The organism is Bacteroides sp. LFL-34, from assembly GCF_027257075.1.
GTDB lineage: Bacteria > Bacteroidota > Bacteroidia > Bacteroidales > Bacteroidaceae > Bacteroides > Bacteroides ovatus.
In genome coordinates, this window is sequence record NZ_JAPQKZ010000041.1 from 1 (window position 1) to 57671 (window position 57671).

Annotated in this window: 37 protein-coding genes and 1 pseudogene (1 of these 38 running past the window's edge); 24 read left to right on the top strand and 14 right to left on the bottom strand. The window is 42.3% G+C overall.

The features are described 5' to 3' along the window. The 5 genes and pseudogenes from N5O98_RS20640 to N5O98_RS20660 all read left to right on the top strand — a co-directional run. A pseudogene (locus N5O98_RS20640) lies at positions 1-111 on the top strand (IS30 family transposase); the annotation flags it as partial. Between the two features lie 29 nt (positions 112-140). Next, complete coding sequence (locus N5O98_RS20645; RefSeq protein ID WP_004309676.1) at positions 141-1874, top strand: BNR repeat-containing protein; 1734 nt, start codon at positions 141-143, stop codon at positions 1872-1874. 222 nt (positions 1875-2096) lie between these two features. Beyond that, positions 2097-3137 carry a glycoside hydrolase family 43 protein gene (locus N5O98_RS20650; RefSeq protein WP_022198972.1) on the top strand — a complete coding sequence of 347 codons (1041 nt, stop codon included), beginning with the start codon at positions 2097-2099 and terminating at the stop codon, positions 3135-3137. Positions 3138-3146: 9 nt separating this feature from the next. Further along, positions 3147-4442 carry a BNR repeat-containing protein gene (locus N5O98_RS20655; RefSeq protein WP_004322201.1) on the top strand — a complete coding sequence of 432 codons (1296 nt, stop codon included), beginning with the start codon at positions 3147-3149 and terminating at the stop codon, positions 4440-4442. A gap of 4 nt (positions 4443-4446) precedes the next feature. Next, positions 4447-5580, top strand: coding sequence for a glycoside hydrolase family 88/105 protein (locus N5O98_RS20660; RefSeq protein WP_004309679.1), 1134 nt, complete (start codon positions 4447-4449; stop codon positions 5578-5580). 91 nt (positions 5581-5671) lie between these two features. Here N5O98_RS20660 and N5O98_RS20665 read toward each other — a convergent pair whose 3' ends face one another. From N5O98_RS20665 to N5O98_RS20680, 4 genes are read right to left on the bottom strand one after another with little or no spacing between them, the layout of a single operon-like run. Beyond that, entirely contained in the window at positions 5672-6688 is a 1017-nt protein-coding gene (locus tag N5O98_RS20665) for a GNAT family N-acetyltransferase (protein ID WP_004305059.1), read from the bottom strand. Positions 6689-6701: 13 nt separating this feature from the next. Next, positions 6702-7619 (bottom strand): DUF2156 domain-containing protein, encoded by a 918-nt coding sequence (locus N5O98_RS20670; protein WP_004305058.1) that lies wholly within the window; start codon positions 7617-7619, stop codon positions 6702-6704. A gap of 56 nt (positions 7620-7675) precedes the next feature. After that, positions 7676-8371 carry an LrgB family protein gene (locus N5O98_RS20675; RefSeq protein WP_004305057.1) on the bottom strand — a complete coding sequence of 232 codons (696 nt, stop codon included), beginning with the start codon at positions 8369-8371 and terminating at the stop codon, positions 7676-7678. Then, positions 8368-8811 (bottom strand): CidA/LrgA family protein, encoded by a 444-nt coding sequence (locus tag N5O98_RS20680; protein WP_004305056.1) that lies wholly within the window; start codon positions 8809-8811, stop codon positions 8368-8370. Before N5O98_RS20680 ends, N5O98_RS20675 begins: the two co-directional genes overlap by 4 nt. A gap of 196 nt (positions 8812-9007) precedes the next feature. Here N5O98_RS20680 and pta point away from each other — a divergent pair, with 196 nt between their 5' ends. From pta to N5O98_RS20695, 3 genes are all read left to right on the top strand, one after another. Continuing rightward, positions 9008-10027, top strand: a complete 1020-nt coding sequence (gene pta, locus N5O98_RS20685) for a phosphate acetyltransferase (protein ID WP_004305055.1) — start codon at positions 9008-9010, stop codon at positions 10025-10027. A gap of 39 nt (positions 10028-10066) precedes the next feature. Then, positions 10067-11266, top strand: a complete 1200-nt coding sequence (locus N5O98_RS20690; protein ID WP_004305054.1) for an acetate kinase — start codon at positions 10067-10069, stop codon at positions 11264-11266. 101 nt (positions 11267-11367) lie between these two features. Beyond that, positions 11368-12357: a glycosyltransferase gene (locus tag N5O98_RS20695; RefSeq protein WP_004310643.1), complete on the top strand. Its 990-nt coding sequence runs from the start codon at positions 11368-11370 to the stop codon at positions 12355-12357. 123 nt (positions 12358-12480) lie between these two features. On the opposite strand, the gene N5O98_RS20700 is transcribed toward N5O98_RS20695, so the two are convergent. Further along, entirely contained in the window at positions 12481-14496 is a 2016-nt protein-coding gene (locus N5O98_RS20700) for a family 20 glycosylhydrolase (RefSeq protein ID WP_118161208.1), read from the bottom strand. Between the two features lie 144 nt (positions 14497-14640). On the opposite strand from N5O98_RS20700, the gene radC reads away from it, so the two are divergent. Next, positions 14641-15336, top strand: a complete 696-nt coding sequence (gene radC, locus N5O98_RS20705) for a RadC family protein (protein WP_004299741.1) — start codon at positions 14641-14643, stop codon at positions 15334-15336. Between the two features lie 33 nt (positions 15337-15369). Here the strand turns inward: radC and N5O98_RS20710 are convergent, their stop codons facing one another. After that, positions 15370-19305 carry a hybrid sensor histidine kinase/response regulator transcription factor gene (locus N5O98_RS20710; RefSeq protein WP_022198971.1) on the bottom strand — a complete coding sequence of 1312 codons (3936 nt, stop codon included), beginning with the start codon at positions 19303-19305 and terminating at the stop codon, positions 15370-15372. Between the two features lie 257 nt (positions 19306-19562). Here N5O98_RS20710 and N5O98_RS20715 point away from each other — a divergent pair, with 257 nt between their 5' ends. The 8 genes from N5O98_RS20715 (at position 19563) to N5O98_RS20750 (ending at position 35094) form a co-directional block, all read left to right on the top strand. After that, positions 19563-22889 (top strand): SusC/RagA family TonB-linked outer membrane protein, encoded by a 3327-nt coding sequence (locus tag N5O98_RS20715; RefSeq protein ID WP_022198970.1) that lies wholly within the window; start codon positions 19563-19565, stop codon positions 22887-22889. A 10-nt stretch (positions 22890-22899) separates the two neighbouring features. Next, complete coding sequence (locus tag N5O98_RS20720; protein WP_004299745.1) at positions 22900-24687, top strand: RagB/SusD family nutrient uptake outer membrane protein; 1788 nt, start codon at positions 22900-22902, stop codon at positions 24685-24687. A gap of 29 nt (positions 24688-24716) precedes the next feature. Further along, positions 24717-26669 carry a DUF5006 domain-containing protein gene (locus tag N5O98_RS20725; protein WP_004310520.1) on the top strand — a complete coding sequence of 651 codons (1953 nt, stop codon included), beginning with the start codon at positions 24717-24719 and terminating at the stop codon, positions 26667-26669. Positions 26670-26716: 47 nt separating this feature from the next. Continuing rightward, positions 26717-28912: a hypothetical protein gene (locus tag N5O98_RS20730; protein ID WP_022198969.1), complete on the top strand. Its 2196-nt coding sequence runs from the start codon at positions 26717-26719 to the stop codon at positions 28910-28912. A gap of 27 nt (positions 28913-28939) precedes the next feature. Next, positions 28940-30979, top strand: coding sequence for a GLUG motif-containing protein (locus N5O98_RS20735; protein ID WP_004310518.1), 2040 nt, complete (start codon positions 28940-28942; stop codon positions 30977-30979). Positions 30980-31144: 165 nt separating this feature from the next. Continuing rightward, positions 31145-33847 (top strand): glycoside hydrolase family 2 protein, encoded by a 2703-nt coding sequence (locus N5O98_RS20740; protein ID WP_022198968.1) that lies wholly within the window; start codon positions 31145-31147, stop codon positions 33845-33847. A gap of 98 nt (positions 33848-33945) precedes the next feature. Beyond that, positions 33946-34257, top strand: a complete 312-nt coding sequence (locus N5O98_RS20745) for an iron-sulfur cluster assembly protein (RefSeq protein ID WP_004299750.1) — start codon at positions 33946-33948, stop codon at positions 34255-34257. A gap of 72 nt (positions 34258-34329) precedes the next feature. Next, the gene (locus tag N5O98_RS20750; RefSeq protein WP_269496002.1) at positions 34330-35094 is read left to right on the top strand and encodes a UDP-2,3-diacylglucosamine diphosphatase; all 765 of its coding nucleotides are present in this window, start codon (positions 34330-34332) and stop codon (positions 35092-35094) included. Between the two features lie 165 nt (positions 35095-35259). Here N5O98_RS20750 and N5O98_RS20755 read toward each other — a convergent pair whose 3' ends face one another. From N5O98_RS20755 to N5O98_RS20785, 7 genes are all read right to left on the bottom strand, one after another. Next, positions 35260-37536, bottom strand: a complete 2277-nt coding sequence (locus N5O98_RS20755; RefSeq protein ID WP_004305044.1) for an alpha-amylase family glycosyl hydrolase — start codon at positions 37534-37536, stop codon at positions 35260-35262. Between the two features lie 163 nt (positions 37537-37699). Further along, positions 37700-39181, bottom strand: a complete 1482-nt coding sequence (locus N5O98_RS20760; RefSeq protein ID WP_004305043.1) for an Outer membrane protein SusF domain-containing protein — start codon at positions 39179-39181, stop codon at positions 37700-37702. Positions 39182-39206: 25 nt separating this feature from the next. Continuing rightward, the gene (locus N5O98_RS20765) at positions 39207-40379 is read right to left on the bottom strand and encodes a SusF/SusE family outer membrane protein (RefSeq protein ID WP_004310516.1); all 1173 of its coding nucleotides are present in this window, start codon (positions 40377-40379) and stop codon (positions 39207-39209) included. A gap of 35 nt (positions 40380-40414) precedes the next feature. Beyond that, positions 40415-42025: a starch-binding outer membrane lipoprotein SusD gene (gene susD / locus N5O98_RS20770; RefSeq protein ID WP_022198967.1), complete on the bottom strand. Its 1611-nt coding sequence runs from the start codon at positions 42023-42025 to the stop codon at positions 40415-40417. A 29-nt stretch (positions 42026-42054) separates the two neighbouring features. After that, positions 42055-45102, bottom strand: coding sequence for a SusC/RagA family TonB-linked outer membrane protein (locus tag N5O98_RS20775; RefSeq protein WP_195664339.1), 3048 nt, complete (start codon positions 45100-45102; stop codon positions 42055-42057). A gap of 105 nt (positions 45103-45207) precedes the next feature. Further along, positions 45208-47424, bottom strand: a complete 2217-nt coding sequence (locus N5O98_RS20780; RefSeq protein ID WP_022198966.1) for a glycoside hydrolase family 97 protein — start codon at positions 47422-47424, stop codon at positions 45208-45210. A gap of 197 nt (positions 47425-47621) precedes the next feature. Beyond that, positions 47622-49475, bottom strand: coding sequence for a glycoside hydrolase family 13 protein (locus tag N5O98_RS20785; protein WP_004299758.1), 1854 nt, complete (start codon positions 49473-49475; stop codon positions 47622-47624). A gap of 244 nt (positions 49476-49719) precedes the next feature. Between N5O98_RS20785 and N5O98_RS20790 the strand changes: the two genes are divergently transcribed. Together N5O98_RS20790 and N5O98_RS20795 are read left to right on the top strand one after the other, a co-directional pair. Beyond that, positions 49720-51315, top strand: coding sequence for a DUF6377 domain-containing protein (locus N5O98_RS20790; protein WP_004305037.1), 1596 nt, complete (start codon positions 49720-49722; stop codon positions 51313-51315). Between the two features lie 161 nt (positions 51316-51476). Next, on the top strand, positions 51477-52877 hold the full coding sequence (locus N5O98_RS20795; RefSeq protein WP_004310511.1) for an alkaline phosphatase: 1401 nt from the start codon (positions 51477-51479) through the stop codon (positions 52875-52877). Between the two features lie 70 nt (positions 52878-52947). Here the strand turns inward: N5O98_RS20795 and efp are convergent, their stop codons facing one another. Continuing rightward, positions 52948-53514, bottom strand: coding sequence for an elongation factor P (gene efp, locus N5O98_RS20800; protein ID WP_004299761.1), 567 nt, complete (start codon positions 53512-53514; stop codon positions 52948-52950). A 192-nt stretch (positions 53515-53706) separates the two neighbouring features. On the opposite strand from efp, the gene rpmH reads away from it, so the two are divergent. From rpmH to N5O98_RS20825, 5 genes are all read left to right on the top strand, one after another. Further along, on the top strand, positions 53707-53865 hold the full coding sequence (rpmH, locus tag N5O98_RS20805) for a 50S ribosomal protein L34 (protein ID WP_004299762.1): 159 nt from the start codon (positions 53707-53709) through the stop codon (positions 53863-53865). 370 nt (positions 53866-54235) lie between these two features. Beyond that, the gene (locus N5O98_RS20810; RefSeq protein ID WP_004310510.1) at positions 54236-54889 is read left to right on the top strand and encodes a PASTA domain-containing protein; all 654 of its coding nucleotides are present in this window, start codon (positions 54236-54238) and stop codon (positions 54887-54889) included. Between the two features lie 26 nt (positions 54890-54915). Beyond that, entirely contained in the window at positions 54916-55989 is a 1074-nt protein-coding gene (locus N5O98_RS20815; RefSeq protein WP_004299766.1) for an RluA family pseudouridine synthase, read from the top strand. Then, positions 55986-56960, top strand: a complete 975-nt coding sequence (locus tag N5O98_RS20820) for a D-alanine--D-alanine ligase (protein WP_004299767.1) — start codon at positions 55986-55988, stop codon at positions 56958-56960. The genes N5O98_RS20815 and N5O98_RS20820 overlap by 4 nt, the downstream gene beginning before the upstream one ends. A 100-nt stretch (positions 56961-57060) precedes the next feature. Then, positions 57061-57671, top strand: partial view of a 1-acyl-sn-glycerol-3-phosphate acyltransferase gene (locus N5O98_RS20825; protein ID WP_004310509.1) — the 5' portion only. Its footprint extends 538 nt past the window's final position; 611 of the gene's 1149 nt are visible here — the first part of the coding sequence; the start codon lies at positions 57061-57063; its stop codon lies beyond the right edge, outside the window.

Genomic DNA, 57671 nt, shown 5'->3' on the forward strand with positions numbered 1-57671 from the left:
TGGATTGAAAATAAACTCAATAATCGACCTCGTAAAAGACTTGGATACCTCACGCCAAACGAAAAATTTAAACAAATTATTAATCAGAATTCTGTTGCATTTGCAAGTTGAATTCAGCAATTAAGAAACATATTGCTATCATGAAAGAGAAGATTGTTTGGATTTTTGTCGTTTTATATCTGTGTAGCTTTCATTTGAATGCCCAAAATGCAGAAAATAATCCTACTGGCGGCGGGTATCAAGTTGCAGCTGAAGGAGCTTGGTGTTGGTTTGCCGATCCGAGAGCCTTGCATTATGAAAACAAGGAGGGAACTATAAATAAGACATATATCGGTTACATCGATATTCATGGTAATATAAAGGCGATGCAGTATGACTTTCAAAAGAAGGAACAGGAAGAAGTATTGATCCGTTCGTATTTTCAGCCGGACGATCATAACAATCCCACTTTTCTTGTATTGCCCGATGAAAGAATCATGATTTTCTATTCAAGACATACGGATGAACCTTGTTTTTATTACAGAGTCTCCCGAATACCGGGGGATATTACTACTTTAGGTGAAGAAAAGAGGATTGAAACAAAAAATAATACGACTTATCCTTCTCCGTTTATTCTGTCGGATGATCCTGAACATATTTATTTATGCTGGCGTGGAATCGGTTGGCATCCGACTATTGCCAAGCTTTCATTACCGGACGGCAAAGATGAGGTGGATGTAGTATGGGGACCGTATCAAATCGTACAATCTACCGGCGCCCGTCCGTATGCGAAATACATGTCTAACGGGAAAGATAAGATTTATTTGACTTACACCACGGGACATCCGGATAATGAACTTCCCAACTTCCTTTATTTTAATTATATCGATATCAAAACATTGCAGTTGACTGATGTCAGGGGAACCGTACTTTCTACTATTGCCGACGGCACATTTAAGGTGAACAAGACAGGTGATTATGCGAAACAATACCCGTCTACGGTAGTGGATAATCCTTCTGAACGTGACTGGGTATGGCAAATAGCTTCGGACAGGAACGGAAATCCGGTGATAGCAATGGTACATATCAGCGATAATAAAGAATCTCATGATTATTACTATGCAAAATGGAACGGACACGAGTGGAAAAAGACTTTTCTTATTAATGCCGGTGGACATTTTCATCAGACGCCGAATTTAGAAAAGTGTTATAGTGCCGGTATGGCTATCGATCCGTCGAATGTTAATGAGGTATATTGCTCATTACCGGTAGAGGGAAAATATGGTAAGGTGTATGAGATTGTAAGATTTATCATGAGTGAAGATGGAGAGGTTATTTCTAAGGAGGCAGTCACAAAAGACTCGCAACTGAATAATGTCCGTCCTTATATGATACCGGCTTCAGAGGGTACCCCATTGCGGCTGACTTGGATGTATGGCAACTATTATGATTGGATTGTCAGTTTACAACATCCACAAGGCTATTCTACAGGAATAGCCTGCGACTTCAAAGGATTCCCCGATAGAAAAAAGAAGAAGATGATAGCGGCATCCGGCAAAGAAATACGATTTGATCCTGAAAAACCTTTTGTGCTGGAACAGACGATTACTCTTGGCGCAGATAATTATCAAGGTTGCTTGTTGCAACTCGGTGATCTGGAATATTATCTAAACGGAGAAACGATGAAACCTGAAATCAGATATAAAGGGAAGGTATATACCAGCACAAATGTATTGGGAACATCGGATTGTTGGAAAACACAGGCTCGTGGAACCGGTGGCAAGTGGTATACTCCGCAGAAATATGGGGAGGTTCGTTTGAGGATGGAATATAAGAAAGGTGTTTTATGTGTATATATAAATGACTTGCTCGATCAGAGAATTGACTTTGATTGAAAGCGAGCGAACTCTTTTATGGAGTGGGCTAATAAGTGGAATCCTCGTTTATATCGTATTATATAATAAATGAGGACTAAGTTCGAAGTACAAATTCTCCATAATATCATACATTTAATAGAGAATGATTGTTTTTAGCCCTTTTTTGACATATAAGTAGACCTTTATATTTTATGTATCATCTATCTTTGTAGACAAGAAATCTTATTTAATATCATGAATATGAATAGACATTGTGGAATAATTAAGTTTATATTATTAGGGGTGGTTTGTATATCATTACTGCCTGTATCAGTGCATGCACAGAAGTATACGGAGTTTATCCCCGGTGAAGTTTGGAAAGATACGGATGGAAATCCGATCAATGCCCATGGTGGCGGCCTTCTTTATCACGATGGTACTTACTATTGGTATGGCGAATACAAGAAAGGGAAAACCATTTTGCCTGACTGGGCTACGTGGGAGTGTTATCGTACGGATGTGACCGGAGTAGGTTGTTACTCTTCTAAAGACTTGCTGAATTGGAAATTTGAGGGTATTGTACTTCCGGCAGTTAAAGACGATCCGAATCATGACCTGCATCCCTCCAAAGTATTGGAACGTCCGAAAGTGGTTTATAATAAGAAAACGGGCAAATTTGTAATGTGGGCCCATGTGGAAAGTGCTGATTACAGTAAGGCTTGTGCCGGAGTGGCAGTTTCCGATTCTCCTGTCGGTCCGTTCGTTTATCAGGGAAGTTTTCGTCCGAACAATGCGATGAGCCGCGATCAGACTGTTTTTGTGGATGATGATGGACGTGCTTATCAGTTTTATTCTTCAGAAAATAATGAAACGATGTATATCAGTCTTCTGACTGATGATTATCTGAAACCGAGCGGACGTTTTACACGCAATTTCGTAAAAGAATCGAGAGAGGCTCCGGCAGTATTTAAATATAATGGTAAATATTATATGTTGAGTTCCGGTTGTACTGGCTGGGATCCTAATATAGCCGAGATCGCAGTAGCCGATTCTATTATGGGAACATGGAAGACAATCGGAAATCCTTGTACGGGACCGGATGCGGATAAAACGTTTTATGCCCAGAGTACTTATGTCCAGCCTGTTGTCGGAAAGAAGAATGCATATATTGCCATGTTCGACCGTTGGAAGAAGAAGGATTTGGAAGATTCCCGTTATGTATGGCTGCCTGTGTTGGTAAAAGATGGGAAAATAACTATCCCTTGGCATGAAAAATGGAACCTTTCTATCTTTGACAAATAAAAAATAAATATGAAACGGATACTGCTACTACTTTGCGGAATAATGCTCGTTCCCGTTATTGCCTGTTCCCAGCATTTGGTTGAAGTGGGAAAGGGGTATAGCTGTACTTCGGTCAATACGACGGTCTTTCGGAATAATTCGCTGGTTACACACGGTGATGAACAATATATCAGTTATTACGATAACGATGGCTATCTGGTACTTGGAAAGCGGAAACTGGATTCGGAACAATGGACATTACATCGCACCCAATATCAGGGAAATGTGAAGGATGCTCATAATATAATTAGTATGATGATAGATGGAGAAGGATACATGCACGTATCTTTTGACCATCACGGACATCCATTGAATTACTGCCGGAGCATTGCTCCCGGTTCTTTGGAACTGGGGGATAAAATGCCCATGACCGGAGTTGACGAAGGAAATGTCACCTATCCGGAGTTCTATCCTTTATCCGGAGGAGATTTATTGTTTGTTTACCGCTCCGGTTCTTCGGGTCGTGGAAATCTGGTAATGAACCGTTATTCGCTGAAAGAACACAAATGGACTCGTGTGCAGGATATACTGATCGACGGAGAAAATAAACGGAATGCCTATTGGCAGTTATATGTTGATGAGAAAGGGACGATTCATCTTTCATGGGTATGGCGCGAGACCTGGCATGTGGAAACAAACCATGATATTTGTTATGCCCGTTCTTTTGATAATGGGGTAACTTGGTATAAGACGAGTGGAGAACGATATGAACTCCCGATCAAATTGTCCAATGCGGAGTATGCCTGTCGTTTACCTCAAAACTGTGAGTTGATTAATCAGACGAGCATGAGTGCTGATGCAGGAGGAAATCCGTATATAGCTACTTATTGGCGGGAATCCGACAGTGATGTTCCTCAATACCGCATCGTCTGGAATGACGGGAAGATGTGGCATCAACGGCAGATAACCGATCGCCAGACACCTTTTACCTTGAAGGGTGGAGGTACGAAAATGATCCCTATTGCCCGTCCGCGTATTGTGGTAGAAGGTGGAGAAGTCTTTTATATTTTCCGTGACGAAGAACGGGGAAGCCGTGTGTCGATGGCACATGCGACTGATGTGGGTACGAGTAAGTGGACGATAACGGATCTGACGGATTTTTCGGTGGATGCCTGGGAACCCTCTCATGATACGGAACTTTGGAAAAAGCAGCGGAAACTGCATCTCTTTGTACAACACACCCGTCAGGGAGACGGTGAACGCACAGCGGAAATTGAGCCTCAAATGATATATGTATTGGAAACGAATATGGATACAAATAAATAAAGATATGAAGAAACTATATGTAACTCTTTTTTCTGCACTCTTTCTAGGCGGTGCAATCTGTGCAAGTTGTACGGATAAGAAGGATGCTTCTGCTGAAGAAGTGATAAACACTATTCATAAAGTGAATAATTATTGGCAGACGAATCATCCGGAACACGGACGTTCTTTTTGGGATAATGCCGCCTATCACACCGGAAATATGGAAGCTTATTTTTTGACTAAGCAGCCGGAGTATTTGGAATACTCGAAAGCCTGGGCGGAACATAATGAATGGAAAGGGGCAAAATCAGATCATAAGGAAAACTGGAAGTACAGTTACGGTGAAAGTGATGATTATGTGCTTTTCGGTGACTATCAGATTTGTTTTCAGACGTATGCCGATCTCTATAATATGGAACCGGATACACAGAAAATAGCCCGTGCCCGCGAAGTGATGGAATATCAGATGAGTACCCCCAATCATGATTATTGGTGGTGGGCAGATGGCTTATATATGGTCATGCCGGTCATGACAAAGATGTATAACATTACTAAGAATCCGCTCTATTTGGAGAAACTGCATGAATACCTCGCCTATGCTGATAGTATTATGTATGATGAAGAGGCCGGACTTTATTACCGGGATGGAAAATACGTGTATCCTAAACACAAAAGTGTGAACGGCAAAAAGGATTTTTGGGCACGTGGAGACGGCTGGGTATTGGCCGGATTGGCAAAAGTCTTGAAAGAACTTCCTGAAACAGATAAGTATCGTCCGGAATATATAGATCGTTTCCGTACCCTGGCTAAGTCGGTTGCTGCTTGTCAACAGCCGGAAGGTTACTGGACACGCAGTATGCTCGATCCATTGCATGCACCGGGACCGGAAACCAGTGGAACGGCTTTCTTTACCTATGGTTTACAATGGGGAATCAATAACGGTTTCCTAGATGCTGCAGAATATCAGCCGGTGGTTGAAAAAGCATGGAAATATCTCTCAACAGTTGCTTTGCAGCCTGATGGCAAGATTGGTTATGTGCAACCGATTGGTGAGAAAGCGATACCCGGTCAGGTGGTAGACGCAAACTCCACTTCGAATTTTGGAGTAGGTGCGTTTCTATTGGCAGCCTGCGAACGGGTTCGTTATTTGAATAAATAAATACAGGCACGGATTACACGGGTTTCGCAGCTCTTAGAGGCATGCCTTAATATAAGTCAACAGCGTAATCCGTGTAAGCCGTGCCTAAAATTTAATTCAGCATCAAGCTCATATATGGCTTTAACGGCTGAAGTATTCTATTGGTTAATTCGCTAATATTCATCTGTATATGCGTACCGGGCAGTCGCTCGGTACTATACATGCACTTCCCTTTACACAGGTAATAATAACCGTTATTGACAGATAATTGTTTATCCGATAATTCCAACTGCATTTCATCTTCGGGAAAAGCTGCGGCATAGATTTGCAGCACTTCTTTGGCATTGATGATACGTGCCATGCCTAGCGGATGTTGAGGCTGTTTCTCTTCGGGAGGCAAGATTTGAACCATGCACTTATATCCGGTGTGTTGCCGGATAGCATACAACAGGCTATATTCCACATCTTTATTTTCAGCGCAAAGCTCATTGATAATGATATGTTTGTCTCCTTTATATATAATGGTTATTCCTTTGATTTCGTTTTCCTGTCTGGCTACAAATAAATAACCTCCACTAATGGCAAGATCGGTCATAATAACCTGAAAGTCTTCCGATGTGTGCTGAATACAGCAAGCCCGTTCGGAAAGCTTCTTATTCAAATAGGAATAGACCTCCTCCTGAAATTCTGAAACAACACTGACCGCTATCTCTTTAGAAGGGATAAACTCGGGCAAAACGATCTCTTTAGTTGAATACTTGAATACCGAAGCATATCCCATACGGGCATAATAATCAAACAACCAGGGTTCTGCCGGTATTAATGTGCTGAAGTGTACTCCATTCCGTAACATCCGGGCGAAAGACTGTGATAAAAGCTCGCGCATGACCCCTTTGCTTCGGAAATCGGGATGCGTACAGGCTCCTGAAATATAGGAGGTCTGTACAGTCTCTCCACCAAAAGTCATCGGATAAGGAAGCATCTGAAGCGCAGAGATTACCTCATCGCCACTTTGGATGGCGACATTCACCTCTGTTTTATAGCGCAGTCTGAAGTACATTTCAACGAATTCTTCACTATCGTCAAAACAGATTTTCCACAATGCTTTTACTTGCTCCTTTATCATCATATTTATAATGGATTTACCATTTTACCATATTCATGGGATGCTCTTTGAGGCAAGCCATATATTTTTCCAGAATCGTTGCCGGCTGGTAAGACAGTTTGGCTTTGCGTAAACCCTCAATACCTAAATCCTCTTCCCGGTTGATATAGATATATTGTTCGGGAATCCGGTTGGCAAATTCATAATTAATCATGGCATACGCACCTTCAATACTGGTATCCGCTTTTTCTACATGTACGCCGAATGTTTCATGATTGATAGGCATACCGAATGTGAATGCGACAATTTTACCGTTCACATGCAAGATACCTCCCGTCAGTCCGAGTGCCTCGAAGTTGTGGAGAGCATAAATCAGGGCGCGACGTTCGTTGCCTGTCCCCTCCTGTTGGTCACAGTTATTCACTTTACACCACTCTGCTTCCAGATCCAGACATTCCTGAATACGGTCCGGGGTAATCGGTGTGTATTCGTAATCCGGATAAGTGTTGCGGAACCGGTTGATATGATTTCTTTTCGCTTGGAATTTCTTCCCTTTCAGCGTAGATAGATCACTTCTCAAATAAATATAATCCGCATAGTCGCGGTCTTCTGTGAAAGTGAACTGTTCCGGAAGGATAGCTTCGAGATCAGCGCGCATATTGCTGCACACTCCCAGCATACAGAAATGCTGGTTCTCTTTGCGGGCATCTTCTATCAGTTCCCACAATACTGCTTTCAAATCTCCTGTGCCTACGGGCATCATATAAGCAAGTTGTTCTCCCGCCCAGAACTTGAATACCAAAAAGTTGTCGACCACTGCGAATTGAGTGTCATATAAGAACCTCCAACTGCAAAGATTGGAGAATGAAAGATCGCAATTGCGGCGATCACTTTTCATCGTGAATGAGGTGATTGTGTCTTTGTCTGCTAATGTGATATCTTTAAATGGAATCATAAAATTGCTTTTTGCGTTTAACTCTTTATATAACGGAAAATCAAGAGATTTTGTTTTTACAAGACACCTAATAATCGAAGGATTGTAGGTGTGAGCAGTGCGGTGAAGATTCCATTCAGTGTCAGTCCCAGACTGGCGTATGCTCCATATTTGCTGCTGATATCCATTGCGGTGGAAGTTCCGACAGCATGAGCGGCTGTCCCCATCGAAAGCCCTTGGGCGATCGGACTGCCTACACGCATGATTTTCATGGTCTTAAAACCACAGATCGCTCCTAATAAACCTACTGCCACAACAACTGCCGCCGTCAGTGACGGAATACCGCCAATGGCTTTGGTTACTTCCATCGCAATCGGAGTCGTAACCGATTTGGGAGCCAGAGACAGGATTACTTCTTGGGAAGCTCCCATGAACTTCGCAATCAGCACTACTGAAATAACTCCGACAATGCAGCCTGCCAGTTGAGACAGAAGGATAGGCAGTAACTGCTTTTTTATCATTTCCAATTGAAGATATAAAGGTACGCCTAAAGCAACAACAGCCGGGCGGAGCCAGAACTCGATCAAATGTCCTCCTTTATTATAGGTCTCGTATGAGATATTTGTCATTTTAAGGAAGATGATTAATAGGGCGATGGTCAGCAATATAGGATTTAATAATACCAGTCCTGTTTTCTTCTGAAGCAATTTGGCAAAGAAGAAAATCCCGAAGGTGATAGCCAACAGGAAGAAATTATTCTCTAAGAAGCTCATTTGTCTTTATTCGTTAAGTTGATTTTATCTTTAAGGTGCAGTTTCTCCGACAGATGGAAATCCGTCAGGTGAAGTTTGCGCGCCAGCTTAATCTGACGTGCCAGCCTGAACTTGCGGACGATTTGATGTACCCATCCCGTAACGACAAGTACAAGCGCGGTGCTGATAATGGTCGCTGTCACTATCGGCCAGAACTCTGCCGCAATGACATCAAAGTATAGCATAAGAGCCACACCGGGCGGAACGAAAAAGAATCCTAAGTTGGCAACCAGAAAGTCGGACAATCCCTGTACCCAGTGTAACTTAATCCAACCTAATTTTAAAAAGAGGGTGAGCAGCAGCATACCGATGATGCTGGAGGGGAGCTTGATACCCGTAAGATAAACTATTAATTCACCCAAAGCCAAACAGCCAAATAAAATGGCGCACTGACGTATCATAACTAATAACCTATTGATTTTGTTTGAAAACGCTGCAAAGGTATGAAAAATAGGAGTACAGTGTTAAATATTACAATATTTTAGACTTGGAAGAGAAAAATAGGCGAAATTGTAATGTGGATATTGCAAAATTGAGTACTTTTGCACCGCAAATTACAAATTGTAAGGACGTTTTATAATAATATTCAATATATCTATGCTCAATTTAATCAACCAAATCGTGGCGCGTGCGAAAGCAAATCGCCAACGTATTGTTCTTCCGGAAGGAACTGAAGAACGCACATTGAAAGCTGCCAATATGATTTTGACAGACGAAGTAGCCGATCTAATTTTACTGGGTAAACCGGCAGAAATTAATGAACTTGCTGCAAAATGGGGATTGGGAAACATCGGTAAAGCTACTATCATTGATCCTGAAACTTCTCCGAAACACGAAGAATATGCGCAGTTGTTGTGTGAACTTCGTAAAAAGAAGGGGATGACTATCGAAGAAGCCCGCAAGTTAACGAATGATCCTTTATTCTTTGGTTGTTTAATGATTAAGAGCGGTGATGCTGACGGTCAGTTGGCTGGTGCCCGTAACACTACTGGTAATGTATTGCGTCCTGCTTTGCAGATTATCAAGACTGCGCCGGGAATCACTTGCGTGTCTGGTGCTATGTTGCTTTTGACTCATGCTCCTGAATACGGAAAGAATGGCATTTTGGTCATGGGTGACGTTGCTGTAACTCCGGTTCCGGACGCTAATCAGCTGGCACAGATTGCTATTTGTACTGCGCAGACTGCGAAAGCCGTTGCCGGTATTGAAAATCCGAAAGTAGCTCTGTTGAGCTTTTCAACCAAGGGTTCCGCTAAACACGAAGTAGTGGATAAAGTGGTAGAAGCTACTAAGATTGCAAAAGAGATGGCTCCTACTCTTGATTTGGATGGTGAAATGCAGGCTGACGCTGCTCTTGTACCGGAAGTGGGTGCTAGCAAAGCGCCGGGTTCTCCAGTAGCCGGAGAAGCAAATGTGCTGATCGTTCCAAGTTTGGAAGTTGGTAATATTTCTTATAAATTAGTTCAACGTCTGGGACATGCTGACGCTGTTGGTCCGATTCTTCAGGGTATTGCCTGTCCGGTAAACGACTTGTCTCGTGGTTGTTCTATCGAAGATGTATATCGCATGATTGCTATCACAGCTAATCAGGCCATTGCAGCAAAAGCGAATAAATAAGTATTAGATATAAACTATTAAGTATAAATCGACAACGACATGAAGATTCTGGTATTGAACTGCGGAAGTTCATCTATTAAATATAAATTGTTCGATATGACCACCAAAGAGGTGATTGCACAAGGTGGTATCGAAAAAATCGGTCTGAAAGGATCATTCTTGAAACTTACTTTGCCGAATGGTGAAAAGAAAATATTGGAGAAAGATATTCCTGAACATACAGTAGGAGTAGAGTTTATCCTGAACACGCTGATTAATCCTGAATACGGCGCTATTAAATCTTTGGATGAGATCAATGCAGTAGGTCACCGTATGGTACACGGAGGCGAGCGTTTCAGCGAATCTGTATTGCTGAACAAGGAAGTGCTGGAAGCTTTCGCTGCTTGCAATGACTTGGCTCCGCTTCACAATCCTGCTAACTTGAAAGGGGTAAATGCAGTTTCTGCTATTCTTCCTAACATTCCGCAGGTAGGTGTATTCGATACGGCTTTCCATCAGACAATGCCGGATTATGCTTACATGTATGCTATTCCTCACGAACTGTATGAAAAGTATGGTGTACGTCGTTATGGCTTCCACGGAACTTCTCATCGTTATGTGTCAAAACGTGTATGTGAATTCTTGGGTGTAAATCCGGTAGGACAGAAAATTATCACTTGCCACATTGGTAACGGTGGTTCTATCGCTGCTATCAAAGATGGTAAATGTATGGATACTACTATGGGCTTGACTCCATTGGAAGGCTTGATGATGGGTACTCGTAGCGGTGATATTGATGCCGGTGCAGTAACATTTATCATGGAAAAAGAAGGCTTGAACACAACCGGTGTTTCCAATCTGTTGAACAAGAAGAGCGGTGTACTGGGCATTTCGGGTGTATCAAGCGATATGCGTGAACTCTTGGCTGCTTGTGCGGCTGGCAATGAGAAAGCTATCCTTGCAGAGAAGATGTACTATTACCGTATTAAGAAATATATCGGTGCTTATGCTGCTGCATTGGGCGGTGTGGATATTATCCTGTTTACTGGTGGTGTAGGTGAGAACCAGATGGAATGTCGTCGTGAAGTTTGTAAGGATATGGAATTCATGGGTATCGAACTTGATAACGAAGTAAATGCTAAGGTTCGCGGTGAAGAAGCAATCATTTCTACTCCTGCTTCTAAAGTGAAAGTAGTAGTGATCCCAACAGATGAAGAACTGTTGATCGCATCGGATACAATGGATATCCTGAATAAGTAATAATTTTATTGCTGATATACAAAAAAAAGATGGACTCGATTTCGAGTCCATCTTTTTTTTGTCTTACTTTGCATATCAAATAGTTATATCCCGTTTTTGATATGCGTTACTCCGTCATAATTCCCGTTTATAATCGTCCCGATGAAGTGGATGAATTATTGCAAAGTCTTACTGTACAACACTTTAAGGGTTTTGAGGTTGTTGTTGTTGAAGATGGTTCTTCCATTCCCTGTAAAGGAGTAGTAGACCGGTATGCAGATCGGTTGAATATAAAATATTTCTCTAAACCCAATTCCGGTCCGGGACAAACCCGTAATTACGGAGCAGAACGTAGCGAAGGCGAATACCTTATTATATTGGATTCTGATGTCATCCTTCCCGAAGGCTACTTCGATGCGGTAGAGAAGGAGCTCACCACTTCTCCTGCCGATGCTTTTGGTGGCCCCGACCGTGCACACGATTCTTTCACTGATATTCAGAAGGCAATTAACTATTCCATGACCTCTTTCTTCACGACCGGAGGTATCCGTGGCGGAAAAAAGAAGATGGACAAATTCTATCCCCGTAGTTTTAATATGGGAGTTCGCCGGGGAGTGTACGAGGCTTTGGGAGGTTTTTCAAAGATGCGTTTTGGGGAGGATATTGATTTCAGTATCCGTATCTTTAAGAATGGGTACACTTGTCGTCTTTTTCCTGATGCCTGGGTATATCATAAACGTCGGACTGACTTGAAAAAATTCTTCAAGCAGGTGCATAACTCCGGCATTGCCCGTATTAATCTTTATAAGAAATATCCGGATTCTCTGAAACTGGTGCATTTGCTTCCAGCCGTATTTACATTGGGAGTGGCGCTTCTATTATTAGGAACCCCCTTCTGCCTCTTCAGTTTCACGCCTATCATTCTCTATGCATTACTCGTATGCATTGATTCTACTATTCAGAATAAAAGTCTGTCTATTGGCGTTTATTCCATTGCCGCCGCATTTATACAGCTTATCGGCTATGGTACAGGCTTTTGGCGCGCATGGTGGCAGCGTTGTATCAGAGGGAAGGATGAGTTTGAGGCTTTCCAAAAGAATTTTTATAAGTAATCCATTTTTTATTTGCCTATTACCATTCCTATTTTTGTTTAAAAGGAATGTTGTCTGACACCCGGGTGTCAGACAAGTTATACTTTCATGGAAAAAAAGTAATGGATGCAATCGAAGAAATTTTTATAGGCTATATCTTTTTTCATTTAGTGGAGTGCAAATCACATTTCTTATTCTTCCCTTAAACCCCAGCAATTTGTCGCCTATCTGTTTCAATGGGAAGATAAGTGTTTCCTGATACCAAATGCTGTCTTTACGCAGGCTTTTCTGATTGTAAACTACACCGATTCGTCCTTCCAAACGTTCTTGTAGCTCTCCGTTTATGTAAAGTGAGGTCCCTTTGGCATCTCCCTCTACACGAACCTTTGTCCATTTTTCCACAGGCAAACGATAGGAATGGAAGATGAATTCATAGCCGTCGCGCGAGAATGCGAATTTACCCGTATTTTGCCAGTTCGCGGTGAAAACAGAATGGGGACCTTTGAATAAGACCGCATCGATATTGGGCTTTGGATCTGCGTAGATTTCAAATTCCACACTATATGGATAACCGATTTCGGGTATAGAGGTAAGAACCGAGTCGTTACCTTGCAGGATAATTTCCTGGCCGGAAAGCGTTAGGTCTTTTCTGTCATCTATGCTGGCCTGTAGATTTACGCCCGGTGCTTCCGGTGTTGTCCTGCACCACGTTTCGAAGGTTTCAAACGGTATGTTTCTTGTGTTTTCTCCTTTCCAAAGTTTCTCGCTCATAACCTGCATGGCAGGAAAGGTGCGTATATGTACATCCTGTTGGCTGATTCCATTTCCGACACGGTCGTTCCATACAGCAAACATGGCTCCTAATAAATTAGTAGACTGCTCTATCATTTCTCCCTCTTGCATCATTCGTGGTGACCAACTCTCATATATCCATTGATGATCCAGAAAGTTATGGTAGTAATTCACGGCTGGTACGATATATAGAAATGCATCGCATGTATTAATCGCTTTGGCTCCTTCCTGCAGTGCGGTTTCTAAGTCTAGCCAGCTATAATTCCATGCATTGACCGTTTTTCCTTTCAGATTTACGGGGGTATTTCCTTTCATGTGTTTCAGACTTCCCCATAATCGCGGATTTTTTCCATATTTGGTGATATACTTCAGATAGTATTCAGTGAAATAGCGGAATTGTTCCGCTTCTTTGAGGTTGTACTCATCAGTGCCGATATGTACGTCCGGTCCGACAAATATCGGGTGATCTCCCGAGAGATATTCGTCAAACAAAGTATCAAGGAAATCATATACCTCTTTTTTATAGAGGTCGAGATGATCCATACCATATTCTTTTTTGTCGGCTGCCAGTATCGGATTGTAATGAGTGAAAGCGAGTGAGTGTGCCGGAACATCAATTTCTGGGATGATATTGATTCCATATCGTGCGGCCATTTGCTGGAAGTTGCGGAATTCTTCTTTGGTGTAGGAACCATCTTTGGATGTGAGTCCCGGAAAACGGTCGCTTTCCAATCTGAAGGCGGCGTATGTTTTGTTCCAGTCATTATCGAAAAACTCAACGAAACCATTATCATTCAGATGTATTTGCAGTTCATTCATTTTATAGAACGAGAGAATTTTTACGTAATCCTGCAAATAGTCCATTGTGAAAAATTTCCTGGCTACGTCAATCATCAGTCCGCGGTGAGCATACTGCGGATAATCCAATGCTTTTCCTTTCATGAGTCCAAAAGGCTGGTTATGGATCATTTGCAACAGTGTGCGAGTTCCCCAGAATACTCCTTTTACGGTGGAGGCTTCGATGGTTACATGGTTGCGTATATCCAGTTCATAGCTTTCTTCTCCCAATGATGAAGGCGATTTTTTCACTGACAGATAGATAGAATGATTTTTCGGTTTTCCGGAGGTTACCTGATAATTCCAGCCGAACATATCTTTTAAGTCTTTTGCCATTATTTCCGCAGTTTCTTTCAACAGGCTTTCTGCTTCCGGAGCGATTATAATCTTTCCTGTTTCCGGTAGTGTCAGTTTGCCTTTTGCCCCATTCCAATGTTGTAAGGAGGGAATCACCTGCGGGATATCCGTTTGAGCGTATACTGTTATTCCTAATAGTAGTAAGATGGATAAGATGCTTATTCTCTTTTTCATATTTATTAGATGTTTATATATTAATCTTGATAGCGCAAAACTACGATATTTGGAAGTAAAGGGATTCTAAAAATAGACTTATAGCTTCCAAAATTCATTTTTTCAGTTATATAGGAGTATCTTTGTGACTTAATTTGATTAATAATGGAAAGTAAACACAAACTATCCATCAACCAGTGGGCACTGGAAGACCGCCCACGGGAAAAAATGATGGAGAAGGGAGCAGCCGCATTGAGTGATGCCGAACTACTCGCTATATTGATTGGCTCCGGAAATACGGAAGAAAGTGCTGTCGAATTGATGAGACGCCTGCTCCTGTCTTGTGATAACAATCTGAATTCATTGGCAAAATGGGAAGTGTGTGACTATTCCTCTTTCAAAGGTATGGGACCCGCAAAGAGCATTACAGTGATGGCAGCCTTGGAATTAGGCAAACGAAGAAAGCTGCAAGAAACCAAAGAGAGACTTCGAATCACTTGCTCAAAAGATATCTATGATATTTTCCAACCGATCATGTGTGACTTGGAACAGGAAGAATTCTGGGTGCTCCTATTGAACCAGGCAACCAAACTAATTGATAAGGTACGTATAAGTACTGGTGGCATAGACGGAACTTATACCGATGTGCGCACCATTCTCCGGGAAGCATTGCTGCAAAGAGCTACACAAATCGCGGTGGTGCATAACCATCCTTCGGGAAATATTCATCCCAGCCAACCGGACAGGAGTTTGACAGAGCATATCCATAAAGCGGCGGAAACGATGAATATCCGTCTGATAGATCACGTCATCGTTTGTGAAGACGGATTTTTCAGCTTTGCAGATGAGGGCCTACTCTAATTAGTAATACTACCTTATTTAAGTGAGAATATCTTATTTATTCTCACTCCTGCATTCATTTTTATACTGCGTGGGCGTCAAGCCTGTGTACTGTTTGAATGCAGTACTGAAATAACGTAAAGTAGTGAAACCTATCTGATCTGATATTTCAGTAAATGTCAGATCGGTGGTTTTTATCAGAGTAATGGCTTGCTCCAACCTGAATTTGTTGATATAGTCATTTGCCCCCATATCGGTGATAGCCTTCAACTTGTTGTAAAGAGATGTTTTACTCATTCCGATCTCTCTGCAGATAAAAGGAATATCTAAAGACGGATTGCTGATATTCTCGGAAATGAGCTTGTTAAACTTTAACAAGAACGTTTCATCCGCCTGGCTGAAAGTACTCTCCAGCGGTTGAGGGAAGTTGCCTATATGTTGATAGTGCTCTTTCGTTTGCTCCCGGTTGTATAGCCGGTTCTGTATAATCTTAACAAGAGTGTCTATCTCAAAAGGTTTTCCCAGATAAGCGTCCGCCCCGATTTTATACCCATACAGTCGGCTCTGTTCATCATTGCGTGCCGTGAGCAGAATCACAGGAATATGACTGATGCCGATATTCTCTTTTACCGCTTTGCACAGTTCGTATCCATTCATAACCGGCATCATCACATCGCTCACTATAATATCCGGAACTTGCTTTTGCGCTATTTCGAAAGCTTCCCGGCCATCATGTGCTATATAAATTGCTTTGAATAAGGATTTCAATTCTTTGGAGAGGAAATCTGTCAGGTTATGATTGTCGTCTACCAATAGCACTGTGTAATTCTGCGTAGAGAAGTCGAGTGTCTCGGGAGCGTTGATCTCATGATCTACGTCCGGTGTAATCAATTCATTGATGTAAGGTTTCGGCTGGCAGATGACTTCGCCCGACTCCAATCCCAAAGGTAAGTCGAAGAAGAAAGTGGCTCCTCCCGCTTCGTTGTTCATGGCTCCGATTTTACCTTTATGCAATTCCACCAGCATCTTGGCGTATGAAAGTCCGACTCCGCTACCGCCAATTTCCTGCTTGCCTTGATAGAAACGGATGAATACTTTCTCCATGTCTTCCTCTTGCATACCTTCTCCCTGATCCAAAACGGAAACACGGACGTATGAGTCATTTTTGCTGGTACGGATAGTGACGGTTGTGTTTTTAGGACTGTGTTTCAGTGCGTTCGTCAATAAGTTTGTGACTACGATTGTACACATACCCTTGTCAAATACCACCTCTTTTATGCTGTCGTCGAGCTGATAATCTATTTGCACTTCCTGGGCAGCTCCCTCGTCCGTAAAATCGGCACCAATCTCCTTTATCCATGAGTTAAATGGATAGGCTTGGAGTTTCAACTTGGTTTCTCCTACTTCCATCTTACGTACGTCCAGCACCATGTTGATAAGATCTTTCATCCGTTGAGCCTGTTTATGTATATTCTTCAACGGTGGATAAATGGCATCTGTAGAAGGAAGTGTCTTTAATATGCGGCTTAGCGGGGCATATATGAGTGTGAGCGGAGTTCGCAGTTCATGGCTGATATTAATCAGAAAACGAACTTTTTCTTCATACACATTCTGCTCGTGTTCTTTCATCATCCATTTCATCTTGTTTTCTTTGCGTCGAAGCAGAACGAAAACAATTTGTACCACAATGCCTATGCAAGCAATGATGCAGAGAGAAACGAACCACCAGCTTCTGTACCAGGGTGGCAGTACGTTTAATGTGAAAAGAAACTGGGGAGTTGTTTCATTTCCTTCCTGTGTGTTACAGCTCACCATGATGGGATAACTTCCCGGAGCAAGAGATGGGATCATCAATTCAGGGTTGTAGCCTTCGGTTTTAAGGTCTCCCATTTGGAAATGATAGACTTTGAGCCGGAGAATGTCCGCACCATAAGTCATGACACGGATCTTAATGTTTTTACTGTTCCAGGGGATGGATATCTTGTCTTGATTGAGCTGATACATCCTGTTCTCTCCGTTTATAGTCAGTTCGGCAAGGCGTATTTCCGGAGAGTCACTACTCTTTTCTATTTGAGTGTCTGCATTGATACATAGTAAGCCTTTTACACCTCCCATATAGATGTTGCCTTTGGGGGAAATGAGACGGGGCTCGGCCAAGTATTCATTGGGGGAAATTCCATCCGCTTCTCCGAACCATACAAAACGTTTGGTATCGGTGAGCCATATAAAGAGTTTCTGTTCAGCTCCTATCCACACTTTTCCTTTATTGTCGCATAACACGGTATTTACTTCATTAAATAAGGTGGTAGGAATTCTTTCGAATTTGCGGGTATCAGGGTGATAGGTGTACAGGCCACGGGTGCCTGCAATCCAGAATACGCCCTTGTCATCCCTGGATACAGCATTGAAGAATCCCTGTGGAGCACTTGCAAATATCTCCACTGTGTCTTTTTTACGATCCAGTCTATATATATTATAAGGATCGTTCAGGTAAATGGCAGTGGAATCATATCCAATGGAACTCAACAAGCCTTTTATTTTCACTTCTTTGGCACAAGGGACAGGAGTGAGTTGCCGGGTGGAAGTATGGTAGCGGTAAGGAGGCGAACTTAATATTAAGATCGAATTGGGAGTATCCCGGTATAAGTTGATTGGCTGTCCGCTATAGCGGATGTGATGCTCTAATGAAGGGCTCATAATAGCGAAAGGACGCTTCTTTCCTGTCTTTTTATCGAATATGAAGATACCTTTGGAAAAGGCAGATACTAACAATTCGTTGGGTGTGAAGCTGGTGATGGAGACCATCTTGTCTCCCCAAGTGTCGGGATAGTGCACAAATGTTTCTGTAGAAGGAATGAATTTATTGATACCTCCTCCGTCCGTAGCGATCCAGAGTTCTTCGGAAGCCGGTTCCTGATATAGTTGTAATACCGTACTTTGACTTAATCCTTTGTTGTGCCCTAACACAACATTAGTGTAAGTTCTCATGGATACTTCACGAATGTTGATAACCCCTTCACGTTTACTTCCCGCCCATATATTTCCGGCAGAGTCGCTATGCAGGCAGAGTATTGTATTTGTGGGAAGGGAATGATTATCTCCGGAGATATGTTCGAGTACGGTAATATTGCCGGTTGTGGGATCGAGGATATTGATACCTCCCCCGTCTGTTCCCATCCATATTTTTTGTTTGAATTCGGTCATGCACAATACGATGTCACTGCTCAAACGGGAGTTTTGAGTGGTATAGCTGGCTATCAATTTTCCCTGGGCGGAGAAACACTTGACGCCATTGTTGTAGGTTGACAGCCATATTCTTTGTTGGGAGTCTATGATGATTCCTACGTTGTCGTTCCCGTATTGGAAAGGAAATGGGGTTATCTCGAAATTCTTGAGGTTCATTTGCAGTATTCCCTGTTGCCAGCTTAGACACAATATGGTATCGGGTTTCCACATTTGTATGGATCGTATAATGAACGGCTCGTCGGTCTTGAATTCCCGTATGAGAGAAATCGTGTTGGTGGCATAAGAATATTTATATATCTTGTTGATCCCTCCGAACAGAAGCCCGTCTGCTATTTTGCAGATCGATTTGGCAATGATGGGCTGATTATTTAGTTTGGGGATAAAGAAGTTGTCGTGAATAAGAGAATAACGGGCGATTCCTGTGGTGGTCAGTATCCAGGTTGTCTGCTGATTATCTTCAATAATTTGCAGGATACTGTCGTTAGGCAGGGAATTTTCATTATCAGGTTGTGCGGTGTACTTTTTGAGTTCCGTTCCATCAAATCTGATTAGTCCTGTCGGAGTACCGATCCAGATGAATCCCTTTTGTTCGGTATAGATACAGCTGATGATAGACGGCATTCCGTTTTGGGAACCAATCAGTTTAAAGTCGTAATGGTTACCTATACTTATTGCTGGAAATGTGCCTACGATAAGAAAAGCCAGTAAGCAGAAAAAGTGTTTTATCCAAATACTTTTTTTCATCAGTCAAGATTATTAAGGGGAGATTAGTGAAACAAAAGTATGATTAATTCCGCTAAAACAAAAGAAATATTTCCAAAAACCGCCACAAAGACGTTCAAAAACGGAATATGGATGTTTTTGGAAACATTTTGGCGATTTTATGAACTCGCCATTCTGCCAATCAATCTATTTTTGTGGTGTATTTCAATGCCGGATAGTGTGGGCTATTGGCAAATGGAACTCAAAAAAACTTTTAGTATTAACTTTAATATAATGTTATGAAGAAAATGCAGATTAGGATGCAACTGGTGTGTCTCTTTTCAATGCTTTTACTGTTCTTCCCTGTGGAGCTCTTTGCTCAACAGGGCACTATCACTGGTAAGGTGGTAGACGAACGTGGCGAGTCCGTAATCGGAGCAACCGTTATGGTGAAAGGTTCTACTGATGGTACCATTACCGATTTGGATGGAAACTTTAAAATTAACGGTAAAGTAGGTACAACGATAACTGTCAACTATGTGGGCTATGCTCCTTTGGAAGTGAAAATCACTAAGCTAACAGGAAATCGGTTCGTGATGAAGGAAGACTCCAAAACTTTAGATGAAGTGGTGGTAGTCGGTATGGGAACACAGAAACGTAATACTATTACAGCGGCTGTAGCAACAGTTAATGCGGATGCAATCGCTACCCGTCCTGTGACGGATGTAACCAGCGCCTTACAAGGTAATGTGGCTGGTTTGAACTTTGCTTCGGATGCTTCTGAAAGCGGTACCGGTGGTGAAGTTGGCGGAGAAATCAAATTTAATATTCGCGGTATCGGTTCTATTAATGGTGGAGAGCCTTATGTATTGGTGGATGGTGTGGAACAGAGCTTGCAGAATGTAAATCCTGCCGATATAGAAAGTATCAGTGTATTGAAAGATGCTTCTGCAGCAGCCGTGTATGGTGCTCGTGCTGCGTATGGTGTGGTGTTAGTAACGACCAAGAGCGGTAAACAGGATAAAGCCCGGGTGACTTATCGCGGTTCTGTGGGTATGAGTGCACCTATCAACATGCCCGAGATGATGAACTCTGTAGAGTTTGCCAATTATAAAAATGCGTACCGTTCGGCAATTGGTGAGTCTCCATACTTCTCACAGGAGACTATTGATTTGATGAATCAGTTTTTGCAGAACCCCTATGGTGAAGGTCTGCCCGGTATTACCGCCAATCAGGAGAATACCGGTTGGCGTGGCGGTGAATCGCAGTATGCCAATACCGACTGGTTTGATTATTTCTATAAAAACAAATCTTTGCGTCATTCACACAATCTAAGTATCTCCGGTGGATCGGACAAAGTGACTTATTATGTCGGTCTGGGTTATACTTACCAGGGTGGTTTGCTGGATCGTGTAGAAGACTCTCTGGATAAATACAACGTGAATACCAAATTTCAGATCAAGCCGAATGACTGGTTGAAGTTTAACTTCAATAACAATATCACGTTGAATCTGATTTCCCGCCCGCTCCCCGATATGTCTATTCTTTATCATCAGATAGCTCGTTCGCAGCCTAATATGGTGACTGAAGTTCCTATTTCCGGGCTTTATAATCTTCCTTCATGGAATGAAGCTTTGTATCTGGACAATGTGGGCTATTCGCAGAACCGCATTTCTGATGCCATGACTTTTGCAGCTACTGTTACGCCTCTGAAAGGCTGGGACATTATCGGAGAGATGAAAGTTCGTTTTGATGTGCAGAATGATGAATTCTTGCAGAAGCAGCCCCGTACCACACGGCCCGACGGAACCATAGAGGATGTTACCGCTCCCCGGCAGGGATATTCTTATCCCGGTATCGAATATTCGAATTCTTTGTGGGGATCAATGACTCGTGGAAATCAATTCAACTATTATTTGTCTCCCAGTGTGTCGTCTTCATATACGAATCAATGGGGTGACCATTTCTTTAAGGCAATGGCCGGTTTCCAGATGGAAGTGCAGCAAAACTCAAGCATGTATGCGTATAAAGACGGAGTGATGAGCGATGATACATTCTCTTTTGACAATGCAAACGGAAAAGCCTATAATAGTGAAGCGCGTGACCATTGGGCAACCATGGGATTCTATACCCGTTTGAACTGGAACTACCAGAATGTCTATTTTCTGGAATTTAGCGGACGTTATGATGGTTCGTCACGTTTCGCTTCCGGCAATCGTTGGGGATTTTTCCCTTCTTTCTCTGCCGGTTATGACATTGCCCGTACCGACTACTTCAAGCAATGGAGCTTGCCTGTTTCACAGTTGAAAGTGCGTTTGTCTTACGGACGTTTAGGCAATCAGAATGGAGCCGGACTATATGATTATCTGAACTTCATGACATTGAGACCGGACTATTCAAATGCATGGTTGCTTTCCGGTGTCACTTCGGCTACTCCGGTACGTGGTACAGTCGCTTTAACACCTTCTATGGTAAGCCCGTACATTACATGGGAAAAAGTGGATAATGCCAACTTAGGTTTCGACCTGACTTTGCTTAACAATCGTTTGACGATTACGGCGGATATTTACCAACGTACGACCAAAGACATGATTGGCCCGGCTGAAGCAATTCCTGATATTGGCGGTATTGCTGTTGACCAACGTGCTAAAGTAAATAATGCAACACTACGTAACCGTGGATGGGAATTGTCGGTTAACTGGTCTGACCAGCTGAAGAATGGTTTCAGTTATGGAATCGGTTTCAATATCTTTGACTACAAAGCAGTGGTAACCAAATACAATAATCCGGAAGGATTGATTTATAACAACCACACCGGTCTGGTTCGTAACAAAGGTTATTACCAGGGAATGGATTTAGGTGAAATCTGGGGATATGAAGCAAATGATCTGTTTCTCACCAACCAGGAAGTGGATGAATATCTGAGAGAAGTAGACATGTCTTTCTTCAAACCGAATAAGGATTGGCAACGTGGTGATTTGAAATATATCGATTCGAACGGTGATGGTAAAATTGATCCGGGTTCGGGTACATTGAAAGATCACGGTGATTTGAAAATTATCGGTAATACGACTCCTCGTTACTCCTTCGGTCTGAACTTACATGCCGGTTATAAAGGTTTTGAAGTTTCCGCATTGTTCCAGGGAGTCATGAAACGTGATTTCCCGATGGCTGCAAGTACTTATCTGTTTAGCGGTGATTCCAACTTCTTTAAAGAACATTTGGATTATTATAATGTGTACAACCCGGGGGCTTACCTGCCGCGTCTGACAAAACCCGACAGTCCTGAATATAATGCGAACGTAGGTTACAACACTTCACGTTATTTATTGAACGCAGCTTATATGCGACTCAAAAACTTGATGATTTCTTATAACTTCCAGCCTAAACTGGTTAAGAAGATGGGATTGGAGAACTTGAAAGTGTATTTCACTTGTGATAATCTCTTCACGATTGACAATTTGCCGGACGTATTCGATCCTGAAACCTTGAATCAGGTAAATACATGGGCTGGGGGTAGTAACGAAACTGCTCCGGGATTGACTTCCCCAATGAAGCAAAATGGTAACGGAAAGGTATATCCGTTGAATAAAAACTACGTATTTGGTATTGAATTTACCTTTTAAACCATAAGATATGAAAAGAATATATATAATGGCTTTTGTAGCCGCTTCAATATTACCATTTTCATCCTGTTCAGATTTTCTGGATAGAGAACCGATAACCAAGCCGGAAGCCGGTAATTTTCTGACAGGTGCCATACAGGTTGAAAACTATATTAACGGACTATATATGACGTTGCCGTCTTTTAGTAAGTTCGGTTTGGGAGTTCGCAGTGAAGAAAAGAATAGTGACAATATTATTGCAGAAAAGTATGATGCCCGTTTGCATGGACAGAATAACCAGTTTAGCGGAGCTTCCGATTGGCAGACTGGTTATCAGAACCTGCGTAAAGTGAACTATTTTTTCCATAATTATAAAGTACCCGAAGCACAGGAAAACGAAGATGTACTGTCGTTGAAAGGGGAGGCTTACTTTTTACGTGCCTATTGGCATTTCGATTTATTGAAGAAATTCGGTTCTATTCCGGTAATGGATGCTTTTTGGGATGAGAATGCGACAATCGCAGGATTACAGATTCCCGCAAAGACACGTAATGAGGTAGCCCGATTTATTTTGAGTGATTTGGTTGAGGCGAAGAATCTGTTGCATTCGCGCGGTAAATATTCCGGAATTCGTATCAATAAAGAAGCTGCCATGGTTTTGGCAATGAATGTGGCGTTGTATGAAGGAACTTGGGAAAAGTATCACAGCAGCGATGATTTTGCATCTTCCACTAACGAATCAAATTATTTCTTGGGTGAAGTTATTAACTGGGGAAATGAACTGTTCGGTTGTGGCATTGATCTGTATAAAACCGGGCAAAATCCGGGAGATGCTTTTGCGGCATTGTTCAATAGCAAAGATTTGTCAGGAATGGGCGAAGTGCTATTGTGGAGGAAATATTCGAGTGATGAAGGAGTCTTTCATGATGTCAACGGTAATCTGAAGGCAGGTGTTGTCGACTCGGAAGGAGCTGCCGGAATTACTCAAAGCCTGGTGGATAATTATCTGAATGCCGATGGAACATTTATTGATCCGACAAATGAGAAATTTAAGGATTTTAAGGAAACATTTGAAGGCCGTGACCCTAGATTGATTCAAACGGTGATGAATGAAGGTGCCAAATTTGCTTCTGCCACTACTGCGACCCCAATGCATCTGGAAGAATATACGGATGAGAAGAAGAATACTATTAGTCCTCCTAAATTGGCAGGAGATGGAAACACACGTTCTTTGACGGGTTATCACATCCGTTTGGGAATAGATACCACCTTTGTAAGTGGTAATGGTGAGACTGCTTTACCTATTATTCGTTATGCCGAAGGTCTTTTGGCTTATGCAGAAGCTGCTGCTGAACTGGAAATGTGGAGCGATGATATAGCGAATAAGACATTGAAAGCGCTTCGTGAACGTGCAGGAGTGAAATATCTGGCACCGGCAAAGGATGCTAATTTCACCGATTTCGGTTATACATTGACTCCTGTTTTACAGGAAATCCGTCGTGAACGCCGTTCTGAACTTGCTTTGCAAGGTTTCCGGCTGGATGATCTCATGCGTTGGAAAGCCGATAAACTGATTGTCGGAAAGCGTGGTAAAGGTGCTTATGTAGGTGATGAATCTATTTTATTCAAATCTTACAGTCCGGATAATCAGAAAAGAATCAGAGAGCGTCTGACCCTTGATGATAACAAATGGGCGGATCCGATGGCCGGGACTCTGCCAAGCGGATATCAATTCCATGCAGATAGGGATTATCTGTTACCGATCCCTCCTTCAGAATTGGAATTGAACAAAAAGTTGAAACAAAACCCGAAATGGTAATCATTAATAATGATATAATAGGATAGATTATGAAGAAATATTTCTATAGATTATTACCAATTTGCCTGTTTATCCTTGTAATGACAGGCTGTAATGACACCGAGACGGTTATCTCTATCGGAGAAGCCCGGAATCTGGTGGCCGAAATCAGTACTCAAAGTGCTGCTATCGGAGATAATGTGACCTTTACTGTGAAGGTAGATCAGCAAGACAATCAGTTGGCACTCGAAGAAGATATAGACGTTGTTCTGACTTTTGCAGGTAAGAATGTAGGAGGAAAGGATGTCCCTGTATCTGATGTCTTTGAAGGCTTTGCTGGTCATCTTTTTATGAAGAAAGGTGAGAAACAGGGATTTACCGAATTTAAGGTAAAGAACGATCTGGCTAAATATCCTATATCGGGTACTATCACCGCTTATGTCAGAGGATACAAGATCAATGCGGCTGAACGTCCGATTGTGGTATCTGATAAACACTACACCATCTTGTCATTGAAGAACAATTCGGACAATACGGTGAAAGAGTATGGCTCATTTATTCTGGTCGCTACGGTAGGAGCGTCAGCTAAGGAAGATGTAGTCGTTCATATTGATGCGGGTGAAGATGCGGATAAATATGAGAATCTGCCGAGCGAATTGGTGGTGAAAGCCGGGTATAAAACAGCTGAATCTGAACTTATATGGGTGAAAGGAGAGAAAGGACCGAATACTTTCACTTCTGTGTCTATGTCTTTTGCTACCGATTCTGAAATTCATCCGGTATATGGGGACGAGTTGGAAATTAAGGTTACTGATACGGATGCAGGTTTGACTCCGGGCACCGAGTTAACCAATGAGCAATGGGTTTATACAGATCCGGATCAGATATTTGTATCAGCCAGCAATAAAAAGGCTGTAGAAAAATGGGATGAGGTCAGAGCTGCGTCAGCACTATTGATAAAGGAGGGTGATCCGCATCCGAATGAAGCGTTAGCTGCTGAAGGATGGACATTCCTGAATTCTTATGAGTTCCATCCGATTGATGCTTTGACAGAAGGTACCGGACTCCCCAATCAGTATGGTAATCGTCCTCCACGTTTTATGGCGGCACAGAATGTGGCTAACACACAGAAAGTACAAGCGGTTGTAAATGAGAAATATGCAACGATGACTCAAGATGGATATTTGAAAATGTGGTGTGCGTATGATCCGGGAATCAGTGTGACAGGGGAAATTACGGGAACAAGAGATTTTGGAGTTTCCTCCCTCTATGCAAGTAAGTTTGATGGTGTGCCTACGGGTGCTGATTCTTGGGAATCCAGCAATGTACGCATTTTGCCGGGCACTCGTGTGGAAGTTAGAATCCGTGTGCGTGGAAAGAAACACTCTTTCAACTCGGCAGTCTGGTTCCAAGGAAATATCAGAGGTGTGCAATGGTCTACCTATGGTGAGGTTGATCTTCTGGAAAATCCGGCTACCAATGCGAATCCGAATGGCGCTTGGCAGACTTTCCACTGGAATGATATATCCACTTCATCCGGTGATAAGTATAAACCGTCTTCAGGACAGTTGATAATATCGGATATGGATGAATTCGATATCTATTGGATGGAATGGAGAGATAATAACGAGATTGCTTTAGGTATTAATGGTAAAGAGAATGTACGCATGAGGACTGACGGCAGCTATACCGGAATAGCTAATGGAACGGCTTCATGGAACTCGTCTACACATTGGCCGTTTACGGACAAATACAATACGGAAGGGTTACATTTACTATTGACATTTGCCGGATGTAATGAATGGGCGCTTGGTGACGCTGCGGTAGAACAGGCTGCTAAAGATGGTAGTTGGGCAAACGACTTTAAGCATATTTCTTATCAGGAAAGTAAGTCTAGCAATGATACGCCACGTATGGAAATCGACTGGATACGTTTCTATAAGAAGCCAACCTACGACTATTTTGGAAGTGGTACTCCAACGCGTAACAAACCAATGTATTAATGGTTGTTGAAATAAAGATATTTAATCGAACAAACTTTTATATAGTTATGAAAAAGGTTTATCACTTATTGAGCGTTGCACTGCTGGGCGCAATGGCACTAACCTCTTGCGAAGAGGACAAGATAGTGAATGAAAATAACGGTGAAGGGAACGAAACCGACAAGAATCTGACTGATTATTCATTTATAGCTTCTATTAAACAGTCCGCCCCTTTGGGTCGCAGCAATTTGCAGAATGGAGTGTATACATGGAATAAAGGAGATGCTGTTACATTATGGAATCGCAACTTCGGAGCCGGCTATGATTTCTCTATCACCCCGGGGTATAATGACAACCAACCTGACAAATCTGCTGAATTCACAGGAAAAGCTGCTGTAGAAAATGGCCATAAGCTGATTGCGGTATTTCCACGGAAAGAAGCAAAAACATTTAATGACCTGGCTACCTTTTCTATGCCGGAGACATTTACTCAGACTGGAAAAACAGCAGAACTGGCAGCCACTACCTATATGGTTGCCACCGGGGATGTGACTGATAATAAGATTCCTGCATTAACGTTTTCACCATTGACTGCATTGATACAGTTTGGTTTGAAAAACACGTCGGACCGGGAACTGAAGATTCGCTATATTACGCTGGAGAGTGATGATGATGTATTTCCCGCAGAGTTGAAGATCGACGAAGACGGAGTGGTACAGAGTCTTTCAGGTATGCGTAACAAACTGACACTTGACATGAGTGGACAAGCATTGGCGCAGAATGAAACATTAAACGGGTATTTGAATATATTACCTACAACCTATGGTGATACCCGGTTGATGAAAAGTACGACCGAACTGAATATTACAGTAAGCGTTTTGAATAATGAAGTGGAACAGGATATTATCCTGCTGAAAAAAGTAAAAGTCAAAGATTTGGAGGATAACATCGGACTTGATATGGATGCTACTGCCAATCAGTTTGCAGCCGGCAAGCATTATAAAATGGATTTTGAGGTAGATTATCGTTTCAGAATTCCTGATGAGGGCTATATGATCGATGATGATGGAAATATTCATATCTATAATAAGACTGGATTATTCGGATGGAATAAAATTGCGGATGAATACCGTAAGGCAACTGTTACTTTAGAAAAAGAATATATCGATGAACCGGCAGGGGATGGAATAAAAGTGATTGATATGGGTAATGAACTTTGGGAACCTATTAGTGCGTTTGGAGGTGTATTTGAAGGTAATGGTGTTACCATCCGCAATTTGCAAATAGCTAATAAAGGTTTTATAGCTACCAATACGGGAACTATCCGGAATTTGACTTTGGAAAATGTAAGTTTCTCTGCTGATATCACAGAGGGAGCAGGAGCATTGGCTGCCGAAAGTTCAACGAGTGTCATTCAGAATTGTACAGTCAAGGGAGTGACTGTAACCGTTATAAAACCGGTAGTTTTTGGTGGTTTGATCGGTCGAAACTCCGAAGGAAGAATAGAAGGTTGTCAAGTTATCAGTGGAACTATTAACCTTAATTTGAGTGGTGCTGGTAATTCTAATTATGGTGGCTTGGTTGGTGAGCATTTTAATGGAACGGCTCTTATTATAAATTCGTATGTCGGTGCAGATGTAACAATCAAGCATCCTAGTAACTCTAGTGGTGCATCCTGTGTCGGCGGACTTGTTGGCTGGAACAACTCCGGTAAAGTCAAAGGTTGTTACTCATTAGCCAAACTTGAGGTTTCTTGTTCCGGACAAGTAGGAGGACTTATAGGGGCTAATAGTAACGGTACGGTTCTGGCCTGTTATGTAGCCGGTTCAATTAGTGGAACTATCTATAATAATACTGGCGGTTTCATTGCACAGAATACCATTAATAATGCTGATGCTACTGTGACGGCTTGCTACTCGACCACGCAGATAAATGTGACTAATAATGCTGGAAGTAATAAATTGGGAGCTTTCGTCGCTTCGAATTCAACAGGAATCAACCAGTGTTATTTCGTAGGCGAGACGGTGACTAATCCTGTAGGAAGCGGATCTGTAAATGGAATTAGTAAGGTAACAGCTACTCAACTCAAGGATAAGAAACGTCAGATGAATCTGGCAATAGAAGCCAAGGATCCAGAATTTGGTTTTAGCTTTAAAGTGAATGAGGATGCCGGAACTAATATATACTGTCCGTTGATTCTACAGGGGGCTGTGAAAGAACCTGGCTTCGGTGGATCAGATTTTGGAGATGGTGGTGATATTTAAATAACTGATAACAGAAAAAAATAAATCATGAATAAAATCTATTCTTTATTAGGGATCGGGCTGCTAAGTGCAGCCACCCTAAGCTCTTGTAAAGAAGATGTTTTCATTGAAGGTGGGGATGAACTGCAACGGGGAGAATCACAGACTTATGTGGCTGTTGCTTCTATCCGGGGGTATGAAAATACGGACAAAGAATCGTCTACACGTGCCAACGTACAAGATGACGGTAGTTCCTTTATGTGGAATGCCGATGATAAGGTTACACTTTGGAATGGAACAAATGGCTATGATTTCACAACCATAAATTATGATGAGAGTGAACCGTCTGGAAATGTGGAATTTGCAGGGAATGGTAACTTTGAAGAGGGAGCTACTGTTTGGGGAATCTATCCGAAAAAAGATGTTCCGACTTCAGGGAATGTTTTCACTTTTACGTTGGGAGATGCTACGCAAAGTGCCCAAAAAGCAGAGCTGCAGAATACGATGCACATGCTTGCTAAAGGCACGGTGAATGGGACTACCGTCACCAATCTTAAGTTTGAACATTTGACAGCTCTTTATCAGTTTAAATTCACCAATCGAAGACCGGATGCCTATAAAGTGACAAAGGTGGTTGTTTCGGCTGATGCTGCTATTTTCCCAAAAACGTTGACAGTTTCGGGAGAAGAGAAAACGTATGGTGATAAAAGTAATAGTCTGACTTTGTCTATGACAAGTTTGGAAATGGCAAAGAATGAAGTTGCATACGGTTATTTGAGTTTCTTCCCGATGGCAGACATGACAAAGGATACAGAATTAACCTTTACTGCTACGATAGAAAAAGTGGGAGATTCTTCCTCTACGGAAACAATAGAGAAAAAAGGAAAGATCAGTGAACTTTATAATGCCGAATCGGTGGTAGCAGGAGATGAATATAAATATGTGGCTGGAAAGCGATATGGTATATCATTTATGCTGGTGGCAGACTTGGGATATGAGGAGACTGAAGCGGGTAAGTATTTAGTCAAGAAAGAAGATGGGTTGATAAATTTGGCAAGTGAACCGACTGTTATGACGAATGTTGCTACGGTAATTACATTAGATGCTGATCTTGATATGTCGACTAAAGAGGCATGGGTACCGGTTACGGAGTTTAAAGGTGCATTGGACGGCAATGGCAAGACTATTTCCGGTCTTACAATTGAAGCAACAGGAAACGATGCCGGTTTGTTTATAACTAATAATGGTATCATTAAAAATTTAACCCTTAAAGATGTAACAGTGAAACAAGTGTCAGGCGCAGCTGGAGCATTTGCAGCAATAAATACTGGAACGATTCAGAATTGCGTTATTGATGGAGGAGCGTTGACTGTCAATGGAGCAGATGCTAAGTTGGGGGCTATTACCGGACATAATCAGACTGGTGCGTCAATGATAAAGGATTGTAAGGTAAAAGGTAATGTGGTACTGACTGTTGCCGGTGGTAAAGTAAATGCCGGTGGATTGGCAGGTGTGAACGGATGGTGGTCTAAGGCACAAATACAAGGTTCTTCGATTGACAAGGAGGTATCCTTTGTATATAGAGGTAATGGTGAAGGTGCCATCGGAGGACTTGTGGGTTGGAATGTTCAGGGAACCATAACTGGCTGTTATTCTTTGATGACTATTACTGCATTTACAGCTGTGAATGCCGGTGGTCTGGTGGGAGGAAACGAAGGACCTGTAACCGCTTCGTTTGCTGCTGGTGAAATAGTGGCCAAAGCGTCCGGAAATATTGGCGGTTTGGTGAAAAATGGTGGAACTTTGACAGGATGTTATTCAACTTCTGTGCTTTCTGGCACTGCTTCTGTTACCATTTGTGGAATATCAACGGGATCAGTGACAGCAAACGAATGTTATTTTATGTCCGACGGAGTTTCGAATCCGGGTGGAAACTTACCAACTTCAACTAAGGTAAGCGATGCTGCTGCCCTGATTGATAAAATTGCATCCATGAATCAAGCGATAGCTGGCTCTGGTTACAAGTATGTTGAAAATACAGGAACCGACAGTGCCAGAGTACCTTTACTCATTCAACCGGATGAATAATAACTGACAGGTATTAGTTTGAATCCCCTTATTTATCCTTGTTTTGTATATGAAGAGGACAAATAGGGGGATTCGTATCTGGAATATACTATCTTTGTGTGTCGAAGACATCTTTGGGTTGATTGCGACATACAACATGACATTCATCGTAAAATAAAACTTTATATGAGACGAATCTTTGTTAGCTTACTGCTTTTATCTCTGTTTTTTATGGGCTATGCCCATGAGCCGGAATTTTCAACAGCCGGTTTCTTCCGGTTGCCGGATACCGGGCGTGATGTGTACTCGATGAATCCTGCCTGGCGTTTTTATAAAGGAAGTGCGGTGGGTGCCGAAGCAAAAGAATTTAACGACAAAGCCTGGCAGGTGGTGTCTTTACCTAATGGTATTGAGTATCTTCCTACTGAGGCTAGTGGTTGCATCAATTATCAGGGGGAAGTATGGTATCGTAAACACTTTACTCCATCCGAAGCATTGAAAGGAAAGAAACTGTTTCTCCACTTTGAAGCCATTATGGGTAAAAGTAAGATTTATGTAAACGGTAAATTATTGGCAGAGCACTTTGGAGGCTATCTTCCCGTATCGGTAGATGTGACTGATGCATTGAAGTGGGGAGAGGACAATGTGATTGCGGTGTGGGCTGATAATAGCGACGATCCGACCTATGCGCCTGGAAAACCACAAGATGTGTTAGATTATGCCTACTTGGGAGGTATTTATCGGGATTGCTGGCTGATTGCACATAATTATGTGTTTATCACGGATCCGAATTACGAGAACGAAATAGCAGGAGGCGGACTGTTTATTGCCACCGATCGTGTATCGGAGCAATCGACAGATATTCTCTTGAAAGCGCATATACGTAATGAAGACAAACAGGGCTTTGCAGGAAAAATTTCCTATTCTTTAGTAGACCGTGCAGGAAAAGAAGTGGCATCGTCAGATGTGAAACTGAATATCCGTAAAGGGACTGCGACAAGTCATAATGGAAAGATGAAAGTGAAGCAGCCGCATTTATGGACTCCTGAATCACCTTATCTGTATAATCTGTGTGTGCGTATTTATGATAAGAATGGAAATGTAGTAGATGGTTATCGTCGTCGTGTCGGTATCCGTAGTATCGAATTTAAGGGAAAAGATGGCTTCTGGCTGAATGGAAAACCTTATGGTAAACCTTTGATGGGAGCTAATCGGCATCAGGATTTTGCAGTTGTAGGAAATGCGGTTGCCAATAGTATTCACTGGCGTGACGCCAAGAAACTGAAAGATTTGGGGCTGGAAGTAATCCGTAATGCACATTGTCCGCAAGATCCTGCTTTTATGGATGCTTGTGATGAACTTGGTCTGTTTGTTATCGTGAATACTCCGGGATGGCAATTCTGGAATAACGAACCCATTTTTGCCAAACGGGTTTATAATGATATACGTAATATGGTTCGTCGTGACCGTAACCATCCTTGTGTATGGCTGTGGGAACCGATCTTGAATGAAACATGGTATCCGGAAGATTTTGCCGGGTGTGTGAAAGGGATTGTTGATGAGGAATATCCTTATCCGTCCTGCTATTCCGGTTGTGATGTGCAAGCCAAGGGCTCGCAATATTTTCCGGTACAGTTTGCCCATCCGATGGATCTTTCAAAACGTGATCCTAAAATTACATATTTTACACGCGAGTGGGGAGATAATGTCGATGATTGGAGTTCGCACAATTCTCCAAGTCGCACAGCCCGTAACTGGGGAGAACAGCCTATGCTTATACAGGCTGCTCATTACGCTTCTCCTTATTATAATTACATTTGCTATGATGGTTTGTATAAAGAGTCTCCCTGGCATGTGGGCGGATGCTTGTGGCATTCGTTCGATCATCAGCGGGGATACCATCCGGACCCGTTCTATGGTGGATTGATGGATGTATTCCGTCAGCCTAAGTATTCCTATTATATGTTTAAGGCGCAACGTCCGGCTGTCGTTTCCGAGAGTTTGGCAGAAAGCGGACCGATGGTTTATATTGCTCACGAGATGACACCGTTCTCAAGCAGAGATGTAACGGTGTATTCCAACTGCGATGAAGTTCGTTTGACTGTGAATAAAGATGGGCAAACTTATACCTATAAAAAAGACAAGACACGAAAAGGAATGCCTTCTCCGGTAATAACTTTCCCCGGGATATTTGACTTTATGGTTGATAAGAAGATGACTCGTGAAAAGCATGATGCGGACGTCTATTTCCTGGCAGAGGGACTGATGGATGGCAAGGTGGTGGCTACACATAAAGTAATGCCCGCCCGCCGTGCAGAACAGATTCGTTTGAGAGTAGACAACGAAGGAATCGGACTGCGTGCTGATGGATCTGATTTTGTTACTGTTGTGGCAGAAATCACAGATAAGAATGGAAATGTAAAGCGTTTGAATAATTATTATATCAAGTTCTTTGTAGAAGGAGAGGGACGTATTTTGGGCGGAGCTAATGTATTGGCAAATCCTGCTCCGGTGAAATGGGGCAGTGCTCCCGTATTGATCCAGTCGACCACGACTCCCGGAAAGATTAAGGTAAGAGCCAGTGTTTTGTTTGAGGGATCACAGATGCCCGTAAGCGGTGAACTGGAACTAACATCTTCCGCTCCAATGTATCCATTGATATTTGATAAGAAAGAAGAAGCGTTGCCTAAGCCATCCGAATCGTTCTCCATGGACAAGAAGAGTGATGCTGAACTGGAGTTGGAACGCCGCCGTCGTGAACTGAATGAATTAAAACTGAAAGAAGTGGAGCAACAACAGACAGATTTCGGTGAGAAAGTAGATTTAGACTACTCATTACAACAATTTACTGTTCCGGTGTGTTTTTTAGTAACCGGAGATAGAGAGTAAATGATATATTCTTTAGGCACGGGATACGCATTCCGTGCCTAATTTTTTATGTTTCATTTTTTATCTCTATCTTTGCGATACATAATAAATAAGGACGTATGGAAAAAATTGAAATAGAAGAGAAGATTGTAGCTATGCTAAAGACAGTGTACGATCCGGAGATTCCGGTCAATGTATACGATCTTGGACTGATTTATAAGATTGACGTCTCCGATAGTGGAGAAGCGGCACTCGATATGACGCTGACAGCTCCCAATTGTCCGGCTGCTGATTTTATTATGGAGGATATTCGCCAAAAAGTGGAGTCAGTAGAAGGAGTGAATTCCGCCACCATCAATCTGGTCTTCGAACCTGAATGGGATAAAGACATGATGAGTGAAGAAGCCAAATTGGAATTAGGTTTTCTTTAATCGTTCTATGTCAGGCAGTGCTCTGATTTTATAAGTTGTAATTCGTTATTAGATCTCGTAACTGGTAATTAAATGAAGAACATTTATTTTCTTTCCGATGCACATCTTGGTTCTCGTGCTATTGAGCACGGGCGTACTCAAGAACGGCGTTTGGTGAACTTCCTCGATAGTATAAAGCATAAGGCTTCCGCCATTTATCTACTGGGAGATATGTTCGACTTCTGGTATGAATTCCGGCTGGTAGTTCCTAAGGGGTACACCCGTTTCTTGGGGAAGCTCTCCGAACTAACAGATATGGGTGTAGAGGTGCATTTTTTTATAGGTAATCATGACATCTGGTGTGGAGACTATCTCACCAAAGAGTGTGGTGTCATCATGCATCGCGAACCATTGACTACTGAAATCTACGGAAAGGAGTTTTATCTTGCTCATGGTGACGGCTTGGGTGATCCGGATAAGAAGTTCAAGCTACTTCGTTCGATGTTCCACAGCAAAACTTTGCAAACGATGTTTTCTGCTATTCATCCCCGCTGGAGTGTTGAATTGGGTTTAACATGGGCTAAGCACAGCCGACAAAAACGGGCGGACGGAAAGGAACCGGATTATATGGGAGAAAACAAGGAACACTTGGTACTATATACCAAAGACTACTTGAAAAGCCATCCCAATATCAACTTCTTTATTTACGGACATCGTCACATTGAACTGGATTTGATGTTGAGCGCCACCTCCCGTGTGTTGATTTTGGGAGACTGGATTAACTTCTTCTCTTATGCCGTGTTTGACGGAGAGAATCTCTTTTTGGAAGAGTCTATCGAGGGAGAGACACAGGTCTAATTATGTTTCAACAAAATAAAAGGTCAGGCATAATACGGAACAAAATATAAAACAAGGGCACAAAGAAGTAGCAGAAAAATAACCTGCCATCTTTGTGCCTTTGTCGTTAGAGAATCTTCAATGCTTATTAGTTAAATCTTCCTTTCTGCTCAAAACACCCGCTCGTTATTCGGCAAAGTTGGTGTATAAGCGGAACTCGTGTGCAGGAACACTGATTTTTTTTTCTCCCTCCACGGGATTCCCATTTTCCAGATATAGATACCATGTACCTTCAGGAATAGTATAATCGATAGATGCATTGGTGAAATTCGCATACACATGAAGTTGTTTCCCATTCACAGCTTTCAATGTCAGTGTACGTCCATTATCCCAATCATTATAACTGACTTTCCAGGTAAATTGAGAAGAAGCGTTGAATAAATCGGAGTGTGTTGTCCGTAGAGTGATTAGTTTTGTATAAATATCTACCAAGCTTTTACGCTCTGTCTGATATTCCCAAAGGACTGGTTTCTTTCCGGTACGTCCATTTTCGTCTATTGAAATATCATACCCCATTTCGCCGAATTGCCAAAGCATTTTCGGACCTGGAACCGTAAAGAAGAATGCGGCGTTGGATGATAACTGTTTGAGCCGTTCGGACAGGTTGGTTTTTAAGGCTCCATTTCCGTATTCAATCTGTTTATAGGCACACCGCTCTTCGTCATGACTTTCCATATAGCCCACAAATTGATTCGGACGGGTGGTGTCATATAATCCGGAGAAATCACTATTATCTTTCCAGCCCATAGCCGACTGACAATAAGAATGGTTCATATTCCTCCAAAAATGAATTCCTTCTGTGGCTAAAGTTGTTTCTTCATTTGCACAGAAATGTTCCATGGTAACCATTGCATCTTCTTTGACAGCTTTTACGGCTTCGTAGTATTCTTTCAGTACTGATACACGAGCAGGGTCGGTTGCCGCCAAATCATCATCACCTGTTGTCTGTTTCTGTGTGAAACCTTTGGTGAAATCGAAACGGAAACCGTCGATGTGGTAAGTATCTAACAGATATTTCAGGTTGCGTTTGACAAAAGCTTTTGTTTGTTCTGAAGTGTGATTGAAATCATCCGGTGAAAAAACATACTTCTGATGCGGTGTTACAGCGTTCAGCCATGGATTCTTAGTGGAAGGGCGGTTATTAAACGTATCCCAATACATACGGGCAAACGGATTATCATTGTTCGTATGGTTGTAGACTACATCGAAAATAACGGCGATTCCATTCTGATGGCAGGCGTCAATAAAAGCTTTATATTCATTTTGAGTTCCATACGAGGCATCCAGTGCAAAGTATAGTCCGGTGTTGTATCCCCAACTGTCATTACCTGCAAATTCTTGTACAGGCATCAGTTCGATAGCATCTATTCCCAGTTCTTTTAAGTAAGGCAGCTTTTCCATTGCTCCTGCCAGATTTCCACTGGAAGTAAAATCCCGCAACAAGAGCTCATAGATAACCGGATTTTCTTTATTCTTCATCTCAAATTCTCCGGCACTCCATTGATAGGGTTGTGGGTTTGTGCTTACGACTGATACGTAAGGTGCTTGTGCGCCAGTGGGAAAGTTGGTATCCACTCCCTTTTCCAATGCTTGCTCACAATAAGGATCGCACAAGTAAGTACCGCCATCCGAAGCACTGTACACAAAGTACTGGAACTGTGTTTCACCGGCAGTCAATTCCTCCAGAGTGATCCACCAGCAATGGTTTGTTTCGTCATATTTCATCATGTAGCGACTATCCAGTTTCCAGTTGTTGAAATTACCTGTTACAAATACACAATCTTTATGACCGCCCTGACTGTCCTTATCATATAATACAAGCGTTATCGAAGTGGCCGAATGGATATGAATACCCTCTTTTTCTTCTCCGGATATGGGGAGAGGGGCTTTTTGCGGTTCTTCCCAGATAAATCCGTTTTGACTATCTTCTACTAAAGTTGCGTAATCGTAGGTTTGTTGGCTACCTTCCGCATCACGTACAATCAGGTTAATGGTCTGTAAGGGAGTAGATGGAGCAACAGAATAGAAATGGCGGATAGATGAGGAAAGGGTGATACTCCACACATTGTCCTTTGTCTTTTTCAGTCTGTATTTATTCTGATTATCTCCCCATGTAGGTGCACCTGTCCAGTTTGCTCCTGTTCCGGAGTGTAAGTACAAGTCGTCAGCGTAACCATAGAAGTTACTTCCTTCGGGTGCTTTGAAGGTGATAGTCAGTGGTTCATCCGCTTTAGGAATAGCCGGATCAAAATTAAATCCGTCGTGGAGAACTTGTTCTTCCGGGGCAGGATCAGTTCCGGACGAAGGACGCTCGCCCGGCATCAACGGATCATCATCTGAACAAGCTCCAAAGCTGTTGAGTATCAGCAATAAAAGGAGCCAAATATATTTAAAGTCTTTCATAAGCCTTATTTTAGAATTCTTCTTCCAATGTAGTGGTACTATATTTAGCTTTGAGTGTGTCAGATTTCGATCATATCTCAAATCTCCTCTTTCCCGAAGAGGGAGACTTGAGATATGATCGTAATTGATTCTACTCGTTGTGCTGTTTAAGAGTGTCTGATAGTTATTCGACTTTACCTTTGCCTGTCGTAAAGTTAATATGGACTTTCTGACCGGCTTTTACATTACATTCGTAGCCAAGTTCGCTTAGATTATCCGATACGTTCTTATTCTCACGGTAAACGATAGTACCATCGCCTTCATTAGCCAGATCAAGTGTAAATTCGCTCTTCCACCAGCCTCCGGCATCTACAGCCGTAGTAGAAATACGTGCCATGCCTGTAACGGTTGCTGCCGGTGATATGAAGTCGCTTGTTTTATCGGTCGGAATCCTGAACAAGGTCGTTTCATCGCAATTCCACGAATTGTTAATCACACCTCCCAACAGGTAAACTTCCGGCAAACGGAATGAAATTGTTTTTCCTTCTGTAGTCACTGCGACAATTACCAGATACCATCCGGATTTACCAATGCCAATATTGCCTCCTGAGGATGTTAATTCGGCGAAATCAATTGCTTCCGGAGATAAGATTTCTTCGTCATAACCAAAGTCTCCTTCCCATTTTCTAACCGGAGCAAACTTGATTTGGTCTCCCGCCGTATAATATTGTATACTCCAGAACATTCCGGGAGTCTGTGTGACAGGAACCATTTCAGGAGCTACTGCCCAATCCCACCCAAGACTGTACGGAGATCCATTGATGTACATGTGCTCGGGTAGATCCTCCTTGATTGTGTATGTATAATCTTCTACATTAATCGTAATTTTCATTTTCTTTCCGCCGGCGCAGGTGAGATTATCCGGGTCGGCTCCTTCTTTATCCCTGAAAGCCAATAATCCCGGATCCGGATCTTCTATTACTTTGGAAGCACCCAAGGCTCTTTGCCAGGCATCCGGAGCTTCTATCGCACTTCCCGGGACAATCTTGAAATCAAACTTCTCTTCCGACTCGACGACTACTGAAAAGAGATACTGATTGTCTTTGTCTACTTCGAGCTTTGTGGCTGTCGATTTGTCCATCTGCCAGCTGTTTAGATCACCTACTATATAGTATTCCGTATCCACAGCCGGAGTTGCGACCGGAGTGATGGCAGATTGCATTTCCGGGTATTCAGTCAGTGAAGTTGCTTCACCGTTGGTTGTCATGACTACCGGTGTCAGCTTTAAAGTGACTTCGCGCTCTAAAGATTTTTGTGACTTATACAAACTTGCCACTTTTTGGTCAAGTTCTGTCAACCTGACTTTTATATTCCCATCTTTTACTTTTGACGGTAGATTTAATATCTGCCCTTCGGCAACTAATTCTATATTACAAGCTGTGAGTGAGAAGTTTTCTGCAATCGAAGAAACAGAGGCGATTACCACAGAATCGCCCGGCTGTTCTTCAAGTTTCATACTGGCAACCGGAGTTATATCTACCATTGCAGTTATAGCTTCTTCCTGGGGATTGGACTGGGGATCAGCCCAGTCCTTAAAATCTTCATCGCAAGCGGTGAAAGCTGCCGAAGCAAGCAACAGACACGCCATATATGATAATCTTTTCATGATATTCAGTTATTAAAGTTAACGATTATTGAGTAACGGAACCTGTTTTCTGAACAAAGTTCAGATTTATTTTCTGCCCTGCCTTAACGTTTATCGCATATTCAGGACCTATTTCCGACCAACTGTCAATCACACTTTTGTTTTCACGGAACACGATTTTTCCATTAGGTATAGCGAACTCCGTACGCCACCAGTCTTCTCCCGGAACTTTGACGGACATACGCAATTCTCCGCCTCCGGTGCATACCGGTGAAACAAAGTCTGCATCTGCCGTTGTTGGTGCTTGGAATTTGCCTTTATCGCCGAATGTCCAATCTCCTATAGCATTGCCTATCAGACAAACTTCGCCCGGAGCAATATCCAGCGTAAAGGCATAATCAGTCCCTTTGATGCTTACAGACATGATCACTGTATACCAGCCTGTGACATTAACGCTGATATTTTGTCCGCCAAATCCATCATCCGATCCGGTGAATGCATCCGAGGCTATTGTCAGACGTGGATCGTTGAATCCGATGTATTCTCCTTCTTTAGTACCGAACTTGAACATATCAGTGCCTCCGAAATAGAATAAACCGAAGAACTTGGACATTCCGTTTACTGCTGCCAAAGGCACCCAGTTGCTCCAATTACTATCTGCCATCGAGCCATTGATAAATATACTGGAAGGTAATTCGAGAGGCGGTACAGCTTTATATCCCAATACTTTGGGAAGTTCAATTACATTCGAAAAAGCGATGCCACGACCACTATTGGTCAGTTCCGCTTTCAGGCGTACATAAACGGGTATGGGAGTGGTCGGAAATTCTTCATCGGAGGATGCACTCCACAAGTCTCCCAGTGCCAATGCAAATTCTAAAGCTTTCACTTCCATTTTGGCAGAAGAATGGGTAGTACCCAAAGTTGTATAATTAGCTTCCGTATTTGTCTCTGCATGAGCGTCAACGAAATTTTCTTCCAGTGAAATTTGTACTGAATAAGTGGTTGCCATCGGAATCCCGTAATCCGGTTGTGTACAGGTTAATTCCAATGATTCGGAGTTTTTAAGGTCGTACACGTTGTTGGAAGCAAAAGCTGGCACATTCAGTACGAACGTATCCGGTTCGTTCAACACAGGGTTGCTGTCACGGTCTGCTTCACAGGCGGACAGAGCTAGTAGCCCCATTGTCAATGTAAATAGTTTATATAGGTTTTTCATTGTTTTCAGTCTTTAAAACGTGAATAAAGGTTCTATCAATATCCCGGATTCTGAGTCATATTTGTATTCGTCAGCGTTTCTGTTTTCGGTATCGGATAGAGATTATAGATCGAACTCACACCGTTTCCTTCAAAGGAACCGCCTTTCCAATCCCAGAGGTAGGTGCTTGAGGTGAAATAGCCATAACGGATCAAATCTGTGCGTCTGAATCCTTCCAGATACAATTCGCGGGCACGTTCATCCAGAATATAATCTAATGTCAGGTTATTGGCAGAGGGTATTTCTGTTGCTTTGGCACGGTCTCTGAGGGCTTTGATATCCAACCAGGCATTTTGTTGTGCATTTGCGCCGCCTGCTCTCAAATAGGCTTCCGCGCGAATCAGATAAGCTTCCGCCAAACGGAAGAACGGAATGTCCGTATCAGGAATTTTAGCATCGTGAGCGGGTTGTCCGTCCGAGCGCAGATTACTCCATTTCATAAATGAAAGTCCGTCGGTGAATTTACCTACACTTTCCAGTTCGGCTTTGCGACCGGTTGTATAGAACAAGGCGCGTTCATCTTTTGCAGCAGCCTGCACATCTCTCACATTCTGCCATTTATTATCGGTATATTCGGTGAAAGGAATATCCTCACTGTTTGCGAAGAACTTGTCAACCAGTGCTTTGCGTGTACGGATACATTCCCAAGGGTCATTTGTTCCGCGATTCGGCATGTCGCTCTTTTGCGTTGCAGCAATCAGGAAGTAACTTCCTCCGTAACTCTTTGCTTGTACACCATCCTGACGGATAGAAAGGATGATTTCTTTTTTAGCATCGGGATTTTCATCATTGTCTGCCATAAAAAGTTGTTCGTAATTTCCACACAATCCGTATCCATTGGAGGGATCGAGCACTTTGCCGGCATAGGTGATAGCATCATTCCAACGCGGTTGTCCGGTGTATACTTCGGCATTGAGATACAAACGGGCACGCAGCAACCAGCAAGCAGCTTTGTCGGCACGTCCGAAAGGAGCTTGACGCGGTTCGCTCATATCATTTTCGATGCTTTCCAGTTCGCTTTCAATATAAGCGAACAGTTCGGAGGCCGTCTTTTGAGGAGGATTCTCTTTGGAGAAGTGTTCGGTGAAAGGAGCTTTTCCGAAGGTGTCCATCAGATAATAGTAAAATAAGGAACGGAGAAAACGGGCTTCGGCACGTTGCTGAACGGAGGTAGCATCCTCTTTTCCGGCGATCTGATCCAGGAAGAAATTGCAGAGTGTGATATTATATGCTAAACGATTATATAATATTTCTGTCTGCTGATGAGAGGAGTTCCAACGCATATAAGTTAGTTCGGGGATACCGGCATTTTCTTGCCAGGTCCATATCATCTCATCAGTGCCATATTCATTGTTAGTGAAAAGAGCGCGATAGAAACAGGATTGACCTTCGTCCTTTACTGCGATATCCGGATCTTCGCTCAATTTTTGTCCGGTAAGTCCCAGTGAAGCGTATAGTTTGGTAAAGTACATATCTTGGTCGAAGGTGGCAGTCATCTGAGGATCGATTGGAGATATATCCAGGTCATTGATACAGGAGGTCATTCCGGTGGTCAGGCTAAGGAACAACGCTGCTGAAACTATTGATTTTATATGTTTGAACTTCATAATAGTCTACTTTTTAATAAATTACAATCTTAGAACTGAAGACTTAGCCCGAACAGGATAGTGATCGGATGAGGATAAATGTTCCTGTCAATACCTGCTACTCCGGCATCATTTCCTGAACTGATAACCGATTCAGGATCGAGTCCTGTATACTTGGTGATAACGAAGGGATTCTGTACAGTACCGTAAATACGGCCGTTGATACCTTTATAAGCCTGGGACTTCAGTAAATTTTTGAAGCTATAACCTACTGTTATGTTATCACAACGCAAGAATGAAGCATTCTCAACGAAACGATCGGACAGATAATAGTCTCCCTTTCCTTCAAATCCCAGATTCACGGCAGCTGTCGGGCGGTTGGAATAGTATCCATGATTAAAGATTCCTCCCTTGCCGACACTGGATTTACTGGCCAGTACGTCATTGTACACATAGTTATTCAGGCTGGCACGGAGGGCAAAGCTTAAATCCCAATTTTTATAAGTGAATTTGGAAGTCAGTCCCATCAATACGTCAGCGGCAGGTTTTTTATAGATATATTTGTCCGAAGCGTTGATGACACCATCTCCGTTACGGTCTACGAACATGTTTTCAATCGGTTTTCCATCCTTATCATACACTTGTTGGTAAACGAAGAATGAGTTCATCGGATAACCTACTTTCTGTACCTGGCAGGTTGCACCGCTAATACCAGTAGATACACCTCCGGTTTCTACATAGTAATTAGAATCATCTCCTCCGGTCAGTTTAGTGATTTCATTTTTGTTCCAAGTGATGTTATATCCCAAGTCCCAGACAAAATCTTTGGTTACAATAGGTTTGGCATTGATGGTGAATTCAAGCCCCGTATTTTTTAATGAACCGATGTTGCTGATCAGTTGGGTATTAAAGTTAGTCCCCGCCGCAATCTTTACGGTATTGATTAAATCGTCGGTTTTCCGGTAATAGTAATCCATCGAGCCGGAGATACGTCCGTTCAGGAAAGCAAAGTCGAAACCTGCGTTATAAGTCGTTGTCTCTTCCCATTTCAGGTCTTCGTTATAAGCTTTAGGACGCATAGTGCCATAATAGGTATCCCCGAAAGGATAATAACCTCCGGCTGCGTTGACGCGGTACAGTGCCATATAAGGGAAATCATAATCGTCGCCTAAGTTCTGCTGACCCGTGATACCCCATCCGAGGCGGAGTTTCAGATCTGACAATACTTCTACGTTTTTCAGGAAATTTTCTTCTTTCAGTTTCCATCCCAAAGCAACAGAAGGGAAGCTACTCCAACGGTTGTCTTTAGAGAAACGGGAAGAACCGTCCTGGCGGAAAGTGGCTGTCAGCAAATAACGGCTAAGTAATGTATAATTTACGCGGGCAAAATAAGAAACTAATGTACTGTGATGTCCCCAGGCTGTTTGTGAGCGCAGATTCGGATTGTAGGCTTCGCCTGTTAACGGATTTGTTCCTTGTCCGACTTTATATCCGGTATAGTGGAAATGTTGCTCTTCACCACCCAGTATTACGTCGACATAATGATCCCCGATTTCTTTGGAATATTGTGCATAGGCATTCACCGACAGGTTATATTTGTAGCCGTAGTCAGTCCCGTTCCAACCATAGTAATAAGAGCCCGGGGCATAAGGTGAATTTACATTCTTTTCCTTACCTTCCGAGTAGTCACCGCCTACGTTAGCATGGATATGCAGGTCAGGGAGGAAGTGGAATTTATAGTCTACTTCTACATTGCTGATAAAACTGGTGTTTCTGGAAGTATGTTTCTTTAGTTTCAGTAGGGAAACAGGGTTGGCGGTTGAATTACTTTCCAGTGTAAGCGACCATTCCGGATCGTTATATGAACTACCGTCACTGGTCGGTTGGTAGAATCCACCGAAGTTTTTGTACATGTCCGAAGAGTCATATACAGGTTGGGTCGGGTCCATGGTCAAAGCTGCGCCGATAGCCCCGTCGTCAGCATAACGTTGGTTGGCCCACATCATTTTAGCATTGATATTGAACTTCAGGTGATCTTTAAAGAAAGAGGGTGTCAGATTGACGGAGGCGGTATAACGCTCGAAATTAGATGTCATCAGGATCCCATTCTGATTGGTGTAACCGAAAGAAACACGATAAGGCATATTTTTCAAACCACCGCTTACAGTCACGTTATGGTCTGTACTAACGGCTGTCTGGAAAATTTCTTTCTGCCAGTCAGTGTTTGCTTCACCGAAGGGGCTTGGAGCATTTCCTTCACCATAAAGTTTGGATACGTATCCTTTGAATTCATTGGCATCCATTACGTCTATTGTCTTTTGCAGTATACCGGCGGAAACGTTACCTTCATAGTTCACCTGTGGTTTGCTGCCTGCTTTCCCTTTCTTTGTAGTGATGATAATCACACCATTAGAAGCACGTGAACCATAGATGGCGGTGGCCGAAGCATCTTTCAAAACAGTGAAAGTTTCGATGTCATTCGGGTTTACCATTGCCAAAGGATTAGTCAAACCTTGCACACCGCTATTATCCATTGCCAGTCCGTCGATAACGATCAACGGATCGTTTTTGGCGTTCAATGATGAACCACCGCGAATACGAATCGTAGCTCCTCCACCCGGAGTACCGCTGGAAATTACATTCACACCGGCTATTTTACCTGTTATCATATCCTGTGCGCTGGTGATTACTCCTTTGCTGATTTTATCCGGCTTGATGGCAGTAACTGATCCCGTCAAGTCGTTTTTCTTTACTGTTCCGTAACCTACAACGACTACGGCGTCCAATACTTGAGAGTCATCTTCCAGTGTGACCATTACCGAAGGAGCTGCTTTAATTTCTGCTGCTTTGTAACCGACGAATGTAATGGACAGAATAGAATTTTGAGGAACATTCAATGTGAAGTTACCGTCAAAGTCAGTGATGGTACCCGTTGTGGTACCCTTGGCAATGACATTGGCGCCAATCACGGGTTCGCCCATAGCATCTTTCACATGTCCTTTGACTGTGATTTGCTGTGCATAAGCGCCCAATGATAAAAACATCCCTATTAACAAGGGGAGAATCGTTTGAACGATTCTAAATTTAACTTGCTTCATGCATTTAAAAAATTAAAGTTAACAATATAGTAATATTATTTCTCTCTCTTAAAAGTTTCTTTAAAAATACCTATTGAAAACACTTTTTTTAAGACTATCCTTTATTTATAGTCTTTTCAATCCCTTAAACTCTGATTTGTTTTTCACCTCTTTGATACTGATTGCGTATCCACCGCCATTGGCAGCGTGCAGATTCAGTTTGCTTTTATTATTCAAGATACCTTTTTTGATGGTGTATGCCTGCGGGTTATCTTTCCAGTCGGTATCTTTGGCATCTGCGTATACGGTAGCGACGTATTGTTTTCCCGGTTCCAGGAAATCGAACGTTAATTGGGAGTCGTGGCCGTTTTCACCGGCTGTGCAGCCTATGTACCAGTCGTCCGTTCCTTTTGCTTTGCGGGCAATTGTGATGTATTCTCCCGGTTCTGCTTCCAGATAGATTGTTTTGTCCCAGTCGAGAGCGACGTCTTTGATAAACTGGAAAGCATCCATAAAGCGTTCGTAGTTTTCCGGAATATCGGCAGCCATCTGCAAAGGGCTATACATGGTGACATACAATGCCAGTTGGCGTGCAATGGTTGAACGTACCTGGGAGTTGTTTGCCGGATTCATCTGGTTACAGTGAGTCTCGAAGATGCCGGGAGTGTAATCCATCGGACCACCGACCAGGCGTGTGAAAGGCAGAATCGTCGTGTGGTATACTTTATTTCCTCCAAATGATTCATATTCTGTTCCACGTGCGGATTCATTACCGATCAGATTGGGATATGTACGGCAGATACCGGTTGGACGGGTTGCTTCGTGTGCATTGATCATGATTTTATAATCGGCGGCTTTTTTCACGGCATACAGGTAATGATTATTCATCCATTGACCGTAATGATGTTCTCCGCGTGGAATGATATTACCCACATAACCGCTTTTAACCGAGTTATATCCATTGTCTACCATGAATTGGTAAGCTTTATCCAGGTGACGTTCGTAGTTGCGAACAGATGCAGAAGTCTCATGGTGCATCATCATTTTAATTCCTTTGCTTGCAGCATAACGATGGATTTCCTGTACGTCGAAATCAGGATATGCAGTCAGGAAGTCAAATACATAGTCTTTGCTGTTGCCGAACCAGTCTTCCCATCCTTCATTCCAACCTTCTACCAGCACTGCATCAAATCCGTTGGCTGCGGCAAAGTCGATGTAACGTTTCACGTTAGCTGTATTGGCAGAATGTTTGCCGTTCGGTTTGGTTTTGGAGTAGTCTGTAACGCCAAGTTTCACGCTGGTCAGTTCATCTGTATAAGCCCAGGAACCTTTTCCGGTAATCATGTCCCACCATACGCCTATATATTTCACCGGTTTAATCCAGGAGGCGGCGTCTGCAATCTTACAAGGTTCGTTCAGGTTGAGGGTGATGCGGGAGGCGAGAATGTTACGTGCATCATCACTGACGATGATCGTACGCCACGGAGAGTTGCACGGAGTCTGCATGTAACCTTTATCCCCTTTTGCATCCGGTGTCAGCCAGGATTCGAATATCATGTTTTTGTCGTCCAGATTGAGGTGCATACAAGAATAATCAATCAAAGCGGCTTCGTGCAGATTGATGTATAAACCATCATCTGTTTTCATCATCAGTGCCGTCTGTACACCTGTCGGTGAAAATGGGGTTTGAGAAGAATTTGGAGTGATCGCCTGTTGCATCAAACCTCTGATTTCCGATAGACGGGAGATGGTGTAGTCGTACTCTTGAGTGTCGTAATCGCCCGGTATCCAGTATGCGATATGGTTGCCTGCCATGGCAAATTGGGAATGTTCTTCCTTGATAACGAAGTAGTTCAGTGATTTCTGTTGCGGAAATTCATAACGGAATCCCAAACCATCATTGAACAGGCGGAAGCGAACAACGATGGAACGGTCGTTCATTGGCTGAAACAGAATGACTGCCAGTTCGTTATACTGATTGCGGATTTCCTTTTCTTCTCCCCAGACTGGTTGCCAGGTTTCGTCAAAGGTAGTCGTTTGCGCATCTTTCAGCTTGAAGCCATTATAAAGATTGGATTTAGAATCGAGCTTGGTGAGGTCTCTGCGGTCTACCCAGTCAAAGTCGGTTCTGGTATTATCTTCTTTTTTCAATTCCAGTCCGAGAGTGCTCGGCTTAATTACCACCTTGCCTTTGTAAGTCAAGTCGTAGGTTGGTGCGCCTTCTTTGTTAACCTGAAAGGTCAGAACCAGATTGCCATCCGGTGAGGTCAGTTTCTGTTGTGCATTCGCAATGAATGAGATGCAAAGGAATGCGATGATCGAAAAAAACTTTTTCTTTTTCATTCTATTTATGGTATTAAATTGTAAGCTAACCGATATTTCTATTCCTGTTTGTTTCGGATATTGCAAATGTAGCAACCACCTTCACTTTTTTGCTTGATTAGAATAAAAATACAAGTTTGTATAAATGCTAGTATCTTGTTTTATAATTGTTTATCTATCTGATTTCATTGGATAAATATAAGTCGTAGTGAACTTGCTTAGAAGGCTAAAAGGTATATCCCACGGCTTGGAAGTGTTAATTCATTTCTTAATTCAATCTTTTTGTCTGTGAGCAAATCATGAGCAGACGAGGTGGAGAGTATTTCCTGATAAGGATGTAAGTCAATAGTCTGTTCCCGGTCGTTTCCATTCAGAAAGACAACGACTGATTGGTTACCGTATTTGCGTTCATAAACATAAATGCCTTTATTGGGTGCGAAATGTTTTAGTTTGCCTTTGGCGATGACTTCATTTCCTTTTCTCCATTGGAGCAGTTTTTGCATAAAAGAGAAGGCTTCATTTTGTTGCGGAGTACGGTTGGTTGCTTCAAAACAGTTTTTGGCGTCATTCTGCCAACCTCCCGGAAAGTCACATCGGAGTAATCCGTCTCCATTTGCTTTGTCGGCTGCCATCAGGATTTCAGTTCCATAATATATTTGTGGAATTCCACGGGTAGTCAGTAAGAATGTCAAGGCTTGTTTATATCGGTTCAGGTTCTTGGTATCTTCCTCCGAACGGTAGAAACGGGAAGTATCGTGATTATCGAGGAAGGTCAGCAGACTCATTGGATCGGCGTAGACAATATCCTGTGAGAGGTATTCGTAGAGTCTGAAAAGTCCTCCGTTCCATTCGGTGGTTTCTTCGTCGAAAGCTTTATTTATTTCTTCCATCAGTGGGAAATCCATGACAGTAGGAAGATAACTGTTTTTCGGATAAGCAAGTTTACTGTCTTTCTGCCAGTAGGAGATCAGTACATTGCTGCCCAGCCATGTCTCACCGACAATGTTGAATGAAGGATATTCATCATTGACCGCTTTGCACCAATGCGCCATCATTTCAAAGTCGGCGTAAGGATGTGTATCCTGGCGGATTCCGTTGATACCCGCATATTCTATCCACCAGATACTACTCTGTATCAGGTAAGTGGCTACGTGACGGTTTCGTTGGTTGAAGTCCGGCATAGTCAGTGTGAACCAACCGTCAATGGCCAGCTTTTTATCATAATCGGAAGTATAAGGGTCCATTTGGGTGGCAGTTTTGAAACTGGTCTGCATGTAGTTTCCCTCAAAGTTGAACCAATCTTTGGCAGGCATGTCTTTGAATAGATAATTGTTCGAACCGCAATGGTTGAAGATCATGTCCATGACTACCTTTAGCCCTTTAGCATTGGCTTCTTTTACGAGATTGCGAAACTCTTCATTGCTTCCGAGGCGACGGTCTACTTGATAGTAATCGGTGATGGCATATCCATGATAAGAGCCTTCCTTCATGTCATTTTCCTGAATCGGGTTAAGCCATATACTCGTAACTCCGAGGTCTGCAATATAATCCAAATGTTTCTCTATTCCTTTTAAATCACCGCCATGACGGGCGAAAGGTTCGTTGCGGTCTATGTTTGCTTCCAACATTCCGGGAATTATATCATTGGAGGGGTTGCCGTTGGCAAAGCGGTCCGGCATAATGAGATAAAGTACATCACTGGAGTTGAAGCCTTCTACTGCTGAAGCATTCTCTTTGCGCTGTTTAAGTTCGTATGGTATTTTAGTCTGTTTTTTACCTTGTTTCAGGAGAATGTCGAAGTGCTGAGGGATAGCTTTTGAAAGATCTAAATATAAGATCAGATAATTAGGATTTTCCTGTTTCACCACGTCCTGCAGGGTGATGTCATTAGAAGAAATACTTACCTCTGCGGATGATATGCCATCGCCGTATAGAAGTATTTGTAGTTCGGGATTCTTCATTCCTGCCCACCAAAAGGTAGGAGCCACTTTCTTTATATTGGTTGCGGCGAATGCTTGATGATAACCCGATAGAAGTAATAGTAAAATAGCAAATAACAAATTTCGTTTCATGGTAGCTAGATTTTTAACTGTTTGCTCGGAGAACCGATGATGCAAATGTAGGGGGATGCTGTGCACCTTTGTGAGATTAGAATGGAAATATAAACCTGTTATCTGACTATGTTGCTGATAATTAGTTGGATATTCTAATACCTTATGCCGAAAAATACAAGTGAAAATGAAAATAGTTATACCCATATTTTTCGTTTTCATTACTATATTTCTTATATTTGTAACATCTTTAAAAAGGAACCTTATGAAAAATCTAACCCTTTATATGCTATTTCTTCTTTTGCTCTTTCCTTTTTCGTTGTGTGCAATGCATACGGATAATGCGGCTGCTCTTAAAAAGCTGGATGAAGTTATAAGCAAGAAAGAGACTTTCCAGATTCGGAAAGAGAAAGAGATTAATAACTTGAAATTAGAACTTGCCCATTCTACTGATCCTGTTCGAAAATATGAATTATATGCCTCTCTTTTTGGTGCTTATTTGCATTATCAGGCAGACTCGTCCTTATATTATATTAACCGTGAGATGGAAATCCTTCCATTGTTGAACCGCCCGGAATTGGAGTATGAGATCATCATTAATCGTGCTACGGTAATGGGAGTAATGGGAATGTATATAGAAGCCATTGAACAGTTGGAGAGGATTGATCCTAAAAAATTGAATGAGTGGACTCGGTTATCTTATTATCAGACGTATCGTGCCTGCTACGGGTGGTTAGCAGATTATACGACCAATAAGAATGAAAAAGAAAAGTATTTGAAGAAAACCGATTTATATAGAGATTCCATTATTGCTGCGATGCCTCCAGAGGCAAACAAAACGATTGTTTTAGCCGAAAAATGCATAATGAACGGGAAAGCCGATGTCGCTGTGGATATGCTGAACAATGCTTTGAAAGAAATTCAGGATGAACGTCAGAAAGTATATATTTATTATACTCTTTCCGAAGCTTATAGTATGAAGAAAGATATCGAAAAAGAAGTTTACTATCTGATTCTGACTGCCATTGCGGATCTGGAAACTCCGGTGAGGGAGTATGCTTCATTGCAGAAACTCGCGCATCTGATGTATGAATCAGGAGATATTGACCGTGCCTACAAATACTTGAGTTGCTCGATGGAAGATGCTGTGGCGTGTAATGCCCGTTTGCGGTTTATTGAGGTGACGGAGTTTTTTCCGATTATCGACAAGGCGTATAAATTAAAAGAAGAAAAAGAACGTGCCGTTTCCCGCGCTATGTTGATTAGTGTCAGTTTGTTGTCTTTGTTTCTTCTGATTGCTATTTTCTATCTATATCGTTGGATGAAGAAGTTGTCTGTTATGCGGCGGAATCTTAGTCTGGCTAACAAACAAATGTCTGCGGTCAACGCGGAACTGGAGCAAACCGGAAAAATAAAAGAAGTCTATATCGCCCGCTATCTGGACAGATGTGTCAACTATCTCGACAAACTGGAAACTTATCGTCGTTCATTGGCAAAATTGGCAATGGCATCGCGTATCGAAGATTTGTTTAAAGCTATCAAGTCCGAACAGTTTATCCGGGATGAGCGGGATGAATTCTATAATGAGTTCGACAGGTCTTTTCTGAAACTTTTCCCGAACTTTATTTCAGCTTTCAATAATTTGCTGGTAGAAGAAGGAAGAGTGTATCCTAAATCCGATGAACTTCTGACAACAGAACTTCGTATCTTTGCCCTTATCCGTCTGGGAGTAGTAGACAGTAACAAGATTGCTCATTTTCTCGGTTATTCTTTGGCAACTATCTATAATTATCGTAGCCGGATGCGTAATAAAGCTGCCGGAGATAAAGATATGTTCGAGCAGAATGTAATGAACCTATAATGTTATTCACAGATAGCAATATGTTATTACTTCGTAATATACGAGCCAATAATGCTTGTGTATAAAGCAAATATCTACTTTTAGTGTTCAATAATCCACTGTGCATCTCTCTTTTTTTTCTACCTTTGTAGACAACTAATCTAAAATAAATATACTAGAAAATGAAAAAGTTAGTCTACACACTGTTCTTTGTCCTTATCTCCGTTGTAGCCAACGGGCAGGCAAAGTACGTATTCTATTTCATCGGAGATGGAATGGGAGTCAATCAAGTAAATGGTACGGAGATGTATCAGGCGGAAATTCAAAATGGTCGTATTGGAGTCGAGCCTTTGTTATTTACTCAATTTCCGGTTGCTACCGTAGCAACCACTTTCTCTGCTAAAAATTCAGTAACAGACTCTGCAGCTGCAGGTACTGCATTGGCAACAGGAAAGAAAACTTATAATGGCGCTATTTCTGTAGGAGAAGATAAAAAAGCTATTCAGACTGTCGCAGAAAAAGCAAAGAAAGCAGGAAAAAAGGTGGGCGTAACGACTTCTGTCAGTGTGGATCATGCTACTCCTGCCGCATTTTATGCACATCAACCCGATCGTAATATGAATTATGAAATTGCTCTTGATTTGCCGAAAGCCAATTTCGATTTTTATGCAGGCGGTGGTTTCTTGAAACCTACCACCACTTATGACAAGAAAGAAGCTCCGAGCATTTTCCCTATTTTTGAAGAGGCAGGATATACAGTAGCACGTGGTTACAATGACTATAAGGCAAAAGCTGCAAAAGCAGAAAAGATGATCTTGATTCAGGAAGAGGGAGCCAATCCTTCTTGTCTGCCTTATGCTATTGACCGCAAAGAGAATGATTTGACATTAGCACAAATTACGGAAAGTGCTATTGACTTTCTTACTAAAGGCAATAATAAAGGCTTTTTCCTGATGGTAGAAGGAGGTAAAATAGACTGGGCATGCCACGCTAATGACGCCGCTACTGTGTTCAACGAAGTGAAAGACATGGATAATGCCATCAAAGTAGCTTATGAATTCTATAAGAAACATCCGAAAGAAACGCTGATTGTGATTACCGCAGACCATGAAACAGGTGGTATCGTGCTCGGTACGGGAAAATATGCGTTGAACCTGAAAGCATTGCAATATCAGAAACATTCTGCTGACGGACTTTCACAACGTATCAGTGAATTGAGAAAATCAAAAGGCAATAAAGTCACTTGGGAGGACATGAAAACATTCCTCGGCGAAGAAATGGGCTTCTGGAAACAATTCCCTCTTTCTTGGGAACAGGAAAAGACGTTGCGTGATGAATTTGAGAAATCATTCGTGAAGAATAAAGTCGTATTTGCTGAAAGTATGTACTCTAAGAGCGAACCGATGGCTGCACGTGCAAAGGAAGTGATGGATGAAATCGCTATGATAGGTTGGGTAAGTGGCGGGCACTCTGCCGGTTATGTTCCTGTATTTGCTATTGGTGCAGGTTCTCAACTGTTTGGTGAGAAGATTGACAATACAGAAATTCCTAAAAGAATTGCGAAAGCTGCAGGATATAAATAATAGAACTGTATGAATATAAAAATAGCCGGAAGTCCTTGGACTCCCGGCTATTTTTATATGTTTTTGCAAATTATGCTTTCACACGTCCTACGTAAGAACCGTCACGAGTATCGATTTCGATTGTTTCACCCTCGCTGATGAACAAAGGAACACGTACTGTTGCACCTGATTCCACAGTTGCAGGTTTCAGTGTGTTAGTAGCTGTATCACCTTTCATGCCCGGTTCTGTATAAGTCACCTTCATCTGAACCTTGATCGGCATGTCTGCATAAAGTACAGTTTCAGTAGAAGCATCAGAAACAACTTCCAATACTGAACCTTCGAGCAGGAAGTCAACACCATTAATCAGATCGTGAGCGATAGGATGTTGATCGAATGTTTCCTGGTTCATAAAGATATAATCTTCTCCTTCTTTATACAAAAATTGGTATGGACGACGTTCTACACGTACATCTTCCAACTTTTCACCGATGTTGAAACGGCGTTCGAGAACGTATCCGCTAACTACATCTTTCAATTTAGTACGCATAAAAGTGTTACCTTTACCTGGTTTTACATGCAGGAATTCTACACAGAAATAGAGCTTTCCGTCCATACGGATACAAGTTCCGTTTTTGATGTCTTGAGCATTAATCATACTGCTATTTTTCTTATTATATTATTGTTATTTAATTGTTTTCGCAGGAATTCGACTGCAAAAGTAATCTAAATCGGTAAAAAACACAAAAACTTTTGAGCAAAAATGAGTTATCTCTTGGTTAATTTAAAAAAAGTGCCTATTTTTGCAGCCCGATTACGTAGAATAATAACATAAAAACAAGATACAGTAATGAAAAGAACATTTCAACCCTCTAACAGAAAGAGAAAGAACAAACACGGTTTCCGTGAGAGAATGGCATCGGCTAATGGTCGTAGAGTATTAGCTGCTCGTCGTGCGAAAGGCAGAAAGAAACTGACTGTTTCTGATGAGTACAACGGACAAAAGTGATAATCACTTGTCATCAGGAAACAAAAAAGGCGGAGAATTTAATCTTCGCCTTTTTTGTTTCTCTGTTTTTCAAGGGGATAGTATGTTAAAAAGCGGTATTGTTTGCTCTTATTTATGACTTTTTGCTTTTCTTTGTGAGATTAAATAAAACTCATAAACGAACATACGCGATGGTAGAGTATATCCGGGACATGAAACCCCGTATCATTATAATAAGGTTGTTGAAATCTATAGGAGTGGGGATTATAGTTGCAGCAATTCTGGCGATGATAAGCGTCTTTGCATAATAGGTAGGGACATTTTTCATCGCCTACTTTTTAAAAGTTCAACTATTTTGTCGTATCTTTGGCGCATATTAACAGCAATGCGTATGACTATTAAAGAATTCTTTTCTTTTAAAACCAATAAATATTTCTGGGTGAATATTATCGCCATGATTGTGGTGATGGTAGTGATGATATTTGGTGTGTTGAAATGGCTTGATATACATACACATCATGGTGAAAGCGTGGTAGTTCCCGATGTGAAGGGAATGACAGTGGAAGAAGCTACGAAGATGTTCCGGAATCACGGTTTGGTATATGTGATTTCTGATACCAAATATGTCAAAGATAAAGCAGCGGGTATCATTCTTGAACTGAAACCGGGAGCCGGTGAAAAAGTGAAGGAAGGACGTACAGTATACCTGACAGTCAATACCCTGGATGTCCCTTTACGTGCCATTCCCGATGTGGCGGACAACAGCTCGCTCCGTCAGGCACAGGCTAAGTTACTGAATGCTGGTTTCAAGCTGAATCAGGTTCAATTGGTAAATGGTGAGAAAGACTGGGTGTACGGTGTGAAATATCAGGGACGTCAGTTGGCTGCCGGAGAAAAGATTCCTTTAGGGGCTTCTTTGACATTGATGGTGGGAGACGGCTCCGGTGATATGTCGGAAGAAGAGGACTCGGTCGATGTTTCCGTGGATACGGAGAAACCGGTTACGTCGGAATCATCACCTGCTCAAGATGATAGTTGGTTTTAATAGATAAATAACAGAAACGGACTCGCATGATAGAGGAAGAACTTCCGGATGAACTGGAGAATGATTTGGATGATATAGAACCTGTCGGTGACGAATCCCAGCTTTACGAACACTTCCGCGTGGTTGTAGACAAGGGACAGGCGATGGTCAGAGTCGACAAATATCTGTTCGAACGTATTGTCAATGCTTCGCGCAACCGTATTCAGAAGGCTGCCGAAGACGGATTCGTTATGGCCAATGGCAAACCGGTGAAGAGTAGCTACAAAGTGAAACCGCTGGATGTCATTACGGTGATGATGGACCGTCCCCGTTATGAAAATGAAATTATTCCTGAAAATATTCCCCTTACTATCGTTTATGAAGACCCTTATCTGATGGTTGTGAATAAACCGGCGGGATTGGTCGTGCATCCGGGACACGGAAACTATCACGGCACGCTGGTCAATGCGCTGGCCTGGCACATGAAGGATATACCGGATTATGATGCCAATGACCCGCACGTGGGACTTGTTCATCGCATCGATAAAGATACTTCAGGCTTACTGGTGATTGCCAAGACACCGGATGCCAAAACAAATCTGGGAATTCAATTTTTTAATAAGACTACCAAACGCAAATATCGTGCTTTGGTGTGGGGTGTTATGGAACAGGATGAAGGAACGATTGTCGGTAATATTGCCCGTAATCCGAGAGACCGGATGCAAATGGCGGTGATGTCCGATCCGACAGTGGGCAAACATGCCGTTACACACTACCGCGTACTGGAAAGACTGGGATACGTAACCCTTGTGGAATGTATACTTGAGACAGGACGTACTCATCAGATTCGTGTCCACATGAAACATATCGGTCATGTGTTGTTCAATGACGAACGCTATGGCGGTCATGAGATACTGAAAGGAACCCATTTTAGTAAATACAAACAGTTTGTAAATAATTGCTTTGACACTTGTCCCCGACAGGCTTTGCATGCTATGACATTGGGGTTTGTGCATCCCGTCACAGGTGAAGAGATGTATTTTACTTCCGAACTTCCGGATGACATGACCCGGCTTATCGAGAAGTGGAGAGGCTATATAAGTAATAGAGAATTAGAATGAAACGCAACATCGCTATCGTAGCAGGAGGAGATACCTCTGAAATCGTAGTTTCCCTGCGTAGCGCACAGGGTATTTATTCCTTTATTGATAAGGAAAAGTATAATTTGTATATCGTGGAGATGGAAGGCCGTCGCTGGGAAGTACAATTACCGGACGGAAACAAAGTGCCGGTGGATAGAAACGACTTTAGTTTTACGAACGGAACGGAGAAGGTTGTGTTCGACTTTGCTTATATCACCATCCACGGTACGCCGGGTGAGGATGGCAGGCTGCAAGGCTATTTTGATATGATGCGTATTCCGTATTCCTGTTGTGGAGTGTTGGCGGCTGCCATTACTTATGACAAGTTTACCTGCAATCAATATCTGAAGGCTTTTGGAGTGCGCATTGCCGAATCATTGTTGTTGCGCCAAGGACAATCGGTTTCTGACGAGGAAGTAGTGGAAAAGATTGGCCTGCCTTGTTTTATCAAGCCTAGTCTGGGAGGTTCGAGTTTCGGAGTTACGAAAGTGAAGACAAAAGAACAAATACAACCGGCCATTGTTAAAGCTTTCGGAGAAGCGGAAGAGGTGATTGTTGAAGCGTTTATGGACGGAACGGAACTGACTTGCGGCTGTTATAAGACAAAAGAGAAGTCGGTCATCTTTCCACCTACGGAAGTAGTGACGCACAATGAGTTCTTTGATTATGATGCTAAATATAATGGACAGGTAGATGAAATCACTCCTGCGCGTATCTCGGATGAATTGACCAAACGCGTACAGATGCTGACTTCAGCTATCTATGATATATTAGGTTGTTCCGGCATTATCCGTGTAGATTACATTATAACTGCCGGTGAAAAACTGAATCTTCTCGAAGTAAATACTACTCCGGGAATGACTACTACCAGTTTTATTCCCCAGCAAGTGCGTGCAGCCGGACTGGATATAAAGGATGTGATGACTGATATTATTGAAAACAAGTTTTAAGTATTAAGTATCAAGTATAAAGTATTAACCATGCGGTTTGTACGCAGTCTAATACTTTATACTTATTACTTAATACTTGAGCACATAATACTTGAGACTTATGGATCTGACAGAGTTTAATGAAATTCGTCCTTACAATGATGAGGAACTTCCTCAAATCTTTGAGGAACTGATTGCCGATCCGGCTTTTCAGAAAGCTGCTACCGGTGCTATACCGAACGTTCCATTTGAACTTCTGGCGCAAAAAATGCGTGCCTGTAAGACTAAGCTTGATTTTCAGGAGGCATTTTGTTATGGCATTTTGTGGAAGATAGCGGCAGATCATACTGCCGGACTGACACTGGATCATACCGCCATACCGGATAAAAGTAAAGCTTATACGTATATATCGAATCATAGAGATATTATTCTTGATTCGGGCTTTCTCTCTATTTTGTTGATTGACCAGGGAATGGATACGGTAGAAATTGCGATTGGCGACAATTTGCTTATTTATCCCTGGATTAAGAAACTGGTGCGTGTCAATAAATCATTTATTGTACAGCGGGCGTTGACCATGCGGCAAATGTTGGAATCTTCAGCGCGTATGTCCCGTTATATGCATTACACCATTTCAGAGAAGAATCAGTCTATTTGGATTGCGCAGCGTGAAGGACGTGCAAAAGATTCGAATGACCGTACACAAGACAGTGTATTGAAAATGTTGGCAAT

What these genes read in the sequence shown, in the direction of transcription:
- N5O98_RS20645 (WP_004309676.1), top strand. Translation starts at nt 141, where the DNA reads ATGAAAGAGAAGATTGTTTGGATTTTTGTCGTTTTATATCTGTGTAGC.
- N5O98_RS20650 (WP_022198972.1), top strand. Translation starts at nt 2,097, where the DNA reads ATGAATAGACATTGTGGAATAATTAAGTTTATATTATTAGGGGTGGTT.
- N5O98_RS20655 (WP_004322201.1), top strand. Translation starts at nt 3,147, where the DNA reads ATGAAACGGATACTGCTACTACTTTGCGGAATAATGCTCGTTCCCGTT.
- N5O98_RS20660 (WP_004309679.1), top strand. Translation starts at nt 4,447, where the DNA reads ATGAAGAAACTATATGTAACTCTTTTTTCTGCACTCTTTCTAGGCGGT.
- N5O98_RS20665 (WP_004305059.1), bottom strand. Translation starts at nt 6,688, where the DNA reads ATGATGATAAAGGAGCAAGTAAAAGCATTGTGGAAAATCTGTTTTGAC.
- N5O98_RS20670 (WP_004305058.1), bottom strand. Translation starts at nt 7,619, where the DNA reads ATGATTCCATTTAAAGATATCACATTAGCAGACAAAGACACAATCACC.
- N5O98_RS20675 (WP_004305057.1), bottom strand. Translation starts at nt 8,371, where the DNA reads ATGAGCTTCTTAGAGAATAATTTCTTCCTGTTGGCTATCACCTTCGGG.
- N5O98_RS20680 (WP_004305056.1), bottom strand. Translation starts at nt 8,811, where the DNA reads ATGATACGTCAGTGCGCCATTTTATTTGGCTGTTTGGCTTTGGGTGAA.
- pta (WP_004305055.1), top strand. Translation starts at nt 9,008, where the DNA reads ATGCTCAATTTAATCAACCAAATCGTGGCGCGTGCGAAAGCAAATCGC.
- N5O98_RS20690 (WP_004305054.1), top strand. Translation starts at nt 10,067, where the DNA reads ATGAAGATTCTGGTATTGAACTGCGGAAGTTCATCTATTAAATATAAA.
- N5O98_RS20695 (WP_004310643.1), top strand. Translation starts at nt 11,368, where the DNA reads ATGCGTTACTCCGTCATAATTCCCGTTTATAATCGTCCCGATGAAGTG.
- N5O98_RS20700 (WP_118161208.1), bottom strand. Translation starts at nt 14,496, where the DNA reads ATGAAAAAGAGAATAAGCATCTTATCCATCTTACTACTATTAGGAATA.
- radC (WP_004299741.1), top strand. Translation starts at nt 14,641, where the DNA reads ATGGAAAGTAAACACAAACTATCCATCAACCAGTGGGCACTGGAAGAC.
- N5O98_RS20710 (WP_022198971.1), bottom strand. Translation starts at nt 19,305, where the DNA reads ATGAAAAAAAGTATTTGGATAAAACACTTTTTCTGCTTACTGGCTTTT.
- N5O98_RS20715 (WP_022198970.1), top strand. Translation starts at nt 19,563, where the DNA reads ATGAAGAAAATGCAGATTAGGATGCAACTGGTGTGTCTCTTTTCAATG.
- N5O98_RS20720 (WP_004299745.1), top strand. Translation starts at nt 22,900, where the DNA reads ATGAAAAGAATATATATAATGGCTTTTGTAGCCGCTTCAATATTACCA.
- N5O98_RS20725 (WP_004310520.1), top strand. Translation starts at nt 24,717, where the DNA reads ATGAAGAAATATTTCTATAGATTATTACCAATTTGCCTGTTTATCCTT.
- N5O98_RS20730 (WP_022198969.1), top strand. Translation starts at nt 26,717, where the DNA reads ATGAAAAAGGTTTATCACTTATTGAGCGTTGCACTGCTGGGCGCAATG.
- N5O98_RS20735 (WP_004310518.1), top strand. Translation starts at nt 28,940, where the DNA reads ATGAATAAAATCTATTCTTTATTAGGGATCGGGCTGCTAAGTGCAGCC.
- N5O98_RS20740 (WP_022198968.1), top strand. Translation starts at nt 31,145, where the DNA reads ATGAGACGAATCTTTGTTAGCTTACTGCTTTTATCTCTGTTTTTTATG.
- N5O98_RS20745 (WP_004299750.1), top strand. Translation starts at nt 33,946, where the DNA reads ATGGAAAAAATTGAAATAGAAGAGAAGATTGTAGCTATGCTAAAGACA.
- N5O98_RS20750 (WP_269496002.1), top strand. Translation starts at nt 34,330, where the DNA reads ATGAAGAACATTTATTTTCTTTCCGATGCACATCTTGGTTCTCGTGCT.
- N5O98_RS20755 (WP_004305044.1), bottom strand. Translation starts at nt 37,536, where the DNA reads ATGAAAGACTTTAAATATATTTGGCTCCTTTTATTGCTGATACTCAAC.
- N5O98_RS20760 (WP_004305043.1), bottom strand. Translation starts at nt 39,181, where the DNA reads ATGAAAAGATTATCATATATGGCGTGTCTGTTGCTTGCTTCGGCAGCT.
- N5O98_RS20765 (WP_004310516.1), bottom strand. Translation starts at nt 40,379, where the DNA reads ATGAAAAACCTATATAAACTATTTACATTGACAATGGGGCTACTAGCT.
- susD (WP_022198967.1), bottom strand. Translation starts at nt 42,025, where the DNA reads ATGAAGTTCAAACATATAAAATCAATAGTTTCAGCAGCGTTGTTCCTT.
- N5O98_RS20775 (WP_195664339.1), bottom strand. Translation starts at nt 45,102, where the DNA reads ATGAAGCAAGTTAAATTTAGAATCGTTCAAACGATTCTCCCCTTGTTA.
- N5O98_RS20780 (WP_022198966.1), bottom strand. Translation starts at nt 47,424, where the DNA reads ATGAAAAAGAAAAAGTTTTTTTCGATCATCGCATTCCTTTGCATCTCA.
- N5O98_RS20785 (WP_004299758.1), bottom strand. Translation starts at nt 49,475, where the DNA reads ATGAAACGAAATTTGTTATTTGCTATTTTACTATTACTTCTATCGGGT.
- N5O98_RS20790 (WP_004305037.1), top strand. Translation starts at nt 49,720, where the DNA reads ATGAAAAATCTAACCCTTTATATGCTATTTCTTCTTTTGCTCTTTCCT.
- N5O98_RS20795 (WP_004310511.1), top strand. Translation starts at nt 51,477, where the DNA reads ATGAAAAAGTTAGTCTACACACTGTTCTTTGTCCTTATCTCCGTTGTA.
- efp (WP_004299761.1), bottom strand. Translation starts at nt 53,514, where the DNA reads ATGATTAATGCTCAAGACATCAAAAACGGAACTTGTATCCGTATGGAC.
- rpmH (WP_004299762.1), top strand. Translation starts at nt 53,707, where the DNA reads ATGAAAAGAACATTTCAACCCTCTAACAGAAAGAGAAAGAACAAACAC.
- N5O98_RS20810 (WP_004310510.1), top strand. Translation starts at nt 54,236, where the DNA reads ATGACTATTAAAGAATTCTTTTCTTTTAAAACCAATAAATATTTCTGG.
- N5O98_RS20815 (WP_004299766.1), top strand. Translation starts at nt 54,916, where the DNA reads ATGATAGAGGAAGAACTTCCGGATGAACTGGAGAATGATTTGGATGAT.
- N5O98_RS20820 (WP_004299767.1), top strand. Translation starts at nt 55,986, where the DNA reads ATGAAACGCAACATCGCTATCGTAGCAGGAGGAGATACCTCTGAAATC.